This is a genomic window from Streptomyces sp. NPDC051684, from assembly GCF_044453445.1.
GTDB lineage: Bacteria > Actinomycetota > Actinomycetes > Streptomycetales > Streptomycetaceae > Streptomyces.
Window position 1 is genome coordinate 1 of the sequence record NZ_JBITCS010000010.1, and the last position, 56,853, is coordinate 56,853.

At 71.1% G+C, this 56,853-nt stretch carries 49 protein-coding genes, 1 tRNA gene and 2 pseudogenes; 35 read left to right on the forward strand and 17 right to left on the reverse strand.

Annotated features, from left to right (window positions below; genetic code table 11):
- Positions 1-107 precede the first annotated feature (107 nt).
- A pseudogene (locus ACIA8D_RS14210) lies at positions 108-389 on the forward strand (transcriptional regulator); the annotation flags it as partial.
- A 140-nt stretch (positions 390-529) separates the two neighbouring features.
- On the opposite strand, the gene ACIA8D_RS14215 reads toward ACIA8D_RS14210, so the two are convergent.
- Genes ACIA8D_RS14215 through ACIA8D_RS14230 form a run of 4 tightly spaced genes read right to left on the reverse strand, consistent with a single transcriptional unit; the run spans position 530 to position 6,700 of the window.
- On the reverse strand, positions 530-2,653 hold the full coding sequence (locus tag ACIA8D_RS14215; RefSeq protein WP_399231877.1) for an acetate--CoA ligase family protein: 2,124 nt from the start codon (positions 2,651-2,653) through the stop codon (positions 530-532).
- Positions 2,650-3,876, reverse strand: coding sequence for a Glu/Leu/Phe/Val dehydrogenase dimerization domain-containing protein (locus ACIA8D_RS14220; protein ID WP_399231878.1), 1,227 nt, complete (start codon positions 3,874-3,876; stop codon positions 2,650-2,652). Before ACIA8D_RS14220 ends, ACIA8D_RS14215 begins: the two co-directional genes overlap by 4 nt.
- Positions 3,873-5,546 carry a 5-guanidino-2-oxopentanoate decarboxylase gene (locus ACIA8D_RS14225; RefSeq protein ID WP_399231880.1) on the reverse strand — a complete coding sequence of 558 codons (1,674 nt, stop codon included), beginning with the start codon at positions 5,544-5,546 and terminating at the stop codon, positions 3,873-3,875. The genes ACIA8D_RS14220 and ACIA8D_RS14225 overlap by 4 nt, the downstream gene beginning before the upstream one ends.
- Complete coding sequence (locus ACIA8D_RS14230) at positions 5,543-6,700, reverse strand: acyl-CoA dehydrogenase family protein (protein ID WP_399231882.1); 1,158 nt, start codon at positions 6,698-6,700, stop codon at positions 5,543-5,545. The genes ACIA8D_RS14225 and ACIA8D_RS14230 overlap by 4 nt, the downstream gene beginning before the upstream one ends.
- Before the next feature lie 259 nt (positions 6,701-6,959).
- Here ACIA8D_RS14230 and ACIA8D_RS14235 point away from each other — a divergent pair, with 259 nt between their 5' ends.
- Positions 6,960-8,144, forward strand: coding sequence for an MBL fold metallo-hydrolase (locus tag ACIA8D_RS14235; protein ID WP_399231884.1), 1,185 nt, complete (start codon positions 6,960-6,962; stop codon positions 8,142-8,144).
- Between the two features lie 71 nt (positions 8,145-8,215).
- Here the strand turns inward: ACIA8D_RS14235 and ACIA8D_RS14240 are convergent, their stop codons facing one another.
- On the reverse strand, positions 8,216-8,875 hold the full coding sequence (locus ACIA8D_RS14240) for a class I SAM-dependent methyltransferase (protein ID WP_399231886.1): 660 nt from the start codon (positions 8,873-8,875) through the stop codon (positions 8,216-8,218).
- A gap of 119 nt (positions 8,876-8,994) precedes the next feature.
- Between ACIA8D_RS14240 and ACIA8D_RS14245 the strand changes: the two genes are divergently transcribed.
- From ACIA8D_RS14245 to ACIA8D_RS14275, 7 genes are all read left to right on the forward strand, one after another.
- Entirely contained in the window at positions 8,995-9,588 is a 594-nt protein-coding gene (locus ACIA8D_RS14245; protein WP_399231888.1) for a helix-turn-helix domain-containing protein, read from the forward strand.
- A 132-nt stretch (positions 9,589-9,720) separates the two neighbouring features.
- On the forward strand, positions 9,721-9,990 hold the full coding sequence (locus ACIA8D_RS14250) for a DUF1905 domain-containing protein (RefSeq protein ID WP_399231890.1): 270 nt from the start codon (positions 9,721-9,723) through the stop codon (positions 9,988-9,990).
- 264 nt (positions 9,991-10,254) lie between these two features.
- Positions 10,255-12,303: an ATP-binding protein gene (locus ACIA8D_RS14255; RefSeq protein ID WP_399231892.1), complete on the forward strand. Its 2,049-nt coding sequence runs from the start codon at positions 10,255-10,257 to the stop codon at positions 12,301-12,303.
- A 165-nt stretch (positions 12,304-12,468) separates the two neighbouring features.
- Positions 12,469-12,903, forward strand: a complete 435-nt coding sequence (locus ACIA8D_RS14260) for a roadblock/LC7 domain-containing protein (RefSeq protein ID WP_266722430.1) — start codon at positions 12,469-12,471, stop codon at positions 12,901-12,903.
- Positions 12,904-12,905: 2 nt separating this feature from the next.
- Entirely contained in the window at positions 12,906-13,277 is a 372-nt protein-coding gene (locus tag ACIA8D_RS14265; RefSeq protein ID WP_326017958.1) for a DUF742 domain-containing protein, read from the forward strand.
- Positions 13,255-13,854 (forward strand): ATP/GTP-binding protein, encoded by a 600-nt coding sequence (locus tag ACIA8D_RS14270; RefSeq protein WP_389281213.1) that lies wholly within the window; start codon positions 13,255-13,257, stop codon positions 13,852-13,854. Before ACIA8D_RS14265 ends, ACIA8D_RS14270 begins: the two co-directional genes overlap by 23 nt.
- Positions 13,851-14,447 (forward strand): GAF domain-containing protein, encoded by a 597-nt coding sequence (locus ACIA8D_RS14275; RefSeq protein WP_399231895.1) that lies wholly within the window; start codon positions 13,851-13,853, stop codon positions 14,445-14,447. The genes ACIA8D_RS14270 and ACIA8D_RS14275 overlap by 4 nt, the downstream gene beginning before the upstream one ends.
- A 9-nt stretch (positions 14,448-14,456) precedes the next feature.
- Here ACIA8D_RS14275 and ACIA8D_RS14280 read toward each other — a convergent pair whose 3' ends face one another.
- The gene (locus ACIA8D_RS14280; protein WP_399231897.1) at positions 14,457-15,899 is read right to left on the reverse strand and encodes an amino acid permease; all 1,443 of its coding nucleotides are present in this window, start codon (positions 15,897-15,899) and stop codon (positions 14,457-14,459) included.
- A gap of 364 nt (positions 15,900-16,263) precedes the next feature.
- Here ACIA8D_RS14280 and tdh point away from each other — a divergent pair, with 364 nt between their 5' ends.
- The 6 genes from tdh (at position 16,264) to ACIA8D_RS14310 (ending at position 21,846) form a co-directional block, all read left to right on the forward strand.
- The gene (gene tdh / locus ACIA8D_RS14285) at positions 16,264-17,292 is read left to right on the forward strand and encodes an L-threonine 3-dehydrogenase (RefSeq protein ID WP_399231899.1); all 1,029 of its coding nucleotides are present in this window, start codon (positions 16,264-16,266) and stop codon (positions 17,290-17,292) included.
- 45 nt (positions 17,293-17,337) lie between these two features.
- The gene (locus tag ACIA8D_RS14290) at positions 17,338-18,573 is read left to right on the forward strand and encodes a glycine C-acetyltransferase (RefSeq protein ID WP_399231901.1); all 1,236 of its coding nucleotides are present in this window, start codon (positions 17,338-17,340) and stop codon (positions 18,571-18,573) included.
- A gap of 46 nt (positions 18,574-18,619) precedes the next feature.
- Positions 18,620-19,522 carry a LysR family transcriptional regulator gene (locus ACIA8D_RS14295; RefSeq protein ID WP_399231903.1) on the forward strand — a complete coding sequence of 301 codons (903 nt, stop codon included), beginning with the start codon at positions 18,620-18,622 and terminating at the stop codon, positions 19,520-19,522.
- A gap of 71 nt (positions 19,523-19,593) precedes the next feature.
- On the forward strand, positions 19,594-20,211 hold the full coding sequence (locus ACIA8D_RS14300; RefSeq protein WP_399231905.1) for a helix-turn-helix domain-containing protein: 618 nt from the start codon (positions 19,594-19,596) through the stop codon (positions 20,209-20,211).
- Entirely contained in the window at positions 20,208-20,777 is a 570-nt protein-coding gene (locus tag ACIA8D_RS14305) for a GNAT family N-acetyltransferase (RefSeq protein ID WP_399231906.1), read from the forward strand. The genes ACIA8D_RS14300 and ACIA8D_RS14305 overlap by 4 nt, the downstream gene beginning before the upstream one ends.
- A gap of 112 nt (positions 20,778-20,889) precedes the next feature.
- Complete coding sequence (locus ACIA8D_RS14310) at positions 20,890-21,846, forward strand: alpha/beta fold hydrolase (protein WP_399231908.1); 957 nt, start codon at positions 20,890-20,892, stop codon at positions 21,844-21,846.
- Positions 21,847-21,932: 86 nt separating this feature from the next.
- Here the strand turns inward: ACIA8D_RS14310 and ACIA8D_RS14315 are convergent, their stop codons facing one another.
- Entirely contained in the window at positions 21,933-22,880 is a 948-nt protein-coding gene (locus ACIA8D_RS14315) for a calcium-binding protein (RefSeq protein WP_399231910.1), read from the reverse strand.
- Between the two features lie 277 nt (positions 22,881-23,157).
- On the opposite strand from ACIA8D_RS14315, the gene ACIA8D_RS14320 reads away from it, so the two are divergent.
- Positions 23,158-23,517, forward strand: coding sequence for an MmcQ/YjbR family DNA-binding protein (locus ACIA8D_RS14320; RefSeq protein WP_399231912.1), 360 nt, complete (start codon positions 23,158-23,160; stop codon positions 23,515-23,517).
- A gap of 102 nt (positions 23,518-23,619) precedes the next feature.
- Entirely contained in the window at positions 23,620-24,954 is a 1,335-nt protein-coding gene (locus ACIA8D_RS14325) for an MFS transporter (protein ID WP_399231914.1), read from the forward strand.
- Here ACIA8D_RS14325 and ACIA8D_RS14330 read toward each other — a convergent pair.
- Both ACIA8D_RS14330 and ACIA8D_RS14335 read right to left on the reverse strand, forming a co-directional pair.
- Positions 24,902-25,864 carry a transketolase family protein gene (locus tag ACIA8D_RS14330; RefSeq protein ID WP_399231916.1) on the reverse strand — a complete coding sequence of 321 codons (963 nt, stop codon included), beginning with the start codon at positions 25,862-25,864 and terminating at the stop codon, positions 24,902-24,904. The two genes, ACIA8D_RS14325 and ACIA8D_RS14330, sit on opposite strands and share 53 nt — an antisense overlap.
- A gap of 70 nt (positions 25,865-25,934) precedes the next feature.
- The gene (locus ACIA8D_RS14335; protein WP_399232210.1) at positions 25,935-26,585 is read right to left on the reverse strand and encodes a thiamine pyrophosphate-dependent enzyme; all 651 of its coding nucleotides are present in this window, start codon (positions 26,583-26,585) and stop codon (positions 25,935-25,937) included.
- A 272-nt stretch (positions 26,586-26,857) separates the two neighbouring features.
- Here ACIA8D_RS14335 and ACIA8D_RS14340 point away from each other — a divergent pair.
- Positions 26,858-26,931, forward strand: a tRNA-Pro gene (locus ACIA8D_RS14340).
- A gap of 143 nt (positions 26,932-27,074) precedes the next feature.
- Here the strand turns inward: ACIA8D_RS14340 and ACIA8D_RS14345 are convergent.
- The gene (locus ACIA8D_RS14345; RefSeq protein ID WP_399231917.1) at positions 27,075-28,160 is read right to left on the reverse strand and encodes an integrase core domain-containing protein; all 1,086 of its coding nucleotides are present in this window, start codon (positions 28,158-28,160) and stop codon (positions 27,075-27,077) included.
- 88 nt (positions 28,161-28,248) lie between these two features.
- On the opposite strand from ACIA8D_RS14345, the gene ACIA8D_RS14350 reads away from it, so the two are divergent.
- The 4 genes from ACIA8D_RS14350 (at position 28,249) to ACIA8D_RS14365 (ending at position 33,314) form a co-directional block, all read left to right on the forward strand.
- Positions 28,249-30,642 carry a CHAT domain-containing protein gene (locus ACIA8D_RS14350; RefSeq protein WP_399231919.1) on the forward strand — a complete coding sequence of 798 codons (2,394 nt, stop codon included), beginning with the start codon at positions 28,249-28,251 and terminating at the stop codon, positions 30,640-30,642.
- Between the two features lie 151 nt (positions 30,643-30,793).
- On the forward strand, positions 30,794-31,351 hold the full coding sequence (locus tag ACIA8D_RS14355; RefSeq protein WP_399231921.1) for a GrpB family protein: 558 nt from the start codon (positions 30,794-30,796) through the stop codon (positions 31,349-31,351).
- A gap of 152 nt (positions 31,352-31,503) precedes the next feature.
- Positions 31,504-32,259, forward strand: coding sequence for a transposase family protein (locus tag ACIA8D_RS14360; RefSeq protein ID WP_399231922.1), 756 nt, complete (start codon positions 31,504-31,506; stop codon positions 32,257-32,259).
- A 413-nt stretch (positions 32,260-32,672) separates the two neighbouring features.
- Positions 32,673-33,314, forward strand: coding sequence for a hypothetical protein (locus tag ACIA8D_RS14365; RefSeq protein WP_399231924.1), 642 nt, complete (start codon positions 32,673-32,675; stop codon positions 33,312-33,314).
- 66 nt (positions 33,315-33,380) lie between these two features.
- Here ACIA8D_RS14365 and ACIA8D_RS14370 read toward each other — a convergent pair whose 3' ends face one another.
- The 3 genes from ACIA8D_RS14370 to ACIA8D_RS14380 all read right to left on the reverse strand — a co-directional run bounded on the left by ACIA8D_RS14370 (position 33,381) and on the right by ACIA8D_RS14380 (position 36,805).
- Positions 33,381-34,004, reverse strand: coding sequence for a hypothetical protein (locus tag ACIA8D_RS14370; protein ID WP_399231926.1), 624 nt, complete (start codon positions 34,002-34,004; stop codon positions 33,381-33,383).
- A gap of 336 nt (positions 34,005-34,340) precedes the next feature.
- Positions 34,341-35,555: a carboxylesterase family protein gene (locus ACIA8D_RS14375; protein ID WP_399231928.1), complete on the reverse strand. Its 1,215-nt coding sequence runs from the start codon at positions 35,553-35,555 to the stop codon at positions 34,341-34,343.
- Positions 35,552-36,805 (reverse strand): MFS transporter, encoded by a 1,254-nt coding sequence (locus ACIA8D_RS14380; RefSeq protein WP_399232212.1) that lies wholly within the window; start codon positions 36,803-36,805, stop codon positions 35,552-35,554. Before ACIA8D_RS14380 ends, ACIA8D_RS14375 begins: the two co-directional genes overlap by 4 nt.
- Positions 36,806-37,146: 341 nt before the next feature.
- Between ACIA8D_RS14380 and ACIA8D_RS14385 the strand changes: the two genes are divergently transcribed.
- The 5 genes from ACIA8D_RS14385 to ACIA8D_RS14405 all read left to right on the forward strand — a co-directional run bounded on the left by ACIA8D_RS14385 (position 37,147) and on the right by ACIA8D_RS14405 (position 41,430).
- The gene (locus ACIA8D_RS14385) at positions 37,147-38,628 is read left to right on the forward strand and encodes a 2-hydroxymuconic semialdehyde dehydrogenase (RefSeq protein WP_399231930.1); all 1,482 of its coding nucleotides are present in this window, start codon (positions 37,147-37,149) and stop codon (positions 38,626-38,628) included.
- Between the two features lie 86 nt (positions 38,629-38,714).
- Positions 38,715-39,479 (forward strand): 2-keto-4-pentenoate hydratase, encoded by a 765-nt coding sequence (locus ACIA8D_RS14390; RefSeq protein ID WP_399231932.1) that lies wholly within the window; start codon positions 38,715-38,717, stop codon positions 39,477-39,479.
- Entirely contained in the window at positions 39,479-39,916 is a 438-nt protein-coding gene (locus ACIA8D_RS14395) for a RidA family protein (protein WP_399231933.1), read from the forward strand. The genes ACIA8D_RS14390 and ACIA8D_RS14395 overlap by 1 nt, the downstream gene beginning before the upstream one ends.
- A complete protein-coding gene (locus ACIA8D_RS14400; RefSeq protein WP_399231935.1) occupies positions 39,913-40,434 on the forward strand; it encodes a 3-hydroxyanthranilate 3,4-dioxygenase in 522 nt (173 codons plus the stop codon). The genes ACIA8D_RS14395 and ACIA8D_RS14400 overlap by 4 nt, the downstream gene beginning before the upstream one ends.
- Before the next feature lie 3 nt (positions 40,435-40,437).
- Entirely contained in the window at positions 40,438-41,430 is a 993-nt protein-coding gene (locus ACIA8D_RS14405; RefSeq protein ID WP_399231936.1) for an amidohydrolase family protein, read from the forward strand.
- Positions 41,431-41,477: 47 nt separating this feature from the next.
- Here the strand turns inward: ACIA8D_RS14405 and ACIA8D_RS14410 are convergent, their stop codons facing one another.
- On the reverse strand, positions 41,478-42,434 hold the full coding sequence (locus ACIA8D_RS14410) for a LysR substrate-binding domain-containing protein (RefSeq protein ID WP_399231937.1): 957 nt from the start codon (positions 42,432-42,434) through the stop codon (positions 41,478-41,480).
- A gap of 475 nt (positions 42,435-42,909) precedes the next feature.
- Between ACIA8D_RS14410 and ACIA8D_RS14415 the strand changes: the two are divergent.
- Positions 42,910-43,152, forward strand: a pseudogene (locus tag ACIA8D_RS14415) (TauD/TfdA dioxygenase family protein); the annotation flags it as partial.
- Positions 43,153-43,281: 129 nt separating this feature from the next.
- On the opposite strand, the gene ACIA8D_RS14420 reads toward ACIA8D_RS14415, so the two are convergent.
- Positions 43,282-44,694, reverse strand: coding sequence for a PLP-dependent aminotransferase family protein (locus ACIA8D_RS14420; protein ID WP_399231939.1), 1,413 nt, complete (start codon positions 44,692-44,694; stop codon positions 43,282-43,284).
- 46 nt (positions 44,695-44,740) lie between these two features.
- Between ACIA8D_RS14420 and ACIA8D_RS14425 the strand changes: the two genes are divergently transcribed.
- A complete protein-coding gene (locus tag ACIA8D_RS14425) occupies positions 44,741-45,682 on the forward strand; it encodes an aldo/keto reductase (RefSeq protein ID WP_399231941.1) in 942 nt (313 codons plus the stop codon).
- A 25-nt stretch (positions 45,683-45,707) separates the two neighbouring features.
- Here the strand turns inward: ACIA8D_RS14425 and ACIA8D_RS14430 are convergent, their stop codons facing one another.
- Together ACIA8D_RS14430 and ACIA8D_RS14435 are read right to left on the reverse strand one after the other, a co-directional pair.
- Positions 45,708-46,415 carry a hypothetical protein gene (locus ACIA8D_RS14430; RefSeq protein WP_399231942.1) on the reverse strand — a complete coding sequence of 236 codons (708 nt, stop codon included), beginning with the start codon at positions 46,413-46,415 and terminating at the stop codon, positions 45,708-45,710.
- Positions 46,416-46,485: 70 nt separating this feature from the next.
- Positions 46,486-48,924, reverse strand: coding sequence for a polysaccharide lyase 8 family protein (locus tag ACIA8D_RS14435; RefSeq protein ID WP_399231943.1), 2,439 nt, complete (start codon positions 48,922-48,924; stop codon positions 46,486-46,488).
- 145 nt (positions 48,925-49,069) lie between these two features.
- On the opposite strand from ACIA8D_RS14435, the gene ACIA8D_RS14440 reads away from it, so the two are divergent.
- The 6 genes from ACIA8D_RS14440 to ACIA8D_RS14465 all read left to right on the forward strand — a co-directional run bounded on the left by ACIA8D_RS14440 (position 49,070) and on the right by ACIA8D_RS14465 (position 56,247).
- Positions 49,070-50,194, forward strand: a complete 1,125-nt coding sequence (locus ACIA8D_RS14440) for a substrate-binding domain-containing protein (protein ID WP_399231945.1) — start codon at positions 49,070-49,072, stop codon at positions 50,192-50,194.
- A 170-nt stretch (positions 50,195-50,364) separates the two neighbouring features.
- A complete protein-coding gene (locus tag ACIA8D_RS14445) occupies positions 50,365-51,669 on the forward strand; it encodes an ABC transporter substrate-binding protein (protein ID WP_399231946.1) in 1,305 nt (434 codons plus the stop codon).
- Between the two features lie 210 nt (positions 51,670-51,879).
- Entirely contained in the window at positions 51,880-52,740 is an 861-nt protein-coding gene (locus ACIA8D_RS14450) for a carbohydrate ABC transporter permease (RefSeq protein WP_399232214.1), read from the forward strand.
- Positions 52,737-53,672, forward strand: coding sequence for a carbohydrate ABC transporter permease (locus ACIA8D_RS14455; protein ID WP_399231948.1), 936 nt, complete (start codon positions 52,737-52,739; stop codon positions 53,670-53,672). The genes ACIA8D_RS14450 and ACIA8D_RS14455 overlap by 4 nt, the downstream gene beginning before the upstream one ends.
- A gap of 113 nt (positions 53,673-53,785) precedes the next feature.
- Positions 53,786-54,763, forward strand: a complete 978-nt coding sequence (locus tag ACIA8D_RS14460) for a hydroxyacid dehydrogenase (protein WP_399231950.1) — start codon at positions 53,786-53,788, stop codon at positions 54,761-54,763.
- The gene (locus ACIA8D_RS14465) at positions 54,760-56,247 is read left to right on the forward strand and encodes an HAD-IA family hydrolase (protein ID WP_399231951.1); all 1,488 of its coding nucleotides are present in this window, start codon (positions 54,760-54,762) and stop codon (positions 56,245-56,247) included. The genes ACIA8D_RS14460 and ACIA8D_RS14465 overlap by 4 nt, the downstream gene beginning before the upstream one ends.
- Positions 56,248-56,853 lie beyond the last annotated feature (606 nt).

The following is a 56,853-nucleotide window of genomic DNA, read 5'->3' on the forward strand; positions in this document are numbered from 1 at the left end:
CGACGACGCTCCGCGTCGCCTCCCTCCTCCGCCTTGCGATCGCACGCACCAGGCCCCGCTCCCTGATCCGGCCTGATCCAAACGACAAGCCCTACCCGGCCGTCATCATCGACCGGGGCGCGGACCTCGTCACCGCGAACGGCGCCTTCCACGCGTTGATCGGCGGGGTGGACGCACCTCTCCTCGAAGCACCGGTGAACGTGGCGCGCAACCTGCTGCACCCGCGCGGTCTCGCGCCGCGCATCGAGAACCTGGACGAGTGGGCGTGGCACGTCGTCGACGCCCTCCGGGACGAGGCCGCACGCAACCCGCATCGGCGCACGGCCCAACTCCTCACCGAACTTGAGGCGTTGCTGCCGGGCCGGCCGCGGCGGCTCGGCCCGGACCATCTGGGGTTCGCTGTCCCGCTGCGGCTGCGCTCCCGCGTCGGCGAGCTGCGCCTGCTGAGCACGCTCGGCGGTCGACGTGACCCTCGCCGAGCTGCGGCTCGAAGCGTTCCTGCCGCTCGACGAGGAGACCGCCGACCGCCTCAGCGAGCCGGCACCCCGTGCGCGTCCAGTGCGATCGCCCCACCCGGATGCACCAGCAGCGGATTGACCTCCAGGTCGGTCAGTTCCGGATGGTCCGCCGCGGCCTGCGCCACCGCGCAGATCGCCGCCGCGGCGGCCTCCAGGTGGACGGCCGGTGCCCCGCGCCACCCCGTCAGCAGCGGAGCGTGCCGCAGTTCGAGCAGCAGGGCACGCGCGCGTGCAGGGGTGAGCGGGGCCGGCGCCAGCGCCGTGTCGGCGTGCAGTTCGGCGGTGACACCCCCGGCGCCGACCATGACGACGGGGCCGAACGCCGCGTCCCTGCGTACGCCGATGATGAGTTCGCGCGCGTACGGCGGCGTCGCCATCGCCTCGACCGCGTACCGCTCCGCCCCCGTGGCCTCCCGCATCCGCGCGAACGCGGCGCGCAGGGCGGCCTCGTCGGCGAGGTGCAGCGCCACACCGCCGGCCTCGGTCTTGTGGGCGAGCCCCATCGCCTTGAGTACCAGGGGGTAGCCCGTGCGGTAGGCGGCCTCCACCGCCGCGTCCGCGTCCGTCACGAACTCGGCCGTGGGGAAGGCGACTCCGTAGGACGCCAGCAGCTCCCGCACCCGCTCGTAGCCGCCGTCCTCGACCTCGTACGCCGCCGGGGGCGTGGTCCGCTCCTGCGGCAGGCACGGCGTGGTGGCGGCCAGACGCACGGCGCCCGCGAGCGCCGTCGCCGCCTGCTCGACCCGCTCGTGCACCGGGACGCCGCGCTGCCTGAGGACCGTGAGGGCCGCGGTGTCACGAGCCATCGTGTGCACGAGAAGAGGCCGCCCCGCGGCGTGGGCGGCGTCGGCCAGCGCGTGCGCGATCTCGCACTCGCGCTTCTCCTGGGCCGGGTTCGCGCTTGCGTAGTCGCCGAAGTAGCCGGTGAGCACGACCGTGTCCGCGTCGCCGCTGCCCAGCAGGGCCTCCGCCACGCGCGCGTAGGTCGCCAGGTCCCGCTCGCCCGCCCCGGCCAGGTCGACCGGGTTGGCCCGCCCCGCGCCCGGCGGCAGGTGCGTGCCCAGGGCGTCGACGGTGGCCGGGGAGAGCGCGGGCACGTCGAAGCCGCACGCGGCGAACGAGTCGGCGGCCAGCGCGCCCTGCCCGCCGCTGTCCCCGATCACGGCGATCCGGTGCGGTCGGGGCGGGGTGGCGGCGCCGGCTTGTTCGCGGCCGGGGACGGTGGGGGTTTCGTGGCGTGGCGGCCGGGGGCGGGAACGTACGAGAGAAGGGGTGGGGGACATCAAGTGCAGGGCCGTGTCGACGAGTTCGCCCGCCGAGTCCAGCAGCAGGGCGCCTGCGTCGCGGCAGACCGCGGCGACCGTGGCGTGCGGGCTGACCAGGGCGCCGGTGTGGGAGGCGGCCGCACGGCCCGACGCCGCACTGCGGCCCACCGTCAGGAGCAGGACCGGCTTTCCCGCCGCGTGAGCGGCCGCCAGGACCTCCGCGAGGCGGCGGCCGTCCCGGAAGTCCTCCACGTACGCCGCGATCGCTCTCGTGGGCCCGTGCGCGATCAGGGACTCCAGGGCGTCGGCGGCGTCGATGTCGCGCTGGTTGCCGAGCGAGACGAACCGCGAGAAGCCCGCGCCCGCGCGCTGGAGGTGGCGGCCGATCTCCAGGGCCAGGTTGCCGCTCTGCGAGACCAGGCCGAGGCCGCCGGTCGGGAAGTCGCCCCAGCTGAGCCGGAGTTGGCTGCTTGTGTCGACGATGCCCATGCAGTTGGGGCCCAGCAGGCGGGCGCCGCGCGCGGTGACCAGGTCCGCGAGGGAGCGCTCCTCGGTGGTGCCCGAGGTGATCACCGTGAAGCAGCGGGCGCCCGTGGCGAGGCCCTCCTGGACCACCGGGCGCACCTGCTGGGGCGGGACGGCGACCACCACGTGCTCGGGCGGCGTCTCCAGAGCGGACAGGGCGGGGCGGAACGGTTCGCCCCGCAAGTGGCCGCCGCGTTGGTTGACCAGGTGGACCGCGCGGCGGTCGCGACCGGTCAGCGCGCCGGCCGCGAGCCAGTAGCCCCACTTCTCCGGGTTGTCGGACGCGCCGACGACCGCGACCGAGGCCGGGTCGTACAGCGCGTCCAGGCTCGTTGAGGTGGTCACCTGTACCACCCGAACCTCTCCGCGAGGATCGGCAGGCGGTCGGCGACGATGGCGTGCGCCGCGGCCCTGGGGGTCGTGCCGTCGCCCTCCGCGCGCGCGAGCATCTGGTCGATCAGGGAGCGCATGGAGCGCCGCGTGTAGGCGAAGGCCTCGTCCGCGTCCGCGCCGATGTCGCCGAACAGGGTCCACCACCACCAGGCGTTCGTCCCGGAGTTGACGACGACGTCCGGCAGGACCGTGATGCCGCGCCGGGTCAGCAGCTCCTCGGCCTCCGCGAGCACCGGCATGTTCGCCGCCTCGACGACCCAGCGGGCCGTGATCCGCTCCTGGTTCGTCGCGTCGATCGCGTACGAGACCGCGGCCGGGACCAGCACGTCCGCGTCTGCCGACAGCCAGGCGTCGCCCGGAAGTTCACGGTCGCCGGGGCGCAGCCGCTCGCGGTCGACCGTGCCGTAGGCGTCGCGCGCCGCGAGCAGGGCCTCCACGTCGAGACCGGCGTCGTTGGCGATGGTGCCCTTGAGGTCGGCCACCGCCACGATGGTGAGCCCCGCGCGCGCGAGGAAGCGGGCCGTGGCGCCGCCCATGGTGCCGAGCCCCTGGAGCGACACACGGGTGCCCTCGTAGGGGCGTCCCGCGCGGTCGAGCGCGACCAGGACCGCCTCGGCGACACCGCAGCCGCCCACCAGCTCGTCCAGGCCGATGCCGTCGACGTCCACCGCGAAGGCGTCCGCGAGCCGCTGACGGGCCGTCTCCTCGTCGTCCAGGAGCGGGTACACGGCCTGGATCGAGGACACGAGGCCCGCCTCGGCCGCCGCCTTGTCGACCAGGTCCTGCGTGAGCCCGAGGTCCTCACCGGTCGTCCAGAAGGACTCGATGTACGGGCGCATCGCCTTCAGGTAGCGCACCAGGACGCCGTACGCCTCCGGGTCCTGCGGGTCGCAGTCGACGCCACCCTTGGCGCCGCCCAGCGGGATGTAGCGGCCCTGCGGGTTGTAGTGCAGCGCCTCCTTCATCGACATGCCGCGCGCGAGTCCCGCGACCTCCTCCAGGGTGCAGCCGGCCCGCATGCGCAGGCCGCCGCTGGAGACACCGCGCACCAGGCGGTCGATCACCAGGTATCCGTGGCGGCCGGTGACGTGGTCGGTCCAGGTGAGCTGCGTGAGAGGGGCCGCGGGAGCCGTCGGGGGCGTGGCGGTAGTGGCGGGCGTGGGGGCGGTGCTCATGCGGACTCCTCAGGGACGACGATCAGGGTGGGGGCGGGCGTGGTCAGGGCGGTGGTCAGTAGCTTCGCGAGCTCCTCGGGGGAGTGGGCGGTCGCGCCGTGGCCTCCGTAGGCGCGGGCGAGGGCGGGCAGGTCCACGCGCGCGTGGTCGACCGCGAGCGGCGCGTCGCCGCGGGCCTTCATCTCGTCGCGGATCTCGCCGTAGCCGGAGTTGTCGAACACCACGACGGCGAGCGGCTGTTGGAGGGCCGCGGCCGTGGCCAGCTCCTGGATCGAGAACTGCAGCCCGCCATCGCCGCTGAGCGCGACCACCTGGCGGTTCGGGCAGGCGGCTTTCGCGCCGATCGCGGCGGGCAGGGCGTAGCCGAGGGTGCCGAAGCCGGTGGGGTGCAGATAGCGGGCGCGCGGGCCCAGGGTGAGGTGCGGCAACGCCCCGTAGTAGCAGCACTGGGCGCTGTCCGAGGTGACGACGGCGTCCGGGTCGAGGGTGTCGCGGATCGCCTCCAAGTAGGGCAGCCAGTGGGCGTCGCGCGGGCGGGACTCGGCGTCGCGGGCCGCCTTCAGGGCGGCGATTTCGGCGTGGGCGGGGGTGGGGTCCGGGGTGGCTGCCGCGGTGTCGAGGGCGAGTGCGTCGAGGGCGAGCGCGTCGAGCGTGGCGGCCGCGTCGCCGAGCAGCGGGACGTCCGCCGGGACACCCGCGTACATCTGCGCCGGGTCGAGGTCCACACGGATCAACTGGCCCTGGAACGGCAGCGGTTCGGCGGTCCAGATGTCGGACTCGGCCAGCTCCGTGCCGACCGCCAGGACGACGTCACGGGTCGTCAGCCACTCCTGCGCCGCCGGGCTGTGCAGGGAGACGCCGAGGGAGAGCGGGTGCTCCTCGTCGAGGATCGCCTTGCCGTTCGCGGTGGTGGCAACGGGCGCCGCCAACCGCTCGGCCAGGGCGAGGCACTGGGCGGCCGCGCCGCGGGCGCCGCCGCCGAGGACGAGGGCCGGGCGCTCCGCGTGGGCGAGGAGGGTGGCGGCCTGTGCGATGCGGACGGCGTCCGGGACGCGCGGCGCGGCCGGGGGAGCGGTGCGGGCCGGGCCCGCCGGCTCCGCCGCCTCCAGAAGGTCGAGCGGGATCTCGATGTGCGCCGGGCGCGGCCGCTCCGAGCGGAACAGCGTGAACGCGCGTGCCACCGCCGCCCCGATCTCCGCCACCGAGGAAACCCGGTGACTGAAGGCGGCCACGTTGCGCAACGCCTCGCTCTGGCTGCGCATTTCGTGCAGCAGGCCCGTCGACTGGCGCGGATGGCGCAGCGGCATGCCCGGCGAGATCACCAGCAGCGGCACGCTGTCCGAGTACGCCTGGCCGACGGCCGCCGCGATGTTCAGGAGCGCCGGCCCCGTGGTCGTGATCGCCACGCCGGGCGTGCCCGTCACGCGCGCGTAGGCGTCCGCCGCGTACCCGGCTCCCTGTTCGTGGCGCGGCGCGACGTGCGCGACACCGTAGGCCGTCAAGTGGCGGTAGATCTCCAGGTTGTGGGTGCCCGGGATGCCGAAGGCACGGGTGACGCCGTGGGCGGCCAGGGCGCGGACCAGGGCTTCGCCGCCGGTGAGGTGGGTGGGGTCCGCCGCCGGGGTGGGACTGTGACGGGCAATGGCGGCGGGTTGGTTCTGGGACGTCACAGTGACCTCGCAATGATCAGGCGCATGATGTCGGAGGTGCCCTCTTCGATCTCCTCCAACTTGGCGTCGCGCATCCACTGTTCGACCGGGAACTCGCGCGAGTAGCCCCAGCCGCCGAGCGTCTGCACGGCGGCCCACGTGCAGTACGCGGCGGTCTCCGAGGCAGTGAGCTTGGCCATGGCGGCCTCCGTGGTGGCGCTCAGGCCCGCGTCCAGGCGGCGGGCCGCGCGCCACGTCATCAGGCGCGACTGCTCGATGCGGGTGCGCATGTCGGCGAGGCGGAACGCGACCGCCTGGTGCTCGATGACCGGCTTGCCGAACTGCTCACGCGTACGCGCGTAGTCGCGTGCGAACTCGTAGGCGGCGCGGGCGACACCGGTGGCGGCGGCGCCCAGGACGGCACGGGAGATGTCGAAGGTGCGCATCAGGCCGATGAAGCCCTGGCCTTCGTCGCCGAGCCGGTTCTCCTCGGGGACGAACGCGTCGGCGAAGAAGATCTCCCGGCAGACGATGGCGCGTTGGCCCATCTTGCGCATCGGCGCGCCGAAGGTGACGCCTTCGGTGTCCTTGTGCAGCAGGAAGGCGCTGACGCCGCGCGAGCGCTGGGTCGGGTCCGTCTTGGCGAACACCACGTAGCGGTCGGCCTCGCCCGCGTTCGAGATCCACGCCTTCTGACCGTTGAGCAGATAGCCGCCCTCGGTGCGGCGGGCCGTGGTGCTGATCGACGCGGCGTCCGAGCCGGCGCCCGGTTCGGTGGTCGCCAGCGACGTCATCGGGGTGTCGGGGCCCGCGAGCGGGGTGAGCCAGGTGCGCTGCTGCTCCTCGGTGCCGAGGGCGAGCACGGGGTCGGCGAAGAAGCCGTTCGAGCAGAGCAGATTGCCGATGCCCAGGTCGCCGACGCACAGCTCCTCCTGCACGAGGACCTGCGTGAATACATCGGTGAAGCCGCCTCCGCCGAACCCCTCGGGGAGCATGAACCCGGTGATGCCGACCTTGGCCGCCTTGCGCCACAGGTCCCAGGGGGTCTCGACATCGGCCTCGTCGACGGCACGCGCGCGTGGCCGGATCTCCTCGGCCGCGAAGGTCCGGGCGAGCTCGACGACGGCGTGTTGTTCGGGAGTGAGCGGGACCAGTTCGGTGGGGAGTTCCGACACGGTGCCTCCAGACGGCTTCCGGCGTTCCTTGATCCAGGTCTCTTTCTTGATCCAGGTCTCTTTACTGAATCGTCGGTCAGTATCCGGAGTCGTCGAGAGCGCTGTCAATCGAACTGGTACTGAATGATGGATCAGTTTGCGGGAGGGGTGCGTGGTGGTGGCCGAGCGACGTCGGTCACAAGCCCGGGGGATCGGGCACACGGGGGACGCCCAGCGCGTTGTCAGTGGTGCCGCACATAATGGGAAACCTGATCGATCAATGGGAGGCGCCGTGTCACGTTCTCTGACTTCCGGGCTGCGCTCGCTCCAGCCCGATGCCTTTGGCGCCGAGCCCGCAGGGGCGCGACTGGACCGCATCCGCCGGTCCCCGAACTTCGCGGACGGGTCCTTCCAGAACCCGGAGGGCGCGCGCACCCGGCCCGACGGTTCGATGGTCGAGTTCGCCAAGAACTACTTCCGTAAGGACGAGCGCGCCCGCCGGGCCCCCACGGGCACCGTGCCCGTGCACGCCACGACCCTCGCCGACCTGGCGAAGCCGCCGGTGAGCGGCCTGCGGATCACATGGATGGGGCACTCCAGCGTCCTCGCCGAGGTCGACGGGGTGCGGGTGCTGTTCGACCCGGTGTGGGGCGAGCGCTGCTCTCCGTTCCCCTTCGCGGGGCCCAAGCGGCTGCACCCGGTGCCGCTGCCGCTCGCCGCGCTGGGCCCGGTCGACGTGGTGGTGATCTCGCACGATCACTACGACCACCTGGACATGCCCACCATCAAGGCGCTCGCCGACACGGACACGGTGTTCGCGGTGCCGCTCGGCGTCGGCGCGCACCTGGAGCACTGGGGTGTGCCCGCGGACCGGCTGCGCGAGCTGGACTGGCACGAGTCGACCAAGGTCGCCGGGGTGACGCTGACGGCCACCCCCGCCCGCCACTTCTGCGGCCGCGGACTGCGCAACGCCCAGCACACCCTGTGGGCGTCCTGGGTGGCCGCCGGGCCCGAGCACAGCGTCTTCCACAGCGGTGACACCGGATACTTCTCCGGGTTCAAGGACATCGGCGCCGAGCACGGGCCGTTCGACGTCACGATGATCCAGATCGGCGCCTACTCGGAGTACTGGCCCGACATCCACATGACCCCGGAGGAGGGCATGCGCGCCCACCTCGACCTGCAGGGCGGGCCCGCGGCCGGGCCGATGCTGCCGATCCACTGGGGGACGTTCAACCTGGCGCCGCATGCCTGGACCGAGCCCGGTGAGGGGACCGTCACCGCGGCCCGCCGCTCCGCCGCGCGCCTTGCGCTGCCGCGCCCCGGCGAGCCCTTCGAGCCCGGCGCCGAGGCACTGCCCACGGAGCAGTGGTGGCGGGCGGTCGCGACGGTGCCGCAGGGCGGGTGGCCGGTGGCCGGGCCTGTGGCGGGGGCGGAGGAGACGGAGATCGTGGTGGCGGGGTAGCTGGGTGGTCGGGTGGCTGGTTGCGGACGCGGCGGGCTCCCTGTCGGCTTCCGCCCGTTCACCCTCTCCGGTTACGCCACGCGCCGCGCCCGCAGGACCGTGTCGCGGTGGTGGTGGGTGCCGGGCGGGGCCGGGGCGGTGCGCCCGCGCGTCTCGTCGACCTGGATCTCCCAGGCGCCCGCACCGTCGGCGTCGAGGAGCTTGATGATGTCGTCGGCCCAGTAGTAGCGGGCGGGGTCGAATTCGGCGGTCACCGCGGCGTCCTGCTTCAGGTCCGCCAGCGCGTGCGTGACGAAGAGCAGCGTGCCGCCGGGCGCGACCGCGTCGACGAGCCCGCGCGCCGTCGCCGGGCCCGCGCTGCGCAGCAGCGGGAAGTACTGGACGCTCACGAGGTCGAAGGCACCCGCCGGCGGCGGGGTCTCCGCCAGGTCGGCCCGCGCCCAGGAGACCCGGCCCTCGACGTCGGCACCGGCCGCGGCGGCGCGGCGCAGGGCGACCTCCGAGACGTCGACCCCGGTGACCTGCCAGTCGCGCCGGGCCAGCCAGAGCGCGTCGCCGCCCTCGCCGCAGCCGACGTCGAGGGCCTGGCCGGGCGGCATCCCGTCGATCTCGGTGACGAGCACACCGTTCGGATTGCCGCTGAAGAGCTGCTCGCGGCTGCTGTACCGCTCGTCCCATTCCTGGGCGGTGTCGGAGTGGCGGCTGTCGTCTTGGGCGATGCCGTTGTTCATGGCGTGCGGTCCTGTCTTTCGGCGGTGCGACGGTGACCCCGTCGACGCCAAGGTCGCCCCACGCATACGTACGGGCAAACTTCTTTGCGGAAAACGCAAAAGGCGGGCACGGTGGACCGATGAGCGACGACGTCGACGGAGTGCTGGCCGCGGTCGGACCGAGGCTGCGCGAGCTGCGCAAGCGCCGGGGCGCCACCCTGACGGCCCTGTCGGAGACCACCGGCATCCCGATCAGCACCCTGTCCCGCCTCGAGTCCGGGCACCGCAAGCCAGGGCTCGAACTGCTGCTGCCGCTGGCCAGGGCCCACCAGGTGTCGATCGACGAACTGGTCGGCGCCCCGGCCGACCTCGATCCGCGCGTGCACCCGCAGCCGATCACGCGCAACGGCGTGACCATCGTGCCGCTGACCCGCAAGCCCGGCGGCCTCCAGGCGTTCAAGCAGATCCTTCCCGCGGGCCTGACCGACGGCCGCGAGCCCGAGCCGCGCTCGCACGAGGGCTACCACTGGCTGTACGTCCTCAGGGGGCGGCTGCGGCTCCTGCTCGGCGACCAGGACATCGTCCTCACGGAGGGCGAGGCGGCCGAGTTCGACACCCACCTCCCGCATTGGTTCGGCAACGCCGACGAGCGCGCCGCGGAGTTCCTCAGCATCCTGGGACCACAGGGCGAGCGCATGCACATCAGGGCCCGCTTCCGTCCCGACGAGAGCTAGGGCCCCAGGGCCTGTCGTCGCGAGGCGATGAGTTTTCTCGCCCGTCCCCGTCCTACGTGGTGACCAGCAAGGACGCGGTGGCTTGAGCGGAATCGGGCCACCGGAACTGCTCCCGGACAGGCGGTACCCGTGATGGACAAGCAATTCACCGCAACCCTGCGGAAGAGCCCGAACAAGGGCGGTTGGACCTATGTGGTGTGGCCCGAGTCGGCGGAGTTCTTCGGCACCCGCGGCCTGGTGAAGGTCCGCGGCACGATCGACGGGCATCCGTTCCAGAGTTCCTTCATGGCCCTGGGCGACGGCACGCACAAACTGCCGGTGAAGGCGGAGGTGCGCAAGGCCATCGGCAAGCAGGAGGGCGACACCGTGACCGTCCGGCTGACGGAGCGGTTGGGTGCCTGACATGCCGTACGGGCCGCCGCCCGGAAATCCCCAGGCGAACGCGTGTGTGGGTGGATCGCGGGTGCGTATTCGGTCGTAGGTGCGAAGGCTCATACCAGAGCGGGACCTCGGCCGCCGGAGTTTGTCAACTGCCCCTCGCGTATATGCCGTTGGCGACTACCGTGTGTGCTCGCCGTGCGACGCCCGGTCGCGCTGCCTGCTGTCTCTCCATCTGCCGAGCCACCCCCCACTCTGAACTCACAGAACCGAGGACGAGGTCGCCGTATGTCCCAGCTCCGCCAGCCGGCCGCCCGCGCAGACCGCCGCGAAGGCGGTCGGCACGGCAGGCCGGCCGGGCGGGCCGCGCCGCAACCGACCGAGACGCACATACGTTCCCAACTCCTGCGCATCGCCATCCTCCCGCCGCTCGCGGTGGCCCTCGGCGCGAGCGCGGCCGTGCTGTTCGTCCTCCAGCACACGGGAGTGCGGCCCAGCGCGACGCTGTGGGCGGTGCTCGGCGGAGCCTGCCTGGTGACGGTCGCGGGCATCGTGATCGCCGCTGTCGCCGCGCGGCGCACCGCGGCCGTCGTGCGCGACCGGGTGCTCTCGCTGCGCCAGAGCGCCGCGCACCGGCAGTCCGAACTGCGCGATCTGGTCGAGCAGTTGCGCAAGGGCGAGGCCCCGCCGCCGCGCCGCGCACCCGCCGTCGGCGCGCCCGGCGGTGACGACTTCGACCGGCTTGCCGTCGACCTCGCGCGCGGCCACGACATCGCGGTGACCGCCGTCGTCCAGGCCACCCAGCTGTCCAGCCAGGCGGGCAGCCGGCAGAAGGTCGAGGTGTTCGTGAACCTCGCCCGGCGTCTGCAGTCGCTCGTGCACCGCGAGATCAGCCTGCTCGACGAGTTGGAGAACCAGGTCGAGGACCCCGATCTGCTCAAGGGGCTCTTCCACGTCGACCACATGGCGACGCGCACCCGTCGGCACGCCGAGAACCTCGCCGTGCTCGGTGGCGCCGTCTCGCGCCGCCAGTGGAGCCACCCCGTGTCCATGACCGAGGTGATGCGCTCCGCGATCGCCGAGGTCGAGCAGTACTCACGGGTCAAGCTCGTGCCGCCGATCGACGGCACCCTGCGCGGGCACGCCGTCGCCGACTGCATCCACCTGCTCGCCGAACTCGTCGAGAACGCCACGGTGTTCTCCGCCCCGCACACCCAGGTCCTGCTCCGCGCCAACCAGGTGACCTCCGGGCTCGCCATCGAGGTGGAGGACCGCGGGCTCGGCATGCCGGTCACCGAGCAGAACAAGATGAACACCCTGCTCACCGACCCCGACCAGGTCAACGTGGCGAGCCTCCTCGCGGACGGCCGGATCGGCCTGTTCGTGGTCTCGCAGCTCGCGCGGCGGCACGGCATCACGGTGCGGCTGCAGACCAACATCTACGGGGGAGTGCAGGCGGTCCTCGTACTGCCCCAAGACCTGCTCGGCGGGGACGGCGACACCGACGGCGCGGGCGTCCGCATCCCGCACGTGCGCAAGGCCGCCGCCGCGGCGACCGCGGACAGCGTGCTCGGCGGCGAGCCCCCGACGCCGTCGGCCAACGGCCACCGGGCGGGCGGCCCGCCGCCGCAGCCCGGCCCGGACACCAACGGCACACGGCCCGCCCCGGCCAACGCCCCCGCCCCTGCGCCCCCTTCGCCCGCCCCGGTCCACGGAGCCGTCTCCCTGGTGCCCCGCCAGTCGCACCCCGGAACGCCTCCCGTGGGCACACCGATGGCCACACCCCCGGCGGGCACGCCCATGAGCACGCCTCCCGCCGGCACACCGACGGACTCACCCGTCACGGGGCCGCTTGCGAACGGCACATCACCCGTCAACGGCGCACCACTTGCCAACAGCGGGCCACTCGCCAACAGCGCACCACCCGCGCCCCCGCGTCCCGCACCGCACGCCACCCCCCTCCCGCAGCGCATCGCCGGCGACTCCCGCCCCACCCCCGCCGCCGCCCTCCCCGGCATCCGCCCCGAGGCCCGCGAGGCCGCGGCGCACGCCGAGCCCCCGGTCGCCAGGACCGAGAGCGCCGTGCGCGGCACCATGGGCCGCCCCCAACTGCCGCGCCGCAGGGCCCAGGAGCACATCGCCCCGCAACTGCGCGGCGGCCCCGCGCCGCGCCACGAGGAGCAGGCCCCGTCCGTGCACGACCCCGGCCTCATGGCCGCCTTCCAGCGCGGCATCACGCTCGCCGAGTCGGCCGAACCACGTGCCTCCGGCGGGGAAGGTCCCGACACCCAGCGGTGGGAGCCGGGCCCCGACGACCAAGGCGGCGCCCCCGCATGACCACCACGACGCCGCACACCCGTCCGCCCCCGCCGCCACCCCCGTACACGTACGCGCACGCCACCACGCGCGCGTACCCGCCCGAGAGCCCGCACCGCACCCGCCCCCGCCGATCCCCCACCTCCCCGCACCACAACCAGCAGTCCACCAAGGAGTCGATCCCCCATGGCGAGCGATGTGCCGACGGGTCATGTGTCCGATCTCGACTGGCTGATGAGCGGCCTCGTCCAGCGCGTTCCCCACACCAACAGCGCCGTGCTGCTGTCCTCCGACGGGCTCGTCAAGTCCGTGCACGGGCTCGACGCCGACAGCGCCGACCACATGGCGGCCCTCGCCTCGGGCCTCTACTCGCTGGGCCGCAGCGCGGGCATCCGGTTCGCCGACGGCGGCGACGTACGGCAGGTGGTGGTGGAGCTCGACTCGGCGCTGCTGTTCGTGTCGACCGCCGGATCCGGCACCTGCCTGGCGGTCCTCGCCGGGCGCGACGCGGACGCGGCCGTGCTCGGCTATGAGATGGCCATGCTCGTCAAGAGCGTGCGCCCCTACCTGGTGACCGCTCCCCGGCAGCCCTCCGCCGAGCCCACGGCGATGAGGAATTGACGGTGGCGGCCCCGCAGGACGGGCCCTGGCTGGACGGCGCCGCGGGCCGGCTCGTGCGTCCGTACACGATCAGCAACGGACGCACCCGGCCCAGCACGTCGATGGATCTGCTCACCCATGTGATGGCCACCGGGGCGACCCCCCTCGGCTATCTGGGTCCGGAACACAGCCAGGCGCTCGACCTGTGTGCCCAGCCCACATCGGTCGCGGAGATCGCCGGCCATCTGAAGCTCCCGGCGGGCGTGACCAAGGTGCTCCTCTCCGATCTCGTCGACTGCCAAGCGATCACCACCAAGCCCCCCACGTTCCACGACAACCCCACTGACCGGTCCCTACTGGAGGCAGTGCTCGATGGACTACGACGCCAGCTCTGACCCTTTCCCCACCGCACTGAAGATCTTGGTCGCGGGCGGGTTCGGGGTCGGCAAGACGACCTTCGTCGGGGCCGTCAGCGAGATCGCTCCGCTCAGCACGGAAGAGCTGCTCACCACGGTCAGCGCGGACACCGACAACCTCGACGGCATCGAGAACAAGGTCGAGACGACCGTCGCGATGGACTTCGGGCGGATCACCCTGGACCCCGAGCACGTGCTCTATCTGTTCGGCACGCCGGGCCAGGAACGCTTCTGGTTCATGTGGGACGAGCTGTCCGAGGGCGCCCTCGGGGCGGTCATCCTCGCGGACACGCGCCGCCTGGAGGACTGCTTCGCCGCCGTCGACTTCTTCGAGGAGCGCGGCATGGGCTTCATCGTGGCGGTCAACGAGTTCGACGGCTCCTACCGCTACGAGGCCGAGGAGGTCCGCGCCGCCATCGACCTGGACCCGGCGGTCCCGGTCGTGCGCTGCGACGCGCGCATCTCGAGCTCCGGCATCCAGACGCTGCTCACCCTCGTACGGCATCTGCTGGCGCACGCGCCCGCGACCGCCACGGGGTTCGGGGCCCACACATGACGTACGACGCCGCCAGGAGGCTGCTGCTCACGCCGCAGGACCGGGAGGGCGCGGAGCGGGCCCGGCGGCTGCGCAGGCTCGACCTGGGACAGCGCGCCGAGCCGGTGTTCGACCGCTTCGCGGACCGCCTCGCCGAGGTGACGGGCGCGCCGTTCGCCATGGTCAACTTCATTGACGAGAACCGGCAGTTCTTCGCGGGGCTGCACACCCCCGACGGCGACCACCGGGGCGGCGAACTGGGCGCGGCGGCCGCCTCGGCGGCGACCTCCGCGGCCACGGAAGGCGAAGTGGCGCGCTACATGGCGCGCGATCACGGCTATTGCCCGCATGTGGTCGTGCGGCGCAAGGCGCTCGTCCTGGAGGACGTGTGCGACTACCCGCGCTTCGCGGGCAACCCCGTGGTCGACGAGATCGGCATCCGCTCCTACCTGGGCGCGCCGTTGATCGACGAACGTACGGGGCTCGCCCTCGGCACCGTGTGCGCGGTCGCGACCGAGCCCCGCCCGTGGGGACAGGCGGGGCTCGCGACCATCAAGGCCATGGCGGGTGAACTGATGGAGCTGGTGCGGGGTAGGGGCGACCTGCTCCGCTAGGCCTGTCGATCAGCCCTGGGCGGTCACGGCGCGGGCGTCGCGGCGCTGCTTGACGTAGCCGCCCGCGGCGAGGGCGACGACCAGGATCGCGGAGACGAACAGCTGGTCGCGGCCGTCGGCGGTGCTGGCCATGACGACGAAGACGCCCGCGATGGCCGCCAGGGCGAGCCAGGTCAGATACGGGAAGCCCCACATCTTCACGGTGAGCAGCTCGGGTGACTCGCGCTCCAGGCGGCGGCGCATCTTCAGCTGCGCGAGGCAGATGAAGACCCAGCCCACGAGGATGGCGACACCGGTCGTGTTCATCAGCCAGGTGAACACGGTGTCGGGCCACCAGACGCCGGCGAACACCGCGAAGAAGCCGAAGAGGCAGGACGCCACCACCGCGGCCACCGGCACGCGGCGGTGCACCCGGCCCAGGAAGCGCGGGCCGAGGCCGCGCGAGACCAGCGAGTAGGCCATGCGGGACGAGCCGTAGATGTTGGCGTTCATCGCGGACAGCAGGGCGACCAGGATGACGGCCTGCATGATGGTGCCGGCGGCCGGGATGCCGAACTCGTCGAGCACGGTGACGTACGGGCCGTCGGCGGCGACGTTCGGGTCGTTCCACGGCACCAGGGCGACGACCAGCGCCATCGACCCCACGTAGAAGAGCGCGATGCGCCACACGGCGGTGCGCACGGCGCGGGCGACGTTCTCGCGCGGCTTGTCGGACTCGGCGGCGGCGATGGACACCGTCTCCAGGCCGCCGTACGCGAAGACGGCGGTGAGCAGTCCGGCGATCAGGCCGGAGCTGCCGGTGGGGAAGAAGCCGCCGTGGCCGGTGAGGTTGGAGGCGCCGGGGGCGTCGCCGAAGACGCCGAAGATGCCAAGGACGCCGAGGACCAGGAACGCGCAGATCGCGGTGACCTTCAGGGCCGAGAAGAAGAACTCGAACTCGCCGAAGTTGCGCACCGCCGCCAGGTTGCTCAGGCAGAAGAAGACCATGAAGACGGCGACCCACCCGTAGGCGGGCAGGAACGGCACCCAGCCGTGCATGATCTGCCCGGCCGCCGTCGCCTCCGCGGCCACACCGCAGGTCAGCATCACCCAGTACATCCAGCCGGAGGTCGCCCCCGCCCAGGCGCCGAGTTCGCGCTCGGCGTGCACGGAGAACGAGCCGGTGGCCGGCCGCGCCGCGGACATCTCGCCGAGCATCCGCATCAGCAGCATGACCACGAATCCGGCGCCCGCGAAGAGCAGCACGACCGCGGGCCCCGCGGCGGCGATCCCGGCGCCCGACCCTACGAAGAGGCCCGCGCCGATGACGCCGCCGAGGGCGATCATCGAAAGGTGCCGCTGCTTGAGGCCGTGGCCGAGTTCCGTGCCGGTGGCGGCGGCCTCGCCGTCGCCCGGCGTGGCGCCGACGTCGGATCCGGCCTGCGGCGGGTCCGTGACGGAGGTCCGTGTCATGGTCGTGCCTGTTCGCTGTCTGAGACGGGTTGAAGTGCGGCGACAGTATGCGCTGGTGAGGCGTGGTGCATCGGCTGTCCGTTATTCGGACACTCTGTTCGCTGAACGGGACGGCGCGGCGCCAACGGGCCCCGGGAGAGGGGTCCTTCGGGGTGACCCCGCGAGCAGGCCTGTAGGAAACCTGGGGCGCCGCTTAAGAAAACCTCGATGGACCGAACGCGCCGCGTACGGAAGAGTCTGCGGTGTCGGCGGACCGCATACGGGACGTATCCGGACGACTGTCGCGGCACATCCCCACCACCCACTCTCCCCGCACACGGGCCGGTTCAGCCTGCCCGCATGCGCGACGACAGGAGTCGAACCCTTGAAGGCACTGGTCAAGGAGAAGGCCGAACCGGGTCTGTGGCTGACGGACGTCCCCGAGCCCGGCATCGGCCACGGGGACGTACTGATCAAGGTCCTGCGCACCGGGATCTGCGGCACCGATCTGCACATCCGCAGCTGGGACGGCTGGGCGCAGTCGACCATCAGCGCGCCGCTGGTCGTGGGCCACGAGTTCGTCGGCGAGGTCGTCGAGACCGGCCGCGACGTGAGCGACATCGCCGTCGGCGACACGGTCAGCGGCGAGGGCCACCTGGTGTGCGGCAAGTGCCGCAACTGCCTCGCCGGGCGCCGCCACTTGTGCCGGGCGACGGTCGGCCTCGGCGTCGGCCGCGACGGCGCGTTCGCCGAGTACGTGGCGCTGCCCGCCTCCAACGTGTGGGTGCACCGAGTCCCCGTCGACCTCGACGTCGCCGCGATCTTCGACCCGTTCGGCAACGCCGTGCACACCGCGCTGTCCTTCCCGCTCGTCGGCGAGGACGTGCTGATCACGGGCGCGGGACCCATCGGTCTGATGGCGGCGGCCGTCGCCAAGCACGCCGGCGCCCGCAACGTCGTCATGACCGACGTCAGCGAGGAGCGTCTGGGGCTGGCGCGCAAGGTCGGCGTGAGTCGCGCCCTGAACGTGGCGTCCTCGACCATCGCCGAGGGTCAGCGCGAACTCGGCCTGCGCGAGGGCTTCGACGTGGGCCTGGAGATGTCCGGCAACCCTGTCGCGATGCGCGACATGCTCGCGAACATGACCCACGGCGGCAAGATCGCCATGCTCGGCCTGCCGTCCGAGGAGTTCGCCGTCGACTGGGCGCGGATCGTCACGTCGATGATCACCATCAAGGGCATCTACGGCCGCGAGATGTTCGAGACCTGGTACGCGATGTCGGTCCTCCTGGAGGGCGGCCTCGACCTCTCACCGGTGATCACCGGCCGCTACGCCCACACCGACTTCGACGCGGCGTTCGAGGACGCGGCGAGCGGCAAGGGCGGCAAGGTCATCCTCGACTGGACCGCCTGAGCGCCTCCCCACCCTGAACTCCCCATCCCCAGAAGGACTTACGTCATGTTCGACAACGCGCGCGCCGACTTCCAGGCCACCCTCGACGAGATCGCCGCCGCCGGCCTGCACAAGCCCGAGCGGGTCATCGGCACCCCGCAGTCCGCCACCGTCGACGTCACCGCAATGGGGTCTCCCCTGCTCGAGCGAAGCCGAGAGCTTGGGGAAGGCCGCCCCGGTGAGGTGCTCAACTTCTGCGCCAACAACTACCTGGGCCTCGCCGACCACCCCGAGGTGATCGCGGCGGGCCACGCGGCCCTCGACCGCTGGGGCTACGGCATGGCGTCCGTCCGCTTCATCTGCGGCACGCAGGAGGTCCACAAGGAGCTGGAGGCGCGCCTGTCGGCCTTCCTCGGCCAGGAGGACACGATCCTGTACTCCTCCTGCTTCGACGCCAACGGCGGCGTCTTCGAAACGGTGCTCGGCCCCGAGGACGCGGTGATCTCCGACGCCCTCAACCACGCGTCGATCATCGACGGCATCCGGCTGTCCAAGGCGAAGCGCTTCCGCTACGCCAACCGCGACATGGCCGACCTGGAAGCGCAGTTGAAGGCGGCCGGCGAGGCGGGCGCCCGCCGCAAGCTGATCGTCACGGACGGCGTCTTCTCGATGGACGGCTACGTCGCGCCGCTCACCGACATCTGCGACCTCGCCGAGCGCTACGACGCGATGGTCATGGTCGACGACTCGCACGCGGTCGGCTTCGTCGGCCCCGGCGGCCGCGGCACCCCGGAGCTGCACGGCGTGATGGACCGCGTCGACATCATCACCGGCACCCTCGGCAAGGCCCTGGGTGGGGCGTCCGGCGGCTACGTCGCGGCGCGCGCGGAGATCGTCGCGCTGCTGCGCCAGCGTTCGCGCCCGTACCTGTTCTCGAACAGCCTCGCCCCGGTGATCGCCGCGGCCTCGCTGAAGGTCCTGGACCTCCTGGAGTCGGCGGGCGACCTGCGCGAGCGCCTCGCGGCGAACACCAAGCTGTTCCGCACGCGGATGACGGAGGAGGGCTTCGACATCCTCCCCGGCGACCACGCGATCGCCCCGGTGATGATCGGCGACGCCTCCGTCGCGGGCCGCATGGCCGAGCTCCTCCTGGAGCGCGGCGTCTACGTGATCGGCTTCTCGTACCCGGTGGTCCCGCAGGGCCAGGCACGCATTCGCGTCCAGCTGTCGGCGGCGCACTCCACGGAGGACGTGAACCGGGCGGTGGACGCGTTCGTGGCGGCCCGCGCCGAACTGGGCTGACACCGCCCGCGCGTGGATTGTCAGTGACGTTTGGGAGAATCACCGCATGATCGAAGCGCGGCGGCTGCACATCCTCCGTGCGGTGGCCGACCACCGCACCGTCACGGCTGCGGCCGCCGCGCTGTACCTGACCCCCTCGGCGGTCTCGCAGCAGCTCACGGCCCTTGAGCAGGAGACGGGCCACAAACTGGTCGAGCGCGGGGCGCGCGGGGTCCGCCTGACCTCGGCCGGCGAGATCCTGCTGACCCACACCAACGCGGTCCTCGCCCAGCTGGAGAAGGCCGAGGCCGAGCTGGCCGCGTACAGCACCGGCGAGGCGGGCACGGTGACGCTCGCCTCCTTCGCGACGGGCATCGGCCTCGTCGTGGGACCGGCCCTGGCCCACTTGTCGAAGGCGGCGCCCGGCATCCGCGTCCGCGTCCAGGACGCCGAGGGCGACGCCAGCCTGCCGATGCTGCTCGACCGGCAGATCGATGTGGCGGTCGCCGTCGACTACCGGGGCGCGCCGGGCGCCGACGACGACCGGATCACGCGCGTGCCGCTGTACGCGGAGCCGTTCGACGCGGTCCTGCCCCTCACGCACCGCCTTGCCGCCGCGGAGTGGGTGCCGGTCGCCGACCTCGCCAAGGACACGTGGATCGGCCCGTACCCCGGCAACCCCTGCCACGACGTGGTGGTCCTGGCCTGCGAACACGCCGGTTTCTCCCCGCAGTTCGAGCACTCCTCGGACGACTTCCGCGCCGTCGTCGCCCTCGCCTCCGCGGGCGCGGGCGTGGCGCTGGTCCCGCGCTCGGCGCTGCACGGGGTGGACCTGAGCCAGGTGGTGGTCCGCCCGATCGACGGCGCGGCGCCGGCCCGCAAGGTCTTCGCGGCGGTCCGCCACGGGGCGGAGGTGCATCCGCTGATCCGGCCGGTGCTGGAGGCGCTGGGGGAGGCGGCGGAGGGCTGACCCCGGGGTGGGGTGATATGTGTTGCCGCGACGTAACCCGCATGTCTCATATCTGGGATACCGTGCCGAATATGAGACGCGAGATGAGGCGCGAGAGTGAACCGTCACCCCGCGACGGCGGCGACCCGGCCCCGGACCCCGTGGACGCCCGACTCGGTGCCCGGCTCGCCGAGCTGCGATCCGAACACGGCTTGTCCCTGGGGGAGTTGGCGGACCGCAGCGGTGTGAGCCGGTCCACCCTGTCGCGGGCTGAGCGCGCCGAGATCAGCCCGACCGCCACCCTCCTCAACCGTCTCTGCGCGGTCTACGGGCGGACCATGTCGCAACTCCTGAGCGAGGTCGAGTCGGCCCCCGCCCAGGTCGTACGCGCCGCGGACCAGCCCGTCTGGCGCGACGACTCGACCGGCTTCGCGCGTCGCTCCGTCTCCCCGCCGCAGGCCGGACTGCGCGGCGAGGTGGTGCAGGGCACCCTCGAGCCGTACGCCGACATCGCCTACGACCGCCCGCCCGTCCCCGGCCTCGAACAGCACATCTGGGTGCTCGACGGCCTCCTCGACCTCACCGTCCAGGGCACGACACACCGCCTGGAGACGGGCGACTGCCTGCGCTTCCGCCTCTGGGGGCCCACCCACTTCCACTGCCCCGGCCCCGCCCCGGTGCGCTACGCCCTGGTGGTGGTGGTCCCGTGACGTACGTCTGCACACGTCTTGCGCCCGCGGAATTCTTCTCCTGCGTAGACGAGTTGGGTGCTCTGCTGGCCGACGTCGTACAAGGAGGCAGCTCGCTCGGCTTCCTGCGCGGGCTGACGCCTGACGAAGCAGCGACCTGGTGGCGCGATTCCGTCGGACCGTCCGTGGAGCGCGGCGGCACGGCCGTGTGGGCGGCGACCGACATGGACGAGACGGGCCGGGCGCGCTGCGTCGGAACCGTCTCACTCGCCTTCGCCGACAAGCCCAACGGCCGCCACCGTGCCGAAGTGATCAAGCTGATGGTGCACGACAGCGCCCGCGGCACCGGCCTCGGCCGCACCCTCCTGGCGACCGCCGAGCGCGCCGCGGCGGAGGCGGGAGTGACGCTCCTGGTCCTCGACACGGAGACCGGCAGCCCCGCCGAGAACTTCTACCGCAAGGCGGGCTGGGACGAGGTCGGCGTCATCCCGGACTACGCGGCCGACCCGTCCGGAGTCCTGCACCCCACGACCCTGTTCTGCAAGCGCCTCGAACCGCTCGTGCCGGTCGGCGATTGCCAGGAATGAGCGCCTACGGTGCGGGGGAGGTGCAGGCCAGCACGTACCGCACGCGCATCGCACCCGCTTTGCCCCGCCCCGCCCACAGGGCCGTACGGACTGTCCGAGAGGAAGCCGCCAGATGACCGCCACAGACCCGACGTACACGACGAGCGCGCTCAGCACCGGCGACGGCGCCGCCGTGGCCACGTACACCTGGCTGCCCGACGGCGGCAGGCCCCGCGCCTTCGTGCAGATCGCGCACGGCGCGGCTGAGCACGGCTTGCGCTACGACCGTTTCGCCCGCCACCTGACCTCCCACGGCTACGGCGTCATCGCCTCCGACCACCGCGGCCACGGCGCCACGGCCTCGACCACGGGCGGCTACGGGGTCACGGACGACGGCGAACCCGGGACCGTCGACGCATGGGTGTCGATCGTCGAGGACCTCAAGGCGATCGGCGATCAGGCGCGCGCCCTCTACCCGAACGTCCCGTTCGTCATGCTGGGCCACAGCCTCGGCTCGCTGCTCGCGCGCGACTACGCGCAGCGGTACGCGGACGACCTGGTGGCCCTGGTCCTCTCCGGCACCTTCCGCTCCCTGCCCGGCGCCGACAACGAGGGCGACATCGCGGCCCTGGAGGCCGAGATCGCGGCGGCCGGCCGCGCCGCCACCTCGCCCTACGTGGGCAACCTCTTCTCGTCCTTCAACGACCCGTACGAGCACCGCACCGGCTTCGAGTGGCTCTCGCGGGACGAGGCGGAGGTCGACAAGTACGTCGCCGACGAACGCTGCGGCTTCGACTTCTCGGCGGGCCTGTCCCTGGACTGGGTCCGCGCGGTGCGCCGCATCAACGACCCGGCGAACCTCGCCCGCATCCCGGCCGACCTGCCGATCCACATCGCGGTCGGCACGGAGGACCCGTGCAACCAGCGCATGACGCTGGTCCACGAACTCCTGGAGGACTTCCGCTACGTGGGCGTCGAGGACCTCACCTGGAAGGGCTACGAGGGCGCCCGCCACGAGATCCTCAACGAGACGAACCGCGACGAGGTCCAGGCGGACCTGGTGGCGTGGCTGGACAAGCGGGTGCCGTGAGCGGGGGTCTTGAGCGGGTTCGGGTCGGGCCCGGTCCGGACCCGGACCGCGCCACCCGCTGCGCGGTGCGGGTCGGGTCAGCGGGATCAGCGCACGTCCACGCAGTCACCGGTGGCGGTGAGCGGCGGCGTGGTGGAGGTGCCCTCGAACTTGTAGCGGTAGCAGCGGTCGGTGGTGGCCTTGCGCGTCTGCTTCTCGACGCCCGCCTGGCTGCCGGTGCCGGTGATGTGGCTGCTGGTGGTGGCGTACGAGCCGGTCAGCGAACGCGCCTGGAGGCGGACGGTCTGCTGTGTGTAGCCCGCGTACTTGTGGGTGTCCCAGTTGGCGCGCTCCAGCTTGCCGGTGATCGTGATCGTCTTGTCCTTGGCGACGGGCTCGGGGGCCGCGTTGTTGCTCAGCCGGGACCAGCGTTTGAGGTACCAGGTCTTGGCGTTGTCGGTGTCCACGTCGGTGGTCGCCTCGGTGATCGCGCAGAGCGAGATCTTCCAGGCTCCGGCATCCTCGTTCTTCAGGTCGTCCTGGGGGTCGATCTTGAAGGTGGCGGTGCAGCTGAACGTGGCGCCGCCGGACGAGGTGCAGGGGTCGGTGTCCGCGTAGAACTCCTCGGAGTTCATGAACTGCTTGAGCCCGCTGTCGCGGTCGGTGCCGCGCCAGATCGCCGCGTTGCTGCCGTAGAGCGTCGAACCGCCGCTGACCTTCCACTTCACGGTGATCGTCTGCGTGTTCGTCGTCCCGACGCGGGCGCTGTTCCCGCCGTCGACGGTGATGCCGGAGACGACGGCGACGTCGGCGGTGGGGTCGGGCTCGGCGCTGCTCGCGGCCCGGGCCTTGGCCTTCGGAGCGGCGTCCTTCGCCGCCGACGCGTCGGCGACCGCGGCCTTGCTCTGCTCCAGCGCCTCGGCCGCGTCGGTCTGGCCGGCCGTCGCGGACGGCGTGACGAGCAGGCCGACGGCGAGCCCGGAGGCGGCCAGCGCGCCGACACCCAGGGTCACCTTCTTGCCGGTCGTCAACTTCTTGCGGGAGTGCTGGGACATGAGGAAGCTCCGTTGTCGACAGGCGACTGGCGAGGGGCGGATGCAGGTCGCGAACGTCGGACCCGGATCACGCACGGCCGCAGCGGCCGCACAGTCTTGATCGGCGATGCGGTGAAAGGGGTGTATGCGGGCGGCAGTTGAGGCGTGTGAGGTGCATCACTCGCCGGGGTCGTCGCGCGCAGAAGACGTACGGCCCGAATCGTCGACGCGTACCGGCCCTGCGTTTCGGTGCGAGTTGGCGCGAGGTGCGTGACGGGCGTTGGCTACATTTCGTTGCATGCTGGACGCCGAGGATGTACGCACCGTAGCCCTGTCCCTGCCGGACACGACCGAGAAGGTCGCCTGGAGCATGCCCACGTTCCGGGTGGCGGGGAAGATGTTCGCCACGCTGCCCGAGGACGAGACGTCGATAGCGGTGCGCTGCCCGAAGGAGGAGCGCGACGAACTGGTCCTGGCCGAGCCGGACAAGTTCTGGATCGCGGACCACGAGGCGTCCTTCGCCTGGGTCCGGGCCCGCCTCGCGGCCCTGGAGGACACGACCGAGCTGCGCGACATCCTCGCCGACTCCTGGCGCCAGGCGGCGCCCACCCGACTCCTCGACGCACACCCGGAGTTGGGGCTTCCACGTGCAGGATGAAAGCAGGTGAGGCGTCGCGCATCCGCATGGCATCATCCGCTCGCGAGGGCGGGTCGCGCGCGTGCGGCGCCGCGTCATGGGGACGACGAACGGGGAACGTGGATGGCCGACCGGGCGGTCGACGGCGAGGACGCCGGGGTCGCGCCCCGGCGCGGCATCTGGACCCGCGACTTCGGCCTCTTCTTCACCGCGAGGGGCGTCGCCAAGCTCGGCGACAGCATGCTGCCGGTGGCCCTCGCGGCGGGTCTCCTCCAGTACGGCTACGGGGCGGGCGCGGTCGGCCTCGCCATGGCCTCCTCGGTGGCCTGCTTCGCCGGCCTGGTCATCTTCGGCGGCGTACTGGCGGACCGTTTCAACACGCGTCTACTGATGACGGGCGCCGACCTCGCCCGCCTGGTCACCCAGTCCCTCGCAGCCGTCATGTTCTTCACCGGCCACGTCGTGCTCTGGCAGATCTGCGTCATCGGAGCGATCAATGGCTCTGCCGCGGCGGTCTTCCAGCCCGGCGTCGCCGGCACGGTGCCCCGCCTGGCATCCGACGTCCAGGCGGCTAACGGTGCGATCCGGGTCGCGGAGTCCGGCGCGCAACTGGCGGGCCCGGCGGTGGCGGGCATGCTGGTCGCACTGGCCTCACCGGGCCTGGTCTTCGCGGCGCACGCGGGCACGTACGCCCTGAGCGCCCTGTGCCTGCTCCTGCTGCGCCTGCCACCATTGCCACGGGACACAGTCAGCGGACAGGCACGCACCCGAGGCGCCTTCCGCTCCGAACTGGTCGAGGGCTGGCGGGAGTTCAGATCGAGAAGATGGCTCTGGGGAGTCATCTCGGTCTGGTGCGTGCTGATGATAGGGGCGTGGGGCCCGGCCGTCCCCCTGGTCGCCGTACAGGTCACGCAGGAGTACGGATCGAGCGCGTACGGCCTGGTGAACTCGGCGCTCGGCGCGGGCACGGTCATCGGCGGCGTACTCGCCCTGCGCGTACGCCCGCGCCGGATGCTGCGCGCGGGCGCCCTGGCCCTGTTCGGCTTCGCCCTGTTCCCCGCGACGGCGGGCGCGGGGCTGGGCGTCCCGTGGATGATGGCGGGCTGCGCGGTGGCCGGGGCCGGCGTGTCGTTCTGGGGCGTGATGTGGGCGACGAGCGTCCAGACCCAGGTCCCGCGCGAGGTCCTCAACCGCATCCACGCCTACGAGGTGGCCGGTTCCATCGCCATGCAACCGGTGGGCCAGGCCCTGGCGGGCCCGGCGGCGGCGACGTTCGGCACACAGCAGGTCCTGCTGGCGGGCGGCGCGATCACGCTGATGGTGGCGACGACGATGATCTCGATCCCGGCGATCAGGGGGTTGGTGAGGGCGGACGCCACTCCGCAACTCCCGCACGCCCTGCCGCCTACGCCGAAACCCCGGCAGGGGCGCCGCTCCGGGAAAGCAGAAACCCACTGATCCGCTCCCGCAGCGCCGCGGCATCGAGCCCATGCCCGGCGATGTGCTCCTCGACGCTCCCGTACCGCCGCAGCTCCTGCCGCCCGACACCGAGCCCGAGAACCCGGTGCGGAAGATCGGCGAGGGCGTCATTGGCGGCACTGGTGGAGGTCCCGGCGAGATAGGGCTCGACGACCACGACGTCGGCGCTGCCACTGGCATCCACGGCGCGTCGCAGCCCCGCGGCATCAAAGGGCCGCACGGTGGTGGCGTACAGCACGCTGACATCGAGCCCTTCGGTGGCGGCGAGCACGTTGTCCAACATGGGTCCGACGGCGACGACAACTCCTTGCCGCCCTTCCCGCACACTCAGGAACCGCTCCCCGTCAACGGGCAGCGCTTCGCGGTTGCTCTGCACGGAGAGCCGCACGTATTCACGCGAGTCACTCACGCCATGGCCGCTACGGCTATCGCTACCGCCCCCGACGGCGTGCCGCAGCAGAACTTCGGCCTCATCTGGATGCCCCGGTACATGCACCCGCCACCCATCAAGGGTGTCGAGCAGCGCGACATCACCGGGAGACATGTGCGTGAACCCCCCGGAGGACACGTCATACGAGGCCCCGGCACTCACCAGCACACCCCCGACCCCTTGATGCCCGAAGTCCAACTTCACCTGCTCAAAGGGCCGTTCAACGAGGAAGCTGGCGAAGGTGTGCATCACGGGCCGCATCCCGGCGAGCGCAAGCCCCGCCCCGGCCCCGACGAGCAACTGCTCCCGGATCCCGACATTGATCACCCGTTCCGGATGCCTCTTGGCGGCCCCGGCGAAGGGTGCGACGCCGATCTCGGCGAGGACGACGGCGACGCGCGGATCTTCGTCGAGAATCCGGCTGAGAACGGGGGCGAAACGGTCACGCATGGTGTCCACGGGAGGTTCCTTCCGAGAGGAGGGGAGTGGCGATGGGCGAGGAGGGGGGCTGGGGAGGCTGGGGAGGGGCTCACTCAAACTTGGGCTCGACGCGGGCGACGACGGCGTGTGGCCGTCCGGGATGCGGCGTGGTGAACGCCTCGTACAGGGCTTCGTGATCCCGCCCATCGACGGTCACGGTGGACCACCCGGCGGCCTCGAACCGGGCGGCGATACCTCCGGCCCGGCCGTAGGTGGCGGAGAGGTTGTCCACGACGACGGTGTGCAGCCGCTCGAGCCCGAAGGCGCCGGCGAAGGCGATGGCCTCGTGATTGCTGCCTTCGTCGAGCTCGGCGTCTCCGACGAGCGTCCAGACGGCCGGTTCGCTGAGCCCCTGGGCCCGCAGCCCGAGCGCGGTCCCGACGGCGATCGGCAGCCCGTGCCCGAGGGACCCGCTCCCGATCTCCACGCCCGGCACGAGCACGCGGTCGGGGTGATGCCCGAGCCGCGACTCGTACGCCCCGAACCCGCTGAGCCATGCCTCGGGCACGAACCCCTTGGCGGCGAGCACGGAGTAGTAGGCCATGGGCCCGTGCCCCTTGGAGAGCAGAAACCGATCCCGCCCGGCCTCCTCGACACTCTCCGGGCCGACCCGCAGCACACGGTCGTACAGCACCCACAGCACGTCGAGGGTTGAGGTGGCGGCGGGCCCGTGCTTCTCGTCCCCGGTCATGAGACTCATGAGCCGAGGCAGGTCCTCGTAGCGATAGCCGGGACGCCCGGGGGTTCCGGTGTCTCCGACGGCTCCGGTGTCACTGGTGGCGATGGCGATGTCATCCGCTGTTGTCGTCATGCAAGGAAGCGTGCAACCTCAACTTTGCTTGAGGTCAACCCCTGCTCCCGCAGCGCGCCGGATCCCGCCCGCACACCGGAAGTGATTCACGACCACCGCCCCGAGTGCGGTATGGTTTCTCTGCGCGTGAGGCCAGGGGGAAATCCCAGGTCAACGAGCATCGGGACGTGGCGCAGCTTGGTAGCGCACTTGACTGGGGGTCAAGGGGTCGCAGGTTCAAATCCTGTCGTCCCGACAAGTTCGAACGATCGAACGTCGCAGGTGAAGGGCCGTTTTCGAACGGCCCTTTTTCTGTTGCTCCCACACTCCCAGTGGGAGCGCGGCGAGTGGGAGCGTGCTCCCACTGTCCTGTACCGCTCGAAAAGTCATCGCTGCACGTCATGAGGCGTATCGGTACTCGTTGATGGTTCCGCCGAGGCGGCGGGTTCGTAGGAGTCTGCGGCCGTAGAGGTCTGCGATGGTGGTGGGTTGTTCGGAGGCGTCGGGCGGGCGCTGTGCTCGGGCTTGGTGGGGCCGGTGCCGGTTGTAGTGATCCTGGAATTCGGTGAGGACTCGGCGGGCATGGGCCTCGTTGATGACGAGGACGTGGTCGAGGGCTTCGCGGCGGATGGTTCTGATCACCCGTTCGCAGTGGGCGTTCATCCGGGGTGCCTGTGGGGCGCTGAGCAGGACGTCCATGTCCTCGGACCGGAAGACGGCGTCGAAGGACTCGGTGTACTTGGTGTCGCGGTCGCGCAGGACGAAGCGCAGGCATTCCATGCTGGTGCCGAGGTCGGCGGCGAGGTTGCGTGCCTGCTGGGTCGCCCATGCTCCGGTGGGGTGCCTGGTGGCGCTGGTGATGTGCAGGCGGCGGGTGCCGTGTTCGAGGAAAGCCATGGCGTAGAGGCGGGTGCCGAGCACGGTGTCGACGTGAAAGAAGTCCGCGGCGATGATGCCCTCGGCCTGGGCGGTGAGGAACTCTCGCCAATTGGGTCCGGATCGGCGCGGGGCAGGGTCGAGGCCAGCGGCGGTCAGGATCTCCCAGACCGTGGACGGCGCGATCGGGTGTCCCAGGCGGGCGAGTTCGCCCTGGATCCGGCGGTGGCCCCACTGTGGATTCTCGTTCGCCAGGCGCAACACCAGACGCTTGAGGGCGACCGCTGTCGGTGGTCGACCAGTGTGGCGGCGGTGCGCGGAGTAGTCCCACTTCTTCGCGATCAGTCTGCGGTGCCAGGCAAGGAAGGTGCCGGGCGTGACGGGGAAGACCGTCGCCCAGCGGTGGCGGGAGACCAGTGAGGAGAGGGCGGAGAACCAGAACCGGTCTGCCGGTTCGTAGCGGACCGGTGCCTTGAGCTGACGGCGCAGCACGGTGTTCTCGTGACGCAGTACCAGGAGTTCGGCGTCCTTGGCGGTGTCCCGGCGCAGCAGGACCCCCGGTATGGACAGCAGGGTGCGGGCGGCGCGGTACAGCAGCGACACGATCATCAGGTCAGCATCCCAGTCACCGCCGACAGCGACGGGCAGCACCGCTCAGCTGCAGCGATGAGTTTCCGAGCGGTACACGGACGACCCGATGCTCCCTACGCATCTGAGCAATCTGGCGACCTCGTTGGCGCATTACGCCGACCTGACGGAGGACACAGGTAGCTTTGACGAAGCGGCCACCCTGTGCGAACGCGCGCTCACGCTCCTGTCAACAGACTCCGGGACCCGGCCCAGGCTGCAAGCGAATCTGGTCGGGTATCTCACCCAACTCCTACAGCATAATGTCGACCCGTCCCGTTTGGACGACGCCATCGACGGCCTCCGCGACACTCTTGCCACCACGCCTGCCGGTCACCCCGACCGCCGCGACTTGCTGGTCAATCTCGCGTCCGCACAGTCCGAACGTTCCAGCATGCACCGCAAGGCGCTGGCCGCCATGGACTCCGTGATCGCCTCCCTTTCGCAGTCGCGCCCGCGGATCTCCGGTGCGGAACTCCCCGACCTGGACGAGAGACTGGCAAAGGCCACCGCGGCACGGGACGCAGTGCGGCAAACGTGGTCCGAACAACTTGAGCACGCCATGGAGACGCACTACGAGGTGCACGAGGACGGCCAGGCCACCGACCCGGGCCACTGGTTCAACGTCGCCAACCTGGCTGCGGCCTACTGGGACAAATACACCCTGGCAGGGGACCGCAGCATGCTCGATGAGTCGATCCGCCTGTCCCGTCAGGCCCTTGACGGCTTTGGGCACACCCACCCCTCGCGTGCGTTGCACCTCATCAGCCTCGGACGATCACTGCGCGACGCGGCGGACGCCTATGACTCACGTGAGGCCCTTGCCGACTCGGTCGCGGTGTATCGGGAGGCGGCGACCATCACTGCGGCATCGGCCCGGGTCCGCACCGACGCCGCGGCATGGTGGGGCTACGGGGCCCATAAGCTGGGCGACCTGCACGGGGCGAAGGAAGGGCTGTCGCTGGCGGTAAGCCTGCTCGACGAAGCCGCCTGGCGCGGTCTGAGCCGGGACGACCAGGAACGGGTGCTCACGGAGTACGGCACGCTGGCGGCCGACGCCGCAGCCGTCGCGATCGAGCTCGGCGCCCCGGAGCATGCCGTTGAACTACTCGAACAGGGGCGCGGCGTACTTCTGGCACAGGGCTTGGAACTGCGGACCGACTTCGAGCGTCTCTATGCCTGCTCGCCCGAGCTCGCCGACGAACTCGCCAGTGTTCAGGACGCGTTGGATTCGGCGGCCCGCACCGGACCCACGACGGGCGCCGAACCGAGGGAAGACTCCCGCGAGAGGCTCACGCAGCGGCGCGGACAACTGCTGGCGGACATCAGGGCTCTGGACGGCTTCGACGGCTTCCTTCGCCCGCCCGCCTTTGCCGACTTGCGAGCGGCGTCCAGTCACGGGCCCGTGATCGTCATCAACGTCAGCCGGTTTCGCTGTGACGCCCTGACGATCACGGCGGACGGGCTGCGCCACAAGGCCCTGTCCGGGCTCACGCAGGAGTCCGTCGATCACCTCGCGGCCATGTTCCTTCGCACGCTCGAAGTTGACCAGCAACGTATCGGGCCCGATGGCGATGCGGCGGAGGCCGGCCCCAACACGGTCGTGCACAAGATGCTCGACTGGGTCCACGAGCGCATCACCGACCCGATCCTCACCGATCTCGAACTGGGTGACGTCACCGAGGGCTCGCCCTGGCCCCGTGTCTGGTGGTGCCCGACCGGCGCACTCGCCTTCCTGCCGCTCCACGCCGCCGGGTACCTTCCGGACGAGCACACCACGTCCACGCCGGTGCTGGACCGGGTCGTCTCCTCGTACACGTCGACGGTGCGAGCCCTGATCCACGCACGACGGCCCGGTGAGACCCCAAGTGGCGAGGTACGGCCGCTGATCGTGGCCCTGCCGGAAACGCCGGGCCTGCCGGGACTGCCCGCCGCAGGGGTCGAATTGCGCAACTTCCAGAGCTGGTTCCCGGCCGCCATCGCACTCAGCGGCGCCGAGGCCACGGCCGCGTCGGTGGTCACGGAACTCGAAGGCCACAGCTGGGTGCACTTCGCCTGCCATGCAGGCCAGAACATCCGCCGGGCCTCCTCCGGCCGGCTGCACCTGTACGACGGCCCGCTCACCTCCGACCGGATCAGCCGGCTCAGGATCGCGCACGGAGAGTTCGCCTTCCTCGCAGCCTGCCGGACGTCGCAGGTGAGCACACCGCTCACGAACGAGAGTCTCACGCTCGCTTCGGCCATGATGCTGGCCGGGTATCGACGGGTCGTCGGAACCCTGTGGGCGATCGCCGACAGCCTGGTCCCCTACGTGTCCCGACGCGTGTACGGCGCGATGGAGGACGACGGCGCCCCCAACGCGGCACATGCAGCCGCCGCGCTGCACGGCGCGGTTCGGGCGCTACGGGACAGACACCACCAGGCGCCGCTGCGCTGGGCGGCTTATGTTCACGTCGGTCCCTGAGGAGGTGACCTGTTCGTGCGAGGTCGCGGGGCGGCTGCAATTGACGTGACGCTGCTGCGGACAGGGCACTGAGTCTCTTCCAACCTCACACTCATGCGCGGTGGAGGATCAAGTACGGCACGACAGCAGCTTCTAGAGGTTCAATAGCGTCATGAGTGATCAGACTGAGTTGATCGGCGGCCAGGAGAAGCGTGAGATCCGGGTCGTCGCCTACGACCCGGCGTGGCCGGCCGCGTTCCGACGTGAACGGCGCCGCATCGTCAACGTGTTGGGTCCTTTGGCCCGGCGGGTTGACCACGTCGGCTCGACGGCTGTGCCCGGACTGGTCGCCAAGCCCATCATTGACATCGACGTGAGTGTGCCGGACGCCGACGACGAGGACGCTTATCTCGTGGCCTTGGGGAGTGCTGGGTACGTCCTGCGCGTGCGCCAGACCGGCCATCGCATGGTGCGTACTCCTGACCTGGGCGTCCAGGTTCACATCTGCACGGCCGGAAGCGAATGGGAGCGCCGTCACTTGCTTTTCCGTGACTGGCTGCGCAAGGACACCGCCGATCGTGCGGCCTATGGCCGGCACAAGCAGCGCCTCGCCGAGCAGGATTGGCCGGACATGAACGCTTACGCGGCGGCCAAAGGCCCGCTGATCGCCGAGATCGGCGAGCGGGCCGAAGCCTGGGCAAGAGCCACCGGCTGGACGCCCGGCACCTGAATCCGGGAACTGAACCCAGTTCGCTGAGAAGACCCCAGTGAGTCTTTCCCACCTGACGGTGCCGGCCGCGTGTTGGACGGATCTGCGGAACGACGACGCTCCTGGTAGACGGGTTCTCGACCAAGATCGCCCGTAGCCATCAGGAGCGTCGTGTGCTTGTCTACCCGTCGTCGATTGACCTGTCCAGTCGCACCCTGCGGTACCTGACCGGACGGCTCGTTGCCCGGCGAAGGGAGATCGGGTCTCGGTGGCGGCGTCTGACCGCCGACCGTCAGGCTCTCCTCGCCCTGGCCCATCTGCGGTGCGGTGACACCTACGCCCAGCTCGCCGCCGGGTTCGGTATCGGCATCGCGACCGCCTACCGCTACATACGCGAGGCCGTCGACGTGCTGGCCGGCCTCGCGCCCACCCTGGCCGAGGCGATGCATGTCGCCCGGACCAAGGCGTTCGTGATCCTGGACGGCACTCTCCTGCCGATCGACCGGATCGCCGCCGACACCCCGTACTACTCGGGGAAACATAAACGCCACGGCATGAGCGTCCAGGTCCTCACCGACCCGTTCGGCCGCCTGCTGTGGGCCTCGCCCGCGCTCCCCGGCTCCACCCACGACCTGACCGCCGCCCGCGTCCACGGGATCGTCGAAGCGCTCGCTGAGGACGGCCTCAAGTGCTGGGCCGACAAGGCGAATCAGGGTGCCGGCCGTCCGGTTCGTGTTCCCTTTCGTGGCCGTCGCCTCAAGCGGCGGCAGCGCAGGCACAACAGCACACACGCCAAGATACGCTGCCTCGGCGAGCAGGCCATGGCCACCCTGAAGGGCTGGCGCGTCCTGCGAAAGCTCCGTTGCAGCACCAACCGCATCACAGCGACCGTCCAGGCCGTCCTCGTCCTCCATCACGCGTCAGCGTGAGGTTGGAAAGGGCTCATTTTCGGCAGGCGCAGGGCTGGTTCGGGTGTCGTCGGTCTGCGGCGGCGTGGTGGCTGCGAGGGTGAGGTCATGGGCGCAGCGTGGGTGGTGCGCCGTCGTGCGGCACCTGTATCTCGACACCTTGATGACCACACCGGCCCCCGGGCCTAGGGCTTGTCGTTTGGATCAGGCCGGATCAGGGAGCGGGGCCTGGTGCGTGCGATCGCAAGGCGGAGGAGGGAGGCGACGCGGAGCGTCGTCGACCGACGACAACGCCGCGAGCGTGCGTGCCAGGCCCCGCGAGCCCGACCTGATCCAAACGACAGGCCCTAGTGCTCCAACCTGTCACCTAAGCCTGCGTCAGCTCCAATGCGGCCTCTTGCCCGTGAATCTTCCGATGCGCCTAATCTGTGCGCATGTCCGATCACCAGAACGGTACGGCCGATTCGGTCACCGCGGCCTGGCAGGCCCTGACGGCGTGGCTCGCCGAGCACGCCCCGGTTTCCCACGCCTCCCTCTTGCCGCCCGCGACGGAGGAGGAGGTAGCCACTGCCGACGCCGGGCTCAAGCGACGGCTCGGCTTCGGGCTGCCCGTGGAACTCGCCGCGCTGTGGCGGCTGTGCGGCGGTGTGCGGCACCAGGTCATCGCGGCGGACGAGGAGGGCGAGGTCGGGTCCGGCGCGTTCCTGCCCGGCGGAGTGATTTTCTCCCCCGTCGAGGCGCTGGGCCTGCGCCTGTCTGCCGACGGTGGGTCCGACAGCTGGGACGGCGCCCGGGTGGTCCCGTGGCTCACCCGGGACGAGGCAGGGCCTTTGCACGGCCACTACGCCGGTGACGAGGGCGTCGGACAATGGAACTTGGTGGATGAGCCGGTGTCGAAGCCCGAGTACCCGTCGGCCACCGCCTACCTTGAGGCCGTCCACCGCACCCTGACCGAAGGCCCCGCGAACCTGATGGGCTCCGATGTACCCGGCCTCGTATGGGGCTGCCTGATCTGGGACGACCCCGAGAACCCGGGCATGGACGAGGCGTTCGAGCACTGGACGCCCGTCCACTGACCAGCAGGTCCCCCGCCCCTCGTGAACGCGGGGCGGGGGACCTGGCCGTCGGCTTTCAGATGCCGGTCAGGGCTTCGTCATAGGGCAGACGAGCGTCGCCTTGGACGCATCGCACGCCGCGAACCAGCTGTCACCCGGGTCCACGGTGTAGCGGTCCTGGTCGAGGATCCGGAACTTCTTCAGGAAGCCCTCGTAGAAGGTCTCCGCCTTCATGGAGCCGGAGTTGACCTTCAGGGACATCGACGACCGCCCGCACGTCTCGTCGAATGTGGGGGCGTCGTAGCGGGTGTCGTCGAGCAGGTGCTCGCTGCCGTCGTCGGTCTTGGCCGCCACGGTCTGGATGCACTCGGCACCGCCGTTCTTGCCCGCCGTGTTCTCTCCGCCGTTCGCCACGGGAACACCGGGCGACTGGTAGGTGGCGGAGAACGGGAACTCGTCGCAGGAGATTGTCTCTGGTGCGCCGTCTAGCTCCGGGTGCAGGAACGTCCACGCGTGCTTCAAGAACCGCTTCTGCGGAACCCAGCCGTCCGCCCGGGGGCCGGTGTACTTCGGGCACATCACCTTGTCGCGGTTGTTGTTCCGCTCGTAGCCCGTCTCGTTGCGCTCCTTGGCCGGCAGATACTGCAGCGGATCGGCGAGCGACTTGCCGGTCCGGTCCCCTTGGTCTTCGACTTGTTCTGGACGAGCCACACGTGCGCGGCGGCGGAGGGGTACTTCGCCGTGTTGTCGTTGAGGTCGGTGGCCTCGCTAGGCGCGTCTGATCCTGCGAGCGACCCGATGTCGTGGAGGCGCTGCTCGTCGGCACGCGCGCGGGCGGGCAGGGACGTGACTGCCAGGGCAGCGCCACCAGCGGCTCCGGCGATCAGTCGGACCACCCGTACTTCCAGGGCGCGAAGTACCGGCGCGCCTTCGACTACATCCGCACCTCCCGGCTGAGCGACACCGACACCCACGCCGTTCTCACCGGAAACGCGCGTGCGTTGTACGGGAAGCATCTGGCGCCCCCCACCCGTGACCCGCCAGGGCTCAGCGGTCCAGCGCGGTCATCGGAGCGGGAAGCGCCCCCGGGTCCCCGGTACGGGCGAAGGCGGCCCAGGCCCGACGGACCTCGCGTCCAAAGCGGTCCACCTCGGACCAGTCGAGGTCACCGAGCATCGGCGCACCGCGCCAGGCGGCCGCCGAGCCGAGGAGCAGCGGGAGCTCCACACAGTGGGTGGCCCCGTACGCGGAAGCGCGGGGACGCCAGTCCAGCCGGTAGCCGTGCACACGGGCGCCGGCGCGTTCCAGTTCCCCGTGCAGGGCGGTGAGCGGCGACTCGTACACGCGGCGGGTGCGCTCCGCCACGCTGCCGTGGTCGTTGGGGCCCTCGGGAAAGGCGGACATGTCGTCGGCGTTCCAGCCGTAGAGGATGTCCATGGCGGTGGGCTCGAAGGCGAAGCCGTGCGGGTCGGCCTGCGCGGAGTCGGCGCCGGACACCGGACCGAACGGGGGCACCAGGGTGTTGCCCACTCGTCGTTGGAGGTCGGCCGCCGTACGGGCCTGTGCCGCGAGCAGGGACTCGTGCGAGGCGGTGCGCGGATCGGTGCCGAGGTGCGCCGCGAACAGGCGGCCCGTCTCGCGGGCCTCGGTGACCGGCCTGGTGGCGATGGACACGGGTGCGCTCTGCAGCACCGCGCGGCGGAACAGTCCGCGGGCCTCGGGCATGCGGAGCAGTTGCAGGATGGACAGGGCGCCGGCCGACTGGCCGATGAGCGTGATCCGGCCGGGATCACCCCCGTAAAGGTGGATGTTCTCGCGTACCCAGCGCAGCGCCTCCAACTGGTCGAGGAGGCCGAGGTTTCCCTCGCTGACCCCGTCGAGCACGAGATAGCCGAGCGCGCCCAGGCGGTATCCGGCGCTGAGGACGACCACGTCCTGCTCGGCGGCGAGCGCGCTGCCGTCGTACCAGTCGAGGACACCGGCACCGCTGCTGAAGCCACCTCCGTGGAACCACAGGAGAACCGGGCGCCCCGTCGTCCCAGAAGCGGTCGGAGAAGCGACCGACAGGTGGAGGCAGTCTTCGCTCTGGGGTCTGCGGTCGTGGGGCGGACCCATCACCTTGTCGAGCCGGGACGGCGGCTGCGGGCAGATGCCGCCGGAGCCGTGGGCCGGTTCCACCCCTCGTACCGGCACGGGCGGGGAGAACCGCTCCGCGGTGGCGAACCTGAGGGGGCCGCTGCGGGTCACGGAGTCGTCGTTCATGCCTCACCTGCGAACTCGGGAGTGATCACTTTCTGCTGAGGAGTCTCGGGGACCGCACGGAACAGGGCCACCGCGCCAACGAGGCTGAGTGCGCACACCGCCACGAGGTACCAGGTCACACCCGTCGAGGAGCTGCCGCCTCCGAGCAGGGCGCTGGAGATCATGGGGGCGAGGCCGCCACCGAGTACCGCACCGGCCTGCAGGATCAGCGAGGTGCCGGAGTACCGCACCCGCACCGGGAAGGTATCGGCGATGATCGCGCCCTGCACACAGTGCGTCACGGGGATGATCAGCCCCATCCCGGCGAGCGCGACCAGGGCGGTCGCCCGGCTCCCGGTGTCGAGCAGCGGGAAGAAGGCCGCACACCAGACGAGGACGGCCACGGAGCCGCCGATGAACATGCCGCGTCTGCCGTGCCGGTCGGCGAAGCGGGTCCACACCGGTATCGAAGCGAACCACAGCACGGCCGCCCCGCTTACCCCAAGGATGAGGAACTGCTGGTCGTGGCCGAGGTGTTGAGTGCCGTACGACAGCGTGAAGACCATGAAGACGTACGCGACCGTGGAGTTCGCCAGCACGGCCAGCAGGGTCAGGCCGAGGCGCGGGAGACCCACCTTCATCGCGTCGGCCAGTGGGAAGCGGGCCACCTCCTGCTCTTCGCGCGCCCGGTCGAAGGACGGCGACTCGGTGACCCGCAGCCGGACGACCAGCCCGACGCCGACCAGGACGAAGCTCAGCAGGAACGGGATGCGCCAGGCCCACCCGGTGAACGCCTCATGCCCGGCAAGGGAGTTGGTGGCCAGGAAGACGAGATTGGCGAGCACCAGACCGGCCGGTGTCCCCATCTGCGGGAAGCCGGCGTACAGGTTCCGCCGTCCCTCGGGGGCATGCTCCATGGACATCAACGTGGCGCCCGCGCCCTCGCCGCCGAGGCCGATGCCCTGGACGATGCGGAGCACCACCAGGAGGACCGGGGCCCACAGGCCGATGGTGTCGTAGCTCGGCACGAGTCCGATGAGGGTGGAGCCGAGGCCCATCAGCAGCAGCGAGACCACCAGGGTGGAGCGGCGGCCGAGACGGTCTCCGAAGTGGCCGAAGAGCAGGCCGCCGAGGGGCCGGGCCACGAAACCCACGGCGAGGGTGCTGAAGGCGGCGAGTGTGCCGGCCGCCGGGCTCAGGCCAGGGAAGAACTGCTTGTCGAAGATGAGGGCGGCGGCCGTGCCGTAGAGGAAGAAGTCGTACCACTCCAACGTGGTGCCGAGGAGGGTGGCGAGCGCGGTTCTGCTCGCGCCTTGCGAACGCTCGGGGTCACTCATCGCGTACGTACCTCGCTTGCTGGGGTCGGCGGGTGGGCTCCGGTGCAGTGGACTGCGCAGCCGGCGCCGGGCGGGTTCCGCGCTTTCGGTGGATCCTGGGCCCCCGCGGACCGGCCGACAAATGCCGGTTTCCCTCGCCGCTATAGCCGGATGGGTATACCGGGCATGTCCCGGGGTGCTCCGGCAGCCGGTCGGTCCGGCATACCGAAACAGGCATGGCAGCGAGCGAAAAGCTCATTTGTCAGGCATGGAACCCGAGTTCCAGGCTGTGACCCATGACGGCAGACACGACACGGTGGATCCGCAACTTCGTCGACGGACGTTACGTCGACCCCGAACCAGGACCCGGCCACCGTTCCTTCGACGCGATCGACCCGGCCACCGGCCGCGCGCACGCCCAGGTGCACGAGGCCGACGCCCCACTGGTGGACCGGGCGGTCACGGCCGCCCGTACAGCCCTCGGCCCCTGGTCGTCGACCCCGGTACGGGAGCGCACCGCCGTGCTGCGGCGGGCAGCGGACCTCATCGAGGCGCGGTTCGAGGAGTTCGTGGCCGCCGAGACGGCCGACACCGGAAAGCCCCTGACGCTGTCCCGGGAGCTGGACGTGCCCCGCGCCGTCGCCAACTTCCGCACCTTCGCCGACGTGGTCGCCGCCGCGGGCCAGGAATCCTTCATGACCGACCTGGCCGGCGGACGCCAGGCGCTCAATTACGCGGTGCGCAAGCCGCTCGGCGTGGTCGCGGTCATCGTCCCGTGGAACCTGCCGCTGCTGCTGCTCACCTGGAAGGTGGCACCGGCCCTGGCCTGCGGGAACACCGTGGTCGTCAAGCCGAGCGAGGAGACCCCGGGCACGGCGACGCTGCTCGCGGAGGTGCTCGCGGAGGCTGGTCTCCCGGCGGGCGCGTACAACGTCGTGCACGGCTTCGGTGGTGGCTCGGCGGGCGAGCACCTCACCACACACCCCGGGATCGACGGTGTCACCTTCACCGGTTCCTCGGCGACCGGCGCGCACGTGATGAAGACGGTGGCGCCGCGCGTACGGCCCGTCTCCTTCGAGCTCGGCGGGAAGAACGCCGCGCTCGTCTTCGAGGACGCCGACATCGAGGAGACCCTCGACGGTCTCCAGCGATCCGTCTTCGCCAACACGGGGCAGGTGTGTCTGTGCACCGAGCGCGTCTACGTGCAGAGGTCGGTGTTCGCCGACATCGCCGACGGGCTCGTGGAGCGGGCGAAGTCCCTGCGCCTGGGCAGTCCGCTCGATGAGGCAACGACCACCGGGCCGCTCATCTCGCAGGCCCACCGGGACAAGGTGCGCGGCTACTTCGACCTGGCCGAGCAGTGCGGCGCCAAGGTCCTCACCGGAGGCGACATCCCGCGGCTCGGCGGGGACCTGGACGGCGGCTCATGGATCGAGCCGACGCTGTGGACCGGGCTGACCAACGCCGACCGGCCGGTCCGCGAGGAGATCTTCGGACCCGTCGCCGCGCTGATCCCCTTCGACACGGAAGCGGAGGCGATCGCGCTGGCCAACGACACCGAGTACGGCCTCGCCTCCTCCGTGTGGACGAGCGACCTGCGGCGTGGGCACCGCGTGGCTCAGGCCATGAACGTGGGCATGTCGTGGGTCAACACCTGGTTCCTGCGCGACCTGCGCTCTCCCTTCGGAGGCGTCGGCCTGTCCGGCCTCGGCCGCGAGGGCGGCGCCTCGTCCCTGCACTTCTACACCGAACCCACCAACGTATGCGTGCAGTTGTGACCCCGATCAGCGATGACCTCGAACCTCGACGGCCCGCAGTGCACGACCGCGCATGCCACCACCACGCGAAACGAAGGACGCACCTGATGCTCGACGCGCACACCGTCGACGAGTTGGCCGGGCGGCTCGATGAGGCCCAGACGGCCGCCATCGACACGCCCAGCCTCGCCGACACCCACACCCTGACCATCGACGACGCCTACGCCATCCAGGCCGCGCTGCTCGACCGGCGCACCGCACGCGGTGAGCGGATCACCGGCGTCAAGCTGGGCTTCACCAGCAAGGCCAAGATGGCACAGATGGGTGTCTCGGAGATCATCGTCGGCCGGCTGACCGACGCGATGCGAGTGGCCGACGGTGGCGATGTCGACCTGTCCCGCCTCATCCACCCGAAGGTCGAGCCCGAGGTCGCCTTCCGGCTCGCCCGGGACGTGGACCCGGCCGCCCCGGACACCGACATCACCACCTGCGTGGACGCCGTGGCCCCCGCGCTGGAGATCATCGATTCGCGCTACCGGGACTTCCGGTTCACCTACGAGGACGTCGTCGCGGACAACACCTCCGCGGCCGGCTACGCGATCGGCACCTGGTCGCCGCTCCGGGACGTGAGCGACCTGAACGTACGGCTGGGCAACGAGGAGCAGGAGGTGACGGGCTCGACCGCCGCCATTCTGGACGGCCCCCTGAACGCCCTGCGCGCGCTGCTCGACATGGCACGCCGCCGGTCCGTCCCGCTGCGCGAGGGGGACGTGGTGCTCGCGGGCGCGGCCACGGCGGCGATACCTCTGACCGCAGGGGTCACCACCTGTGAGGTGGCGGGCCTCGGCCGCGTCCGCGTGAGGAGTGTGTGATGGGCGAGGCACGCATCGTTCCGGGGAAGGCGACACCGCGCGGCCGCTTCCCGCACTTCCGGCGCGCGGGGGACCTCGTGTTCGTCTCCGGCACCAGTTCGCGGCGCCCCGACAACACCTTCGTCGGTGTGTCCACGGACGAGATGGGCACCACGGACCTGGACATCAGGGCGCAGACCCGCGCGGTCCTGGACAACATCGGAGACATCCTCGCCGACGCCGGTGGCAGCCTCGCCGACGTCGTCCAGGTCACCACCTACCTGGTCAACATGAACGACTTCGGCGGTTACAACGAGGTCTACGGACAGCATTTCGACGAGAACGGGCCGGCCAGGACCACCGTTGCCGTCCACCAACTGCCCCACCCCCACCTGCTCATCGAGATCCAGGCCGTGGCACACCTGCCCGCGACCGCAACCACCGAGGAGACACCGTGACCGACATTCCCGAGGTCATCGACTTCCAGGGCTGGATCGACGACCACGCACACCTGCTCAAGCCGCCGGTGAACAACCGCACCATGTCACTCGGCAACGATTTCATCGTCCAGATCGTCGGCGGCCCCAACCAGCGCACCGACTTCCACCTCGACCCGTACGAGGAGTGGTTCTACCAGGTCAAGGGAGACATGCACGTCAACCTGATGACCGCGGAAGGACCGCGCACGGTACACATCAAGCAGGGCCAGGCCTGGCTGCTCCCCGGCAACGTGCCGCACTCGCCGCAGCGCCCCGACCCGGACTCCATCGGCCTGGTCATCGAGCGGGTCCGCGAGGAGGGCACGCTGGAGAAGTTCCTCTGGTTCTGCCCGTCCTGCTCGGCGACCGTGCACGAGGTGGAGCTGCAGGTGCGTGACATCGTGGCCGATCTCCCGCCGGTCTTCGCGGAGTTCTACGGCGACGAGAACGCGCGCGTGTGCTCCGCGTGCGGCGCGCTGCACCCCGGGAAGGGCTGAACGGTGTCAGACGTGATCGATGTCCACACCCACTACGTGCCGAAGGGCTGGCCCGACCTCTCGGACCTCGGCGGCCCCGACGCACCGTGGCTGCGGATCGAGTCCGAGGCCGAGGCGGTCATCATGACCGGCTCCTCCGAGTTCCGGCGCATCCAGGCGAATGCCTGGGACGCGGAGATCAGGCTGCGGGACATGGACGCGGACGGCGTACGGGCCCAAGTGGTGTCACCGACTCCGGCGTTCTTCCACTACGGCCGCAGCGGCGCCGAGGCGGCGAGGATCGCACGGATCTTCAACGACCTGGCCCTGGAGATCACGGCGCCAGCAGGGGGCCGTCTGATCCCCTTCTGCCAGGTCCCCCTCCAGGACCCCGACGCCGCCTGCCGCGAGGTCGAACGGGCCGTGGCGGCCGGCCACCGCGGCGTGGAGATCGGCAACCACGTCGGCGACCAGGACCTCGACAGCGAGGGGGTGGTGACCTTCCTCCAGCACTGCGCGTCCCTTGACGTGCCGGTGTTCGTGCACCCCTGGGACATGGACAACTCGCCCCGCCTCGACCGGTGGATGGCACGGTGGCTGACGTCGATGCCGGCGGAGACACACCTGTCGATCCTGGCCATGGTGCTCGGTGGTGTCTTCGACCGCATCGACGAACGGCTGAAGATCTGCTTCGCGCACGGCGGCGGCTCGTTCGCCTTCTGGCTCGGCCGCATGGAGAACGCCTGGCACGGCCGCCACGACGTGATCGGCACCTCTCAGTACCCGCCCTCGCACTACCTGGGCCGGTTCTCCGTCGACTCGGTCGTCTTCGACGAGCGCGCGCTGCGGCTGCTCGTGGACACCGTCGGCGAGGACCACGTCATGGTGGGCAGCGACTACCCGTACCCCCTTGGGGAGCGGCCGGTGGGCGAGGTGGTGCGCAAGAGCGACTTCCTCGGCGAGGAGGCGCGGCGCAAGATCACCCGGGGCAACGCGGAGCGCTTTCTGGGGCTGTGACTTCGCGCCGCGCGATGGTCGGCGCCGGGACGCCGCCATGACGAGGACTACGAGGACTCCTCCTGCCGAAGGCCGGGGGAGTCCTCGGTCATGAGTGCCGCGGTCTGCTCCAGGGCCTTCAGCAGTGCCTCGCCGGACGGGCTGAGTGTGCGGCCGGCCGGCAGCGTCACCCCCACCCGGTGCCCCACCGGCTCCAGAGGCACGGACAGCGGCGCGAGCCGGCCGTCGTCCCGCACGATCAGCGCGGGCAGCACTGCCACCACGTCGGTCTCCAGCAGCAGTTGACGCACCGTGAGGTAAGAGGTGGCCTCCACCCGGTTCCGCGGGAGGGCGAGCCCCCGGTGGACGAAGAGTTCCTCGACCTCGCGGCGGAGGGTGGTCTGCGAACCGGGCAGAATCCAGGGGAAGTCGAGAGTGTCCGCGATGTCGATGCCCTCCCGCCCGGCCAGGGGATGGCCGACACGGACGACGAGGCTCACGGACTCGTCGTACAGCGGGTGCCGGATCAGGCCGTCGCCGGAGGGCGCGGTCAGCCGGCCGACGATGAGATCGATGCGTCCGGCCTCCAGGTCGAGCAGCAACTCCTCGGGCGAGGCCTCCCGTACGACCACGGTGAGCAGCGGATGCGCACGCTTCAGCGCCGCCACAGCGCGTGGCAGCAGGGTGTTCGAACCGGCCAGGTGAATGCCGACCACGACGGTTCCGCGCTCCGCCTCCGCCAGCTCCACGACGTGCCGGCCCGCTCGCGTGAGCTGGGCGAGCACCGCGCGCGCGTGCTGGGTGAAGGCCTCCCCGAACACGGTGGCGGTGACCCCGCGCGGCCCGCGCTCGAACAGCGGGACACCAAGGATGTCCTCCACCTCGTGCAGGCTCCGGGTGGCGGCGGGTTGCGTCACGTGGAGTTCGTTGGCGGCCCCCACCACGGTTCCTTGCCGGGAGAGGGAGTCCACGAGCAGGAGGTGCCGCATCTTGAGTCTGCCGTCGAACAGGCGGGGGGTGTCCACGCCACGGACCCTAGTCGATGCCGGTGGTGACGTGGGTCGCGGGCGTTTCGGGGCGTGCCTGTACGGCGACGGTGGCCGGGCAGGTTGTTCACCAGGTCCTTTGGGTTCAAACCCTGTCCCCTCCTGTCCTCCCGACCAGCTCCTGCGGATCGGGCTGCCCTTCGACGGGCGGGAGTTCCGGTTGGCACTGCGGACCAGCTCGCCGCCGAGCAGCGTCGCCTTGGCCACACGCGCCCAGCCAGGCGCGTTGCCCCGGGCAGCCCAGACCACGCAGGCGCACCCGCCGATCACAGCCGTCGCCACCGGCACGGGAGCCTCCCGCACCTCGTACGCGCAGGGCGCCGGGCGCCGTCAGGAGGCCGCCACGATCTCGCCGGCCCGCGAGGCCATGTGCCGCAACCAGACGTGGGCCGGGTCGCGTTCGTGGGCCGGGTGCCAGTACAGGGACTCCAGCAGGAAGCCGAGTCCGAAGGGGGAGCAGCCGACCCGCCCCGAGTACACAGTGCGTTTTCGCTGGGAGCCGGGCAGCGTGGCGTTCTGGGACAGCCGGGCCACCGCCCACCTCGCCCCGAACGACCTCGACCACCTCGACGTCGAGCGCCGCCTGCACCGGGTCACGCTGATCGGTGACATCCCGGTGGGGCCGGACAGGCGCGAGTCGGAGCTGATCTTCGGGAAGCCGTTCACGGCGGATCATCGGGTCGTGGTGCGATTCTGAGGGCCTGAGCGGAGAAACACGCTGCCGCCTGGCGCGGCGGGAAGCGTGCGGCCCTCACGCGTACGCGTCCCTCTGTCAGCGGCCGTCATGGCGTGCGTGTGCTGTTCACAGTGGCGGTGAGGTCGTCGGCTACCGCAGCGCGTCGCGCAGGAGTGTGATGGCCGGGGGGATCTCCGTGTCGGTGATGTTGCCGTAGCCGAGGACGAGTGCGGGTTCCATCGGTTGGTGTGCGCGGTAGTCGTCGAGGTCCGCCAGGCGCAGGCCGGTGGCGGCCGCCGCCCGGACGGTGCCGCGGGTGTCGGTTCCGTCCGGCAGGTGGAGCAGGATGTGCAGTCCGGCGGCGGTGCCGGCGACCCGCCCCTTGGGTACCTGGGCAGCCAGGGTGCGGAGCAGCAGGTCACGGCGTGTGCGGAACCGCCGCCGTGCCGCGCGCAGGTGGGCGTCGTACCAACCGCGGTCGATGAAGGTGGCGAGCGCGAGTTGGTCCAGCACCGGTGGCCCGGCGGCGACGGGGTTCGCTGCCTGGAGCGCCGGGGCCATGGAGGCGGGCGCAACCAGCCAGCCGAGGCCCAGGGCCGGTGACAGTGTCTTGCTGACGGAGCCGAGGAGGAAGACCCGGCCCGGGGCCATTCCCTGCATGAGGGCGACCGGGTGGCGGTCGTAGCGGAACTCGGCGTCGTAGTCGTCCTCGATGACGAAGCCGTCCGCCTCGCGGGCCCAGCGCACCAGGCTGGCCCGGCGTGCTGGGGACAGCACCGTGCCGGTGGGGAATTGGTGGGCCGCGCCGACCACGACGGCCCGGGCCGGTGTGCCTGCGAGGGCCTGGACGTTGAGGCCGTCGTGGTCCACGGGGACCGGGTGCACGCGGAGGCCGGCGCCGGTCGCGGCGTCCTGGAGCCGTCCCCATCCCGGGTGTTCCACGGCCACGTCGGCAATCCCCGCGGCGCGCAGCGCCCGGCACGTGCGCAGCAGTCCGTCGGTGACACCGGCGCACACGGTCACGGACTCGGCGTGCGCGTCCGCGCCGCGCGAGCGTCGCAGGTACTGCGCGACGGTGGTGCGCAGCACCGTGTGCCCGGCGGGGTCGGGCAGGCCGAGGTCGTAGTGGACGGCCGAGCCGATGACCGCCCGGACGGCATCCGCCCAGCGGCGGCGTGGAAACGCCCGTAGGTCGGGCAGGCCGGGTGCAAGGTCGTACCGGATGGGTGGCCGGGCCTGCGCGCGCCCACCGCGGGGCCGCACCGGTGTCGATCCGGATGTCTCCCGTGACCACGAGACACGCGTGGCGGAACCCACCCGGGCGGAGAGGTAGCCCTCCGCGATGAGTTGTCCGTACGCCTCGGTCACCACCCAGCGTGAGTAGCCGAGTTCCTCGGCGAGCGCTCGGCTCGGTGGTACGGCGGCCCCCTCCGTGAGCCGGCCGTCCCGGATCGCGGTGCGCAGCGCGTGAGTCAGACGATCATGCAGGCGGCGCCGTCCGCCCTCCGCGGGACCGACGTCCAGCAGCGTCGCCCATGCGAAATTGGTCCGGGAATCAGCCACGACATTGGAGCGTAACGCCGAACCGAACGCGCCTAGCGTGAAAGGCATGATTGAGAATCTGGCTCTTGGGGCCATGCTGTTCGGCACGACTCAGGACGAGCACCGGTCGTTCGAGATCCTGGACCGTTTCGTGGACGCCGGAGGCGTCTGGATCGACACCGCCAACTGCTACGCGTTCTGGGCCGACCCGACCGGCTTCGGCGGGCGGAGCGAGGAGTTGCTCGGGCGTTGGCTGGCACGCCGCCCGGGCGTCCGAGACCGCGTCAGGATCAGCACCAAGGTCGGCTGCGAGCCGACCGAGGCCGGCCGATTCCCGGAGACCGCCGAGGGACTGTCGGCTCGGGCCGTCAAGACCGGGATCGAGGACAGTCTGCGACGACTGGGCACGGACCACGTCGAGCTCTACTGGGCGCACATGCCGGATGCGGGCACACCGCTGGAGGAGACGGTCGCCGCCTTCGGTGACCTCGTGTCCGCGGGGGCGGTCGGACGGCTCGGCTGCTCCAACTACCCCGTGTGGCAGATCGAGCGGGCACGCCGGCTGGCGCGGGAGCACGGCAGCGCCGGCTTCACAGCGGTGCAGCAACACCACACCTACCTCCGGCCGCGCCCCGCGATACGGCCCAGCGGCGGCCACCGCTTCGCCGCGGTCACCGACGAGGTGCTCCACTACCTGGAGCACCAACCCGACATGGCGCTGTGGGCGTACACACCTCTGCTGAGCGGCGGCTACACCCGTGCGGACAAGCCGCTGTCACCGGAGTACGACCATCCAGGCACCGCCCGCCGCCTCGCGGCGCTCGACGAGATCGCCGCGGAGACCGGAACGAACCGCAACCGGGTGGTGCTGGCGTGGCTCACCGGAGGAAGCCCGGCCGCCACGCCGATCGTCGGTGTCAGCTCGGTCGAGCAGCTGGATGAGGCAATCGGGGGAGTGGCACTGGAGTTGACGGCCGATCAGCGCCGACGCCTGGACTCCGCCGTGTGAGCTGCGAGGCAGGCGCGGCGCGGAGTCAGGCGACGTCGGCGTACGAGGTCCCGACCTTCAGGCCGTCGACCCAGTTGATGACGCGCTTGTCCTCGACCTCGGCGCCGTAGCTGCCCCAGCGGGTGTCGTTGCCGAGGTCGTCCCAGGTGCGGCCGGAGAAGGAGGCGACCTTGGTGCCGTTGTAGTAGGCCTCCACCCAGCCGGTCGACGGGTCGTCGGAGGTGTGGATGCCGAGGACGACGCGCTTGTACGTGGAGGTCTCGACCGGAGTGGACCACTTCAGGTTCCAGTTCTCGCCGGGGGAGATGTAGAAGAGCTTGAGCCGGCCGCCCTCGACCTTCATCAGGACCGGGTAGTTCTGCTGGTGCTGGTCGTTCGTGCCGTAGGACTTCCACTGGAAGATCGTGCCGGCGTCGGAGGTGTTGGTGCTCGTGTCCCAGCCCAGGTAGTAGGTGCTGTCGTTCTTGAAGGTGTAGCGGGAGCCGCCGACCGAGATGCCGTGTGCCTCGCAGCGCTCCAGGCCGAGTGGCTTGTTGAACTTGAAGACCTGGCCGCGGCCGTCGTTGTTGTCCTGGGCGGTGACGCTGCCGGGGGAGTCGCACAGGGTCGAGGAGAAGACCCCGGTCCCGCCGGAGGCGTCGCCGTTCCAGATGACGTTCGCGCTCGCCGGGGACGCGGTGATCAGGCCGAGGGAGCACGCGAGGGCGGGGATGGTCCAACGCAGAAGTCGCATGGGGGAGGCTGCCTTTCCCGTGTGGGGGACGTGGGGGGAGCAAGGGGCGAGAAGGAGAGGGGGCCGGCCGTCAGGCGAGCCTGAGCGTGATCTTCTGGGTGGCGCCGCCTGTGGCCGAGAGGTCGCCGAAGGTGAGCTTCAGGGCCGGGCCGGTGGCGGCCCCCGTCACCGTTGCCGGCTTGGACAGCACCGAGCGCACCGCCTTGTTCCAGGTGAGCGTGAGCCCGGTGAGTTTTCGGGTGGGGTCGCTGACGCTGATCGTCGCGGTGCCGTCCCGCCGTTCGCGGACCAGGACCGTGGCGGGGGCGCTCGCGGTGAGGCCTCCGAAGCTGCCCGCCGCCCAGAACACCGCGCCCGTGACGCCGAGCGACGGGATGCGGGCGCCGTGCACCGCCGCCGTGTTGGCGTACTTGGTCAGCCAGCCGGTCAGAGCCGTGGAGCGGCGGGCGGTGCGCGCGGCATCGGCCCCCGGTAGCAGCACGTACGCGTAGTCGGCCGCTTCGGGCGCCGTGCCGTGGTCGAACCACAGGGTCACGTATCGGCTGGTGAACTCCGTCGGTGAGCCGCCCGAGTTGATGTCCCGCCAGGAGCCTGTGCGTTGTTCGCGCGCGGCCTTGAGCGTGGCACCGCCCGGGAACAGATAGCCGCCGTGGCCTTGGATGTGCGCCCACTTCGCGTGGTCGAGGGTGGCTTCCCGGCCGAGGACAGCGGGTTGGGCGCGGCCGTCGACGACCAGCGGGTTCTTGCCGGTCGGGCCCAAGTGGCGGTTCTCGACGACCGTTTCGATCGCCGCGCCGTCGGCGGCCGTGATGGCGGAGCCGAGGCAGATCACCGCATCGTCCAGGAAGAGCCAGGACTTGCGGGCCTCCATGGTGGAGGACAGGCCCTTCAGGTGCTGCCCGGCCATCGCGTACGTGCCGTCGCCCGCACCCCCGACGAAGTCGACGTCGGGCAGCGCCGCGCCCCAGATGCCGCCCTCGCCGTCGGCGAGCCGTTTGGCGGAAGCGGTGGTGCCGGGCAGCCGGTACGGGTCGACGGTGGGCCAATACCGGTCCGAGTACTGGTCGTTGGCGAAATCGTCGCCCCACCAGTACAGCATTCCGGAGCCGCTGTGGAAGGCGCGCAGGTTCTCGCCGTTGCCGTTCTCGTAGTACGTGATGCGGCGCGAGGCCATGGACAGCGAGGCCGCCCAGCCGGCGCGGTGGTGGGCGACGCGGTCCATCGCGGCGAAGACCGAGCTGCCTTCGGGGCGCGCGGCCGGGGCGACGCTGGTGTCGTCCAGTACGTCGTTGAGCAGCGCCAGCTTGCTGACCGACAGCGCCGCGTCGGTGGCCGCCGGGCGGTAGTGGGCGCGCTGCGCCCAGCCCTTGACGAGGGCGCGCCAGCGGGCGTTCTCCGTGTCGCTCGCGCCCTGGCCGAGGGCGACGATGGAGGCCATGATCGCGTGGCCGCGTGTCTGGTCGTCGCTCTGCCCCTTGGGGTCGCCGGGCGGCAGTCCGCGGGAGATCGCGCGGCCCGAGACGCCGTCCATCATCAGGCCGTTGTGGAGGAACGGCGCGTACGACGCCTCCACGGCATCGAAGATGACCTGCTTCTTGGGGGCCCTGACCTCCCAGGTGGAGCCGCCGAGGAGGGCGATCAGCTTGCTGAGGCCGTCGAGGAGCACTGCCCCGTAGGAGCCGGTGTAGGCGACGGTGGTGTGCTGGATGACCGAGCCGTCGGCGTAGATGCCGTCGCCCTTGGTGACGTAGGGGAAGACCGGGGCGATGGCGTCGGAGGCGAGCGCGAGCTTCGCGGGCTTCTTCCCCAGGATGCCGCGGACGGCCAGGACCCGGCACAGGTCGATGCGGTTGGCGCCGGTCGAGGTGCCGGTGTACTCGGCGACCGCGGAGTCCGGCACGAAGTGGTCGACGGCCTCGCAGTAGGTGGCGATCTGCTCGGCGGTGAGGTGGTCGTGGAGGAGGACGGCGGTGTCCAGGAGTGCCTGCGGGCCGCCGATCTGCCAGTTGTACCAGTTGCCGTACGGTTCCTGGCCGGCGTTGTAGATCTTCGCGCAGATGTGGTCGAGGCCGGTCACGATCTGCTCGGCAAGGTCGGTGTCACCGGTGAGGCCGGTGCCGGGCTGGCGATATGCCTCCGCCATCGCGTAGAGCTGCGCGAAGCTGGTCTGGATCTTCGCGGAGAAGCCGTACGACTCGGTGTCCTTGTCGGGGTCCGGGTCCGCCCACACCGCGTCCGGCCACAGTGAGCCGTCCGCCGGCGCCATGCGCTCGCTCAGGTCGCGGGCCGTGGCGCCGACGGCCGCGAGCTTGGAGGCGAACGGCTCGGCGGTCGGACGGAAGCCCTCGCCGAGGAGGAGCCCGCGCCAGGTGTCGCGCAGGGTGTCGAACTCGTCCGCCGCGTACGCCGGCGAGGCGGCGACGGCGAAGGTGGTGCCGGTGAGGCCGGCGGCGGCCGCGGTGCCGGCGGCGGCCTGAACAAATCGGCGGCGGGACAGGGGAGTTGGCATGGTGTCTCCGAGCCCAGAGGGGAGCGTGTGCCAGCTTCCTAGCACGCGCCGCACCGAATGCTCAAGACGTTCGTATCGAATGAAACGATCGGTACGGTACGGTGAATCGCACGTATTGCGGGTGTGACCAGGGAGGTAGGCCGTCGTGCGACTGCACGTGAACCAGCGCCATGACCGCGTGCTCGATGTCGTCCGGGCGCGCGGCAGCGTCAAGGTCGCCGATCTCGCCGAAGAGCTGGGCGTCTCGGCCGTGACGGTGCGTCGCGACGTCGAGGCGCTCGCCGCGCAGGGCCGCATCGAGCGGGCGCACGGGACGGTGTCCTGGCCGCAGGCGGGTGTCGCGGCGGCGCCCTCCGCTCCTGCCGTGGCCCCGCGCGCGGTGTCTGCCCCGGGCGCCGGGGGCGAGCCGGTCCTCGGCATCGTCGTACCGAGCATGGAGTACTACTTCGCCGAGCTGGTGCGCGGCGCCCAGGAGGCGGTGGCGGCGTGCGGAGGCCGACTGGTCGTCGGGATCTCGAACTGGGTGCCCGCGGAGGACGCGGTCCAGGTGGGCCAGCTGCTCGACGGCGGGGTCCAGGGGCTGTTGCTGCAACCGGCCTGGGAGTTGGGGCTGCCGAGCGCCGAACAGGAGCGCCAGCTGCTGGAGCTGCCGGTGCCCGCGGTGCTCCTTGAGCGGCGCATCCCGGTCGGCGGCCGGCTCGCACACCTCGACGTGGTGCGCTCCGACCATGCGCTCGGCTCCGCGGCCGGAGTCCACCACCTCGCCGACCTCGGGCACGAGTCCGTCGCGCTGCTGGTGCGGCGCGACAGCCCGACCGTCCCGCTGGTGCGCGAGGGATACGAAGCCGCGGTGGCCGCCCGCGAGTTGCCGGTGATCGAGCCGATCGAGATGCACCCGGCGGTCTCGCCCGCGGGCCTCGACGCGGCGGCGAAGCGGCTGTTGGCACTGGACGGGGTCACCGCGGCACTCGTGCACAACGATCAGGACGCCATCGGGATCGTCCAGCGGCTGCGCGCCGCGGGCCTGCGGATCCCGGAGGACATGGCGCTCGTGGCGTACGAGGACGAGCTGGCGGGACTGTCCGACGTGCCGCTCACCGCGGTGGCGCCGCCGCGCCGGGCCGTCGGGCGGGCGGCGGCGGAACTGCTGCTTGCCAGGCTGGCGGAGGCCGCCGACGGCACGGGTGGTGGTGCGCGGGACGACAGCCCGCGCAGGCATCTGGCGCTGATGCCTCGGCTGCGGGTGCGGGAGTCGTCGGGGGTGGCGTGAAGTGACCGTGCGGGGTGACGGCGGTACCGGCCGCCTCGATGTGATCGACTCGATCGCTTTGAATGAATTGTTCATTCGCTCTTGACGTTTGTTCGTTCTGACGCAAATCATGGGCCGCGTCATCGGCCGAGCCGTTCGGCTCACCCGGTCCTGCGTAGGAGCGTCGTGCAATGAAGCCCACCTCACTCACCTCCCGCATCACCTTGATCACCGGTCTGGCCGCGGTGGCCGTGACCGCCACGGCCTGCGGCGGCGACGGCGGGGACGGGGACGCCGCGTCCGGCGCACCCGTCACGGTCACGTACTGGTCCTCGACCGACGGCGCGAAGGAGACCGCGCAGGCGTTCAACAAGACGCACAAGGACGTCAAGGTGAAGTTCGCCGAGATACCGGCGGGCCCCGACGGCGTCACCAAGCTCTCCAACGCCATCAAGGCGCAGAACGGCCCCGACGTCGCCACGATGGACTACTCGGCCCTCCCGGAGTTCGCCAGCCAGGGCAATCTGACCGACCTGAGTGACGTCTCGGGCCCGCTGGTGAAGGAGAAGTTCCCGGCGAACATGCGCTCACTGGTCACCCTCGGCGGCAAGACCTGGGCGGTGCCCTTCGACGTCACTCCGCTCGAGCTGTACTACCGCAAGGACCTGTTCAAGAAGTACGGCGTCGAAGTGCCCAGGACCTGGGCCGACTTCAAGAAGGCCGCCGAGACGGTCAAGAAGAAGGACCCGAAGGTCCGGATCACCAACTTCGGTGGCGGTGACCCCGCCATCATGGCCGGCCTCGCCTGGCAGGCAGGCGCCAAGTGGTTCACCACCAGCGGCGACTCCTGGAAGGTCCGGATGGCGGACGATGCCTCCATGAAGGTCGCGGACTACTGGACCGGCCTGGTCAAGGCCGACCTCGTCTCCAAGACCCCGCTGTGGGCGCCGGAGGAGACCAAGGAACGGGCGAGCGGCAAGACCGCCGCCTTCATCGGCGCCGCCTGGAGCGCCGGCGGCATGAAGACCACTTACGGCGACGCCAAGGGCAAGTGGGGCATTGCCCCGCTGCCCAGCTGGGACGGCAAACCGGCCAGTGCCATGTACGGCGGCACCTCGTACGTGGTGCCCAAGGGCAGCGGGAAGACCGAGGCCGCCGCGCAGTTCATCGAGTGGGTGACCACCACCGAGGCCGGGATCAAGGCCCGCTTCGAGTCCGCCAAGGCGCCGAGCAGCGCCCTGCCCGCGAACGACGAGATGCGCAAGGTCGCCGCCGAGACCTACGACGCGTCGTACTGGGGCAAGGACACCGACCCGTACGCGATCGCGAGCACGGCCGCCGACTCGATCGTGCCCGGGTGGACGTGGAGCCCGGTGCAGGGGCAGGTGCTGGCCGCGATGCAGAAGACCGCCGCCGACTTCGACCGGGGCCAGGCAGCGGGCCGGCGGGCGGCGGAGAAGGGCATCAAGGAGCGCGGGCTCAACTTGGCCAAGTAGCGGCGACGTTGACGCAGCCGCCGTCGGCCGCGTCGGCGCTGTCGGTCCCCTCGGCACTGCCGGTCGTATCGACCTCCACGCCCAGCCCGCCCCTCCGCCTCTCCGGTGTCACCCCAAGGAGTACCCGTGGCAACATCCTTCGTCCGTGCCCCGGCGGCGCGTGCGGCGCGCTCCGGCAGCCGTCGCACCCGACCGGGCGAGCGTCGGGCGATCGCCGCCTTCATCCTCCCCTTCTTCGTCTTCTTCGCCGCCGTCACCGTCGCCCCCATCGGGTACGCGGCGTACCAGAGCCTGTACCGCGAGGAGCAGTCGGGGCTCGGCTTCGGCGGCACCGAGCGGGTCTTCGCCGGGTTCGGCAACTTCACGGACGCGCTCGGCGACGCCGCCTTCCTGCGCTCGCTCGGCAACGTGGCGGTCTACTGCGCCCTGTACATCCCGGTGATGATCGCCGTCTCGCTGGCCCTCGCGCTGCTCATCGACTCGGCGGTGGCCAGGGCCCGACGCTTCTTCCAGATCGCCTTCTTCCTGCCGCACGCCGTCCCCGCACTGATCGCCTCGGTCACCTGGCTGTACCTGTACACCCCCGGCCTCAGCCCGGTCACCGACGCACTGGACGCCCTCGGCGCGAGCTGGAACTTCTTCGACGCCGACACCGCCGTCGTGTCCGTCGTCAACATCTCCGCCTGGCAGTGGATCGGCTACAACGTGATCATCTTGTACGCCGGTCTGCAGGCCGTCCCGCGCGAGACCCTGGAAGCCGCCACGGTCGACGGCGCCGGCGGGCTGCGCACCGCACTCCAGATCAAGGTGCCGATGATCCGCTCCACGCTCGTGCTGGTCGGCCTGTTCACCTGCATCGGAGCCATCCAGCTCTTCGACGCCCCACGGATCGTCTACGAGCGGGCCAATGCCATGGGCGACGACTGGGCCCCGACCATGTACGTGATGAAGGCGGCCTTCCAGCGACACGACTACGGCCTCGCGGCCGCCGCCTCGCTGCTGCTCGCGGTGATCGGGGGCGTCGCCTCCTACATCGTCACGAAGCTCGGCAACCGGTGGAGGACCGCATGAGCACGACCACCACTCCCGGCACCTCGACGCCCCGTGCCACCGCACCCGAGCCGGCACCGGAACCGGTGTCGCCCACCGTCCGCCCACCGCGCCGCGGCAGCGGCCTGACCTCCCGTACCGCCGTCAACGCCGTCCTGGTCGTCTTCGCCCTCTACTCGCTGATGCCGCTCACCTGGATGGTGATCGCGGCGACCAAGGACCACACCGACCTCTTCGCCACGAACCCGTTCGCACTCGGCGACTTCCACCTCTTCAGCAACCTGCACGAGCTGTTCACCGTCAACGACGGCATCTACGTGCGCTGGTTCGGCAACACGATCCTCTACACCGTCGTCGGCGCGCTGCTGTCGACGGCCCTCGCCGTCGCCGCGGGCTACGCCTTCGACAAGTACCAGTGGGCGGGCAAGGAGAAGCTCTTCGGCCTGGTCCTCGTCGGGATGCTCATCCCGTCCGCCGTGACGCAGTTGCCGCAGTATCTGCTCGCCTCCGAAGCGCACCTCGTCAACACGTACTGGGCGCTTTTGCTGCCTGCCCTAGCCAACCCCTTCGGTGTGTACCTCGCGCGGGTCTTCGCCGAGGGGTACGTGCCCGGCGAGGTGCTGGAGGCGGCGCGGGTCGACGGGGCGGGCGAGTTCCGCACCTTCGGCCGGGTCGCGCTGCCGATGCTCGCCCCCGGGTTCATGACCATCTTCCTGTTCACCTTCACCGCGCAGTGGAACAACTTCTACGGCGCGATGATGATGTTGAGCAGCGAGCGGCTGTATCCGGTGAACCTCGGCCTGTTCATGTGGAACAAGAGCGTGCAGCAGCAGCCCGAGTACTACTCCCTCGTCATCGTCGGCTCCCTCGTCGCCGTCCTGCCGCTGATCGTCGCCTTCCTCTGCCTGCAGCGCTACTGGCGCTCAGGACTGACCGCGGGCGCGGTGAAATGACCTCCTCCGTCGGCGGTACGACCTCCTCCCGCCCTGCGACGACCGCTGTGAAAGGCGCCTCCTTGAACGTGAATCCCGCCGCGCCCGTGCGACGCCCGCGCACCCTGTTGGCCATGGGCGCCGACATCCACGCGGCCCTCCTCGCCGAGGGCGCCCTCGGCCGGCTGGCCGCCGCCGCGCAGGCCGACACCACCCGGTCCCACACCGACCTCGCGCAGGCGCCCGCCGATGAACTCGCCGCCGTAGAGGTCCTGTTCACCCACTGGGGCTGCACGCCGCTCACCACCCCGCTGCTGCGCCGGATGCCGCGACTGAAGGCCGTCGTGCACGCGGCCGGCTCCGTCAAGCACCATGTCACCGACGCCGTGTGGCGACGCGGCATCGCCGTCTCCAGCGCCGCGGCGGCGAACGCGCGGCCGGTCGCCGAGTACACCGTGGCCGCGATCCTCTTCGCCAACAAGCGTGTGCTGGACAGCGCCCGCACCTACCAGGAGCACCGCGGCCGCTTCGCGCTGCTGCCGTACTTCGCCGGGGCCGGCAACCACGGCCGTACGGTCGGCGTCGTCGGGGCCTCGCGCACCGGCCGCCTGGTGCTGGAACTGCTGCGCCCCTTCGACCTCGAAGTGCTGGTGCACGACCCGTTCCTCGACGCCGCAGGGGCGGCCGCCCTCGGCGCCGAGCCGACGGGCCTGGACGACCTCGTCCGGCGCAGCCACGTCGTCACCGTCCACGCCCCCCAACTGCCGGAGACCCGGCACTTGTTCGACGCCCGCCGCCTGTCGCTCCTCCGAGACGGCGGCACCCTGATCAACACGGCCCGCGGCTCCCTGGTGGACACCGCCGCGCTCACCGCCGAGTTGCTCACCGGGCGCATCTCCGCCGTCCTCGACGTCACCGAGCCGGAGGTCCCGGCCGCCGACTCGCCCCTGTACGGCCTGCCGAACGTGCTGATGACCCCGCACATGGCCGGCTCCCTCGGCAACGAGCTCGGCCGCATGGCCGACGCCGCCACCGCGGAGCTGGAGCGCTACGCCCGGGGCGAGCCCTTCGCGCACGCCGTCGCCCCCGACGAACTGGCGAGGTCCGCATGAGGCGCCGCGTACTGGTCATCGGCATCGATGGCGTCCGCCTCGACGTACTGCGCCGGGTGCCGACGCCGCACCTCGACGCGCTGGCGGAACGCGGCTTCCTGGCCCCGATCGAGGTGGACGAGACCACGCCCACCATGTCGGGCCCCTGCTGGGCCACCATCGCCACCGGCGTGACCGCCACCAAGCACGGCGTATGGAGCAACGACTTCTCCGGCCACCGCCTGGGCGTCTTCCCGGACTTCACCACCCGCCTCGCCGAGCAGGACGGACGCCGTACCTTCGCCGCGGCCGGCTGGCAGCCGCTGCTCCAGTCCCGCGCGGGCGGACCGCTCTTCCAGTCACCCACCCGTTCCTGCTATGCGGCCCCGGCGGCGGAGACGGCCGTGGACTGGGATGCCTGCGACGAGCAGATCACCGAGGCGGCCTGCGCGGTGCTGGAGACGGACGACCCCGAGGTGTCGTTCGTCTACCTCGGCGCTCCCGACGAGACCGCGCACCTGCTGGGCTGCGGGGACCGGTACGAGCGTGCGGTGACCGCGGCGGACGCGCGGGTGGGACGGCTGCTGGCGGGGGTACGTGCCCGCCCCGGTTACACCGAGGAGGCCTGGACGTACCTCGTCGTCACCGACCACGGGCATGTCGACGCGGGCGGTCACGGAGGTCGTTCCTCCGTGGAGCGCACCGCGTGGCTGCTCGCGGCGGGCCCCGACATTGCCGACCGCGCACCCGCCCGGCCACTCGCCCACGTGGACGTTGCCGCACAGGTCTACGCCGCACTCGGCCGCCCCGCCGACCGACACTGGACGCTCGACGGCCGCCCGTTCGCGGCCGCCCCGCAGGCGGTGCTCCTGGACATGGACGGCACCCTGGTGGACACCGAGCCGCTGTGGTGGCGAGCCGCGCAGCGGACGTCGGCGGGCCTGGGGCTGCGGGAACTACCCGAGTCCGACCACCTCCCGCACGTCCTCGGCCGCGCCGCCTCCGAGGTAGCCGCGCACCTGCGCACGGCCTGCGGCACGGACCGTACGGTCGCGTCGCTGACCGAGGAACTGGAGACGAACTTCCTGGCCGCGGTGAACAGGGAAGCGGCGCCCCTGCCCGGAGCCCCCGAACTCCTGTCCCTGCTCGCCGAGTTGAACATCCCGGCCGCCCTGGTCTCCGCCTCCCCGCGCCCAGTGGTGGACACGGTGGCCAAGGCCCTGGGTCGCGATCACTTCCGCACCACGGTGGCCGCGGGCGAGACACCACACACCAAGCCCCACCCCGACCCGTACCTCAAGGCGGCCCGGGCCCTGGGGGTGAACCCTGCGGCATGCGTGGCAGTGGAGGACAGCCCGACAGGCATCGCCGCGGCGGAGGCGGCGGAGTGCCGGGTCATCGCCGTCCCGTCCATGCTTCCGATCGCTCAGTCGCCGGGGCGTACGGTGCTGACCGGGGGCCTGGCGGAGATCACCCCGCGGGTGCTGAGGGAGGCGGGGTTGTGACCGCGGCGAGGCGGGATCGCTACGGGCCCGCCGAGTGAGCAGCCGCTGACCGCGCACGGGTCGAGCCCTTCGGCGTTGGCCACGGCGACCGCCTCGTCCGCCAACTCGTCTGCGCCCAGGGGGTGGTTGGGGTCGCGGAGCCGCGCCGGGGCCCGGGAAGTCGACTCCGACGACGGTGTGCTGTGCGGCCGGCCCTGCGCCTGCCGAGATTGCCGATCGAACCAGATCTGCTCGCGCCGAGCCCGTCTGTCTGCCGTCAGCTCACCGCCGTCGGGGCGCCTCATCCCTCCGGCATAGCGCGATCCACATCAAGCCGGCACAGCCCGATGTACCCCACACGGTCAAAGATCTCCAGTGGGGAAGGCGGCACCGGTCCTCGGCGCCGGCTGGAACACGCCCGCATTGACGGGGAAGCCCCTTGCTCCGTGGCCGCTCGCCGGATCTGTTGTGTGTGATGTGGGGAGCCCCGAGCCCACCCTCACCGTCTCGGATCTGCACGTGGTGATGTGCTGTGCGCGGTGCACTGTCACCTGTACGCGGTGCTGAGCTGCACTGTTTCGTGGGGAGTCGAACCCCCGCGTTGCTCTTCACGCGCCAGGAGTGGGC

Bases quoted from the DNA above. Each gene is read 5' to 3' on its own strand.
- ACIA8D_RS14460 (WP_399231950.1), top strand. From the start codon at position 53,786: ATGGGCGCCGACATCCACGCGGCCCTCCTCGCCGAGGGCGCCCTCGGC.
- ACIA8D_RS14390 (WP_399231932.1), top strand. From the start codon at position 38,715: ATGCTCGACGCGCACACCGTCGACGAGTTGGCCGGGCGGCTCGATGAG.
- ACIA8D_RS14260 (WP_266722430.1), top strand. From the start codon at position 12,469: ATGGCGAGCGATGTGCCGACGGGTCATGTGTCCGATCTCGACTGGCTG.
- ACIA8D_RS14250 (WP_399231890.1), top strand. From the start codon at position 9,721: ATGGACAAGCAATTCACCGCAACCCTGCGGAAGAGCCCGAACAAGGGC.
- ACIA8D_RS14455 (WP_399231948.1), top strand. From the start codon at position 52,737: ATGAGCACGACCACCACTCCCGGCACCTCGACGCCCCGTGCCACCGCA.
- ACIA8D_RS14290 (WP_399231901.1), top strand. From the start codon at position 17,338: ATGTTCGACAACGCGCGCGCCGACTTCCAGGCCACCCTCGACGAGATC.
- ACIA8D_RS14220 (WP_399231878.1), bottom strand. From the start codon at position 3,876: ATGAGCACCGCCCCCACGCCCGCCACTACCGCCACGCCCCCGACGGCT.
- ACIA8D_RS14335 (WP_399232210.1), bottom strand. From the start codon at position 26,585: ATGAGTCTCATGACCGGGGACGAGAAGCACGGGCCCGCCGCCACCTCA.
- ACIA8D_RS14240 (WP_399231886.1), bottom strand. From the start codon at position 8,875: ATGAACAACGGCATCGCCCAAGACGACAGCCGCCACTCCGACACCGCC.
- ACIA8D_RS14365 (WP_399231924.1), top strand. From the start codon at position 32,673: ATGTCCGATCACCAGAACGGTACGGCCGATTCGGTCACCGCGGCCTGG.
- ACIA8D_RS14445 (WP_399231946.1), top strand. From the start codon at position 50,365: ATGAAGCCCACCTCACTCACCTCCCGCATCACCTTGATCACCGGTCTG.
- ACIA8D_RS14245 (WP_399231888.1), top strand. From the start codon at position 8,995: ATGAGCGACGACGTCGACGGAGTGCTGGCCGCGGTCGGACCGAGGCTG.
- ACIA8D_RS14395 (WP_399231933.1), top strand. From the start codon at position 39,479: ATGGGCGAGGCACGCATCGTTCCGGGGAAGGCGACACCGCGCGGCCGC.
- ACIA8D_RS14350 (WP_399231919.1), top strand. From the start codon at position 28,249: ATGCTCCCTACGCATCTGAGCAATCTGGCGACCTCGTTGGCGCATTAC.
- ACIA8D_RS14235 (WP_399231884.1), top strand. From the start codon at position 6,960: ATGGGAGGCGCCGTGTCACGTTCTCTGACTTCCGGGCTGCGCTCGCTC.
- ACIA8D_RS14355 (WP_399231921.1), top strand. From the start codon at position 30,794: ATGAGTGATCAGACTGAGTTGATCGGCGGCCAGGAGAAGCGTGAGATC.
- ACIA8D_RS14275 (WP_399231895.1), top strand. From the start codon at position 13,851: ATGACGTACGACGCCGCCAGGAGGCTGCTGCTCACGCCGCAGGACCGG.
- ACIA8D_RS14295 (WP_399231903.1), top strand. From the start codon at position 18,620: ATGATCGAAGCGCGGCGGCTGCACATCCTCCGTGCGGTGGCCGACCAC.
- ACIA8D_RS14325 (WP_399231914.1), top strand. From the start codon at position 23,620: ATGGCCGACCGGGCGGTCGACGGCGAGGACGCCGGGGTCGCGCCCCGG.
- ACIA8D_RS14430 (WP_399231942.1), bottom strand. From the start codon at position 46,415: ATGCGACTTCTGCGTTGGACCATCCCCGCCCTCGCGTGCTCCCTCGGC.
- ACIA8D_RS14310 (WP_399231908.1), top strand. From the start codon at position 20,890: ATGACCGCCACAGACCCGACGTACACGACGAGCGCGCTCAGCACCGGC.
- ACIA8D_RS14465 (WP_399231951.1), top strand. From the start codon at position 54,760: ATGAGGCGCCGCGTACTGGTCATCGGCATCGATGGCGTCCGCCTCGAC.
- ACIA8D_RS14385 (WP_399231930.1), top strand. From the start codon at position 37,147: ATGACGGCAGACACGACACGGTGGATCCGCAACTTCGTCGACGGACGT.
- ACIA8D_RS14320 (WP_399231912.1), top strand. From the start codon at position 23,158: ATGCTGGACGCCGAGGATGTACGCACCGTAGCCCTGTCCCTGCCGGAC.
- ACIA8D_RS14280 (WP_399231897.1), bottom strand. From the start codon at position 15,899: ATGACACGGACCTCCGTCACGGACCCGCCGCAGGCCGGATCCGACGTC.
- ACIA8D_RS14270 (WP_389281213.1), top strand. From the start codon at position 13,255: ATGGACTACGACGCCAGCTCTGACCCTTTCCCCACCGCACTGAAGATC.
- ACIA8D_RS14255 (WP_399231892.1), top strand. From the start codon at position 10,255: ATGTCCCAGCTCCGCCAGCCGGCCGCCCGCGCAGACCGCCGCGAAGGC.
- ACIA8D_RS14300 (WP_399231905.1), top strand. From the start codon at position 19,594: ATGAGACGCGAGATGAGGCGCGAGAGTGAACCGTCACCCCGCGACGGC.
- ACIA8D_RS14435 (WP_399231943.1), bottom strand. From the start codon at position 48,924: ATGCCAACTCCCCTGTCCCGCCGCCGATTTGTTCAGGCCGCCGCCGGC.
- ACIA8D_RS14315 (WP_399231910.1), bottom strand. From the start codon at position 22,880: ATGTCCCAGCACTCCCGCAAGAAGTTGACGACCGGCAAGAAGGTGACC.
- ACIA8D_RS14345 (WP_399231917.1), bottom strand. From the start codon at position 28,160: ATGATCGTGTCGCTGCTGTACCGCGCCGCCCGCACCCTGCTGTCCATA.
- ACIA8D_RS14375 (WP_399231928.1), bottom strand. From the start codon at position 35,555: ATGAACGACGACTCCGTGACCCGCAGCGGCCCCCTCAGGTTCGCCACC.
- ACIA8D_RS14425 (WP_399231941.1), top strand. From the start codon at position 44,741: ATGATTGAGAATCTGGCTCTTGGGGCCATGCTGTTCGGCACGACTCAG.